The sequence below is a fragment of the Candidatus Poribacteria bacterium genome, from assembly GCA_026706025.1.
Lineage (GTDB): Bacteria > Poribacteria > WGA-4E > WGA-4E > WGA-3G > WGA-3G.
Window position 1 is genome coordinate 1 of record JAPOZO010000026.1, and the last position, 57,671, is coordinate 57,671.

At 46.7% G+C, this 57,671-nt stretch carries 46 protein-coding genes (1 of these 46 running past the window's edge); 29 read left to right on the forward strand and 17 right to left on the reverse strand.

From position 1 onward, the window contains the following. Positions 1–35: 35 nt before the first annotated feature. Both OXH00_05395 and rplQ read left to right on the forward strand, forming a co-directional pair. The gene (locus tag OXH00_05395) at positions 36–1,049 is read left to right on the forward strand and encodes a DNA-directed RNA polymerase subunit alpha (protein MCY3740434.1); all 1,014 of its coding nucleotides are present in this window, start codon (positions 36–38) and stop codon (positions 1,047–1,049) included. Between the two features lie 33 nt (positions 1,050–1,082). Then, positions 1,083–1,487 carry a 50S ribosomal protein L17 gene (rplQ, locus tag OXH00_05400; protein MCY3740435.1) on the forward strand — a complete coding sequence of 135 codons (405 nt, stop codon included), beginning with the start codon at positions 1,083–1,085 and terminating at the stop codon, positions 1,485–1,487. 82 nt (positions 1,488–1,569) lie between these two features. Here rplQ and OXH00_05405 read toward each other — a convergent pair whose 3' ends face one another. Beyond that, a complete protein-coding gene (locus OXH00_05405; GenBank protein MCY3740436.1) occupies positions 1,570–2,850 on the reverse strand; it encodes a hypothetical protein in 1,281 nt (426 codons plus the stop codon). 134 nt (positions 2,851–2,984) lie between these two features. After that, entirely contained in the window at positions 2,985–3,569 is a 585-nt protein-coding gene (locus OXH00_05410) for a hypothetical protein (GenBank protein ID MCY3740437.1), read from the reverse strand. Between the two features lie 554 nt (positions 3,570–4,123). Between OXH00_05410 and OXH00_05415 the strand changes: the two genes are divergently transcribed. The 10 genes from OXH00_05415 (at position 4,124) to OXH00_05460 (ending at position 12,925) form a co-directional block, all read left to right on the forward strand. Next, on the forward strand, positions 4,124–4,867 hold the full coding sequence (locus tag OXH00_05415) for a sigma-70 family RNA polymerase sigma factor (protein MCY3740438.1): 744 nt from the start codon (positions 4,124–4,126) through the stop codon (positions 4,865–4,867). 74 nt (positions 4,868–4,941) lie between these two features. Then, entirely contained in the window at positions 4,942–5,214 is a 273-nt protein-coding gene (locus OXH00_05420; GenBank protein MCY3740439.1) for a hypothetical protein, read from the forward strand. 259 nt (positions 5,215–5,473) lie between these two features. Continuing rightward, positions 5,474–5,833: a hypothetical protein gene (locus OXH00_05425; protein MCY3740440.1), complete on the forward strand. Its 360-nt coding sequence runs from the start codon at positions 5,474–5,476 to the stop codon at positions 5,831–5,833. Positions 5,834–5,979: 146 nt separating this feature from the next. Further along, the gene (locus OXH00_05430; GenBank protein ID MCY3740441.1) at positions 5,980–6,933 is read left to right on the forward strand and encodes a hypothetical protein; all 954 of its coding nucleotides are present in this window, start codon (positions 5,980–5,982) and stop codon (positions 6,931–6,933) included. A gap of 14 nt (positions 6,934–6,947) precedes the next feature. Next, positions 6,948–7,355, forward strand: coding sequence for a hypothetical protein (locus OXH00_05435; GenBank protein ID MCY3740442.1), 408 nt, complete (start codon positions 6,948–6,950; stop codon positions 7,353–7,355). A 60-nt stretch (positions 7,356–7,415) separates the two neighbouring features. After that, positions 7,416–7,736 carry a hypothetical protein gene (locus OXH00_05440; GenBank protein MCY3740443.1) on the forward strand — a complete coding sequence of 107 codons (321 nt, stop codon included), beginning with the start codon at positions 7,416–7,418 and terminating at the stop codon, positions 7,734–7,736. A gap of 59 nt (positions 7,737–7,795) precedes the next feature. Next, complete coding sequence (locus OXH00_05445) at positions 7,796–8,098, forward strand: hypothetical protein (protein ID MCY3740444.1); 303 nt, start codon at positions 7,796–7,798, stop codon at positions 8,096–8,098. A gap of 27 nt (positions 8,099–8,125) precedes the next feature. Continuing rightward, entirely contained in the window at positions 8,126–10,471 is a 2,346-nt protein-coding gene (locus OXH00_05450; GenBank protein ID MCY3740445.1) for a hypothetical protein, read from the forward strand. A gap of 63 nt (positions 10,472–10,534) precedes the next feature. Beyond that, positions 10,535–11,095, forward strand: a complete 561-nt coding sequence (locus tag OXH00_05455) for a CDP-alcohol phosphatidyltransferase family protein (protein ID MCY3740446.1) — start codon at positions 10,535–10,537, stop codon at positions 11,093–11,095. 795 nt (positions 11,096–11,890) lie between these two features. Next, positions 11,891–12,925, forward strand: coding sequence for a transporter (locus OXH00_05460; protein ID MCY3740447.1), 1,035 nt, complete (start codon positions 11,891–11,893; stop codon positions 12,923–12,925). Between the two features lie 239 nt (positions 12,926–13,164). On the opposite strand, the gene OXH00_05465 is transcribed toward OXH00_05460, so the two are convergent. Then, entirely contained in the window at positions 13,165–15,357 is a 2,193-nt protein-coding gene (locus OXH00_05465) for a tetratricopeptide repeat protein (protein ID MCY3740448.1), read from the reverse strand. Positions 15,358–15,671: 314 nt separating this feature from the next. Here OXH00_05465 and OXH00_05470 point away from each other — a divergent pair, with 314 nt between their 5' ends. Next, on the forward strand, positions 15,672–16,577 hold the full coding sequence (locus tag OXH00_05470) for a hypothetical protein (protein ID MCY3740449.1): 906 nt from the start codon (positions 15,672–15,674) through the stop codon (positions 16,575–16,577). Positions 16,578–16,802: 225 nt separating this feature from the next. Here OXH00_05470 and OXH00_05475 read toward each other — a convergent pair whose 3' ends face one another. Then, on the reverse strand, positions 16,803–17,600 hold the full coding sequence (locus OXH00_05475; protein ID MCY3740450.1) for a LamG domain-containing protein: 798 nt from the start codon (positions 17,598–17,600) through the stop codon (positions 16,803–16,805). A 215-nt stretch (positions 17,601–17,815) separates the two neighbouring features. Here OXH00_05475 and OXH00_05480 point away from each other — a divergent pair, with 215 nt between their 5' ends. The 3 genes from OXH00_05480 (at position 17,816) to OXH00_05490 (ending at position 22,062) form a co-directional block, all read left to right on the forward strand. Continuing rightward, positions 17,816–18,673, forward strand: coding sequence for a hypothetical protein (locus OXH00_05480; GenBank protein ID MCY3740451.1), 858 nt, complete (start codon positions 17,816–17,818; stop codon positions 18,671–18,673). Between the two features lie 152 nt (positions 18,674–18,825). Beyond that, positions 18,826–20,784 (forward strand): hypothetical protein, encoded by a 1,959-nt coding sequence (locus OXH00_05485; protein MCY3740452.1) that lies wholly within the window; start codon positions 18,826–18,828, stop codon positions 20,782–20,784. Positions 20,785–21,231: 447 nt separating this feature from the next. Continuing rightward, a complete protein-coding gene (locus OXH00_05490; GenBank protein MCY3740453.1) occupies positions 21,232–22,062 on the forward strand; it encodes a sugar phosphate isomerase/epimerase in 831 nt (276 codons plus the stop codon). On the opposite strand, the gene OXH00_05495 is transcribed toward OXH00_05490, so the two are convergent. After that, positions 22,051–22,902, reverse strand: coding sequence for a phytanoyl-CoA dioxygenase family protein (locus tag OXH00_05495; protein ID MCY3740454.1), 852 nt, complete (start codon positions 22,900–22,902; stop codon positions 22,051–22,053). The genes OXH00_05490 and OXH00_05495 overlap by 12 nt on opposite strands. 358 nt (positions 22,903–23,260) lie before the next feature. On the opposite strand from OXH00_05495, the gene OXH00_05500 reads away from it, so the two are divergent. Further along, positions 23,261–24,055: an ABC transporter permease gene (locus OXH00_05500; GenBank protein MCY3740455.1), complete on the forward strand. Its 795-nt coding sequence runs from the start codon at positions 23,261–23,263 to the stop codon at positions 24,053–24,055. 52 nt (positions 24,056–24,107) lie between these two features. Here OXH00_05500 and OXH00_05505 read toward each other — a convergent pair whose 3' ends face one another. The 7 genes from OXH00_05505 to OXH00_05535 form a co-directional block, all read right to left on the reverse strand. Next, positions 24,108–25,310 (reverse strand): acetate/propionate family kinase, encoded by a 1,203-nt coding sequence (locus OXH00_05505; protein ID MCY3740456.1) that lies wholly within the window; start codon positions 25,308–25,310, stop codon positions 24,108–24,110. Between the two features lie 301 nt (positions 25,311–25,611). Next, entirely contained in the window at positions 25,612–26,022 is a 411-nt protein-coding gene (locus tag OXH00_05510) for a helix-turn-helix domain-containing protein (GenBank protein ID MCY3740457.1), read from the reverse strand. A 133-nt stretch (positions 26,023–26,155) separates the two neighbouring features. Beyond that, complete coding sequence (locus OXH00_05515; protein MCY3740458.1) at positions 26,156–26,644, reverse strand: DUF3368 domain-containing protein; 489 nt, start codon at positions 26,642–26,644, stop codon at positions 26,156–26,158. After that, positions 26,625–26,933 (reverse strand): UPF0175 family protein, encoded by a 309-nt coding sequence (locus OXH00_05520; protein ID MCY3740459.1) that lies wholly within the window; start codon positions 26,931–26,933, stop codon positions 26,625–26,627. Before OXH00_05520 ends, OXH00_05515 begins: the two co-directional genes overlap by 20 nt. 317 nt (positions 26,934–27,250) lie before the next feature. Then, the gene (locus OXH00_05525; protein ID MCY3740460.1) at positions 27,251–30,520 is read right to left on the reverse strand and encodes a PDZ domain-containing protein; all 3,270 of its coding nucleotides are present in this window, start codon (positions 30,518–30,520) and stop codon (positions 27,251–27,253) included. 383 nt (positions 30,521–30,903) lie between these two features. Continuing rightward, positions 30,904–31,710: an ABC transporter permease gene (locus tag OXH00_05530; protein ID MCY3740461.1), complete on the reverse strand. Its 807-nt coding sequence runs from the start codon at positions 31,708–31,710 to the stop codon at positions 30,904–30,906. A gap of 3 nt (positions 31,711–31,713) precedes the next feature. After that, the gene (locus OXH00_05535; protein MCY3740462.1) at positions 31,714–32,559 is read right to left on the reverse strand and encodes an ABC transporter ATP-binding protein; all 846 of its coding nucleotides are present in this window, start codon (positions 32,557–32,559) and stop codon (positions 31,714–31,716) included. Positions 32,560–32,755: 196 nt separating this feature from the next. Here OXH00_05535 and OXH00_05540 point away from each other — a divergent pair, with 196 nt between their 5' ends. The 3 genes from OXH00_05540 to OXH00_05550 all read left to right on the forward strand — a co-directional run bounded on the left by OXH00_05540 (position 32,756) and on the right by OXH00_05550 (position 36,217). Beyond that, complete coding sequence (locus tag OXH00_05540) at positions 32,756–33,805, forward strand: sugar phosphate isomerase/epimerase (protein MCY3740463.1); 1,050 nt, start codon at positions 32,756–32,758, stop codon at positions 33,803–33,805. Between the two features lie 107 nt (positions 33,806–33,912). After that, positions 33,913–35,073 (forward strand): Gfo/Idh/MocA family oxidoreductase, encoded by a 1,161-nt coding sequence (locus tag OXH00_05545; protein MCY3740464.1) that lies wholly within the window; start codon positions 33,913–33,915, stop codon positions 35,071–35,073. Positions 35,074–35,188: 115 nt separating this feature from the next. Beyond that, positions 35,189–36,217 carry a Gfo/Idh/MocA family oxidoreductase gene (locus OXH00_05550; GenBank protein MCY3740465.1) on the forward strand — a complete coding sequence of 343 codons (1,029 nt, stop codon included), beginning with the start codon at positions 35,189–35,191 and terminating at the stop codon, positions 36,215–36,217. Positions 36,218–36,404: 187 nt separating this feature from the next. Here the strand turns inward: OXH00_05550 and OXH00_05555 are convergent, their stop codons facing one another. Beyond that, positions 36,405–37,172, reverse strand: coding sequence for a LamG domain-containing protein (locus OXH00_05555; protein MCY3740466.1), 768 nt, complete (start codon positions 37,170–37,172; stop codon positions 36,405–36,407). 374 nt (positions 37,173–37,546) lie between these two features. On the opposite strand from OXH00_05555, the gene OXH00_05560 reads away from it, so the two are divergent. Further along, the gene (locus tag OXH00_05560) at positions 37,547–38,401 is read left to right on the forward strand and encodes a LamG domain-containing protein (protein ID MCY3740467.1); all 855 of its coding nucleotides are present in this window, start codon (positions 37,547–37,549) and stop codon (positions 38,399–38,401) included. Positions 38,402–38,503: 102 nt separating this feature from the next. On the opposite strand, the gene OXH00_05565 is transcribed toward OXH00_05560, so the two are convergent. Both OXH00_05565 and OXH00_05570 read right to left on the reverse strand, forming a co-directional pair. Next, a complete protein-coding gene (locus tag OXH00_05565; GenBank protein ID MCY3740468.1) occupies positions 38,504–39,385 on the reverse strand; it encodes a phytanoyl-CoA dioxygenase family protein in 882 nt (293 codons plus the stop codon). 19 nt (positions 39,386–39,404) lie between these two features. Then, positions 39,405–40,463: a Gfo/Idh/MocA family oxidoreductase gene (locus OXH00_05570; GenBank protein ID MCY3740469.1), complete on the reverse strand. Its 1,059-nt coding sequence runs from the start codon at positions 40,461–40,463 to the stop codon at positions 39,405–39,407. 241 nt (positions 40,464–40,704) lie between these two features. Between OXH00_05570 and OXH00_05575 the strand changes: the two genes are divergently transcribed. Beyond that, complete coding sequence (locus OXH00_05575) at positions 40,705–41,433, forward strand: hypothetical protein (GenBank protein MCY3740470.1); 729 nt, start codon at positions 40,705–40,707, stop codon at positions 41,431–41,433. Positions 41,434–41,465: 32 nt separating this feature from the next. On the opposite strand, the gene OXH00_05580 is transcribed toward OXH00_05575, so the two are convergent. Together OXH00_05580 and OXH00_05585 are read right to left on the reverse strand one after the other, a co-directional pair. Then, positions 41,466–42,197, reverse strand: a complete 732-nt coding sequence (locus OXH00_05580) for a glucosamine-6-phosphate deaminase (GenBank protein ID MCY3740471.1) — start codon at positions 42,195–42,197, stop codon at positions 41,466–41,468. After that, the gene (locus OXH00_05585; GenBank protein ID MCY3740472.1) at positions 42,194–42,835 is read right to left on the reverse strand and encodes an MOSC domain-containing protein; all 642 of its coding nucleotides are present in this window, start codon (positions 42,833–42,835) and stop codon (positions 42,194–42,196) included. Before OXH00_05585 ends, OXH00_05580 begins: the two co-directional genes overlap by 4 nt. Before the next feature lie 187 nt (positions 42,836–43,022). Between OXH00_05585 and OXH00_05590 the strand changes: the two genes are divergently transcribed. From OXH00_05590 to OXH00_05620, 7 genes are all read left to right on the forward strand, one after another. Continuing rightward, the gene (locus OXH00_05590) at positions 43,023–45,947 is read left to right on the forward strand and encodes a sigma-70 family RNA polymerase sigma factor (protein ID MCY3740473.1); all 2,925 of its coding nucleotides are present in this window, start codon (positions 43,023–43,025) and stop codon (positions 45,945–45,947) included. 29 nt (positions 45,948–45,976) lie between these two features. Continuing rightward, positions 45,977–47,755 carry a hypothetical protein gene (locus OXH00_05595; protein MCY3740474.1) on the forward strand — a complete coding sequence of 593 codons (1,779 nt, stop codon included), beginning with the start codon at positions 45,977–45,979 and terminating at the stop codon, positions 47,753–47,755. Between the two features lie 519 nt (positions 47,756–48,274). Further along, entirely contained in the window at positions 48,275–51,175 is a 2,901-nt protein-coding gene (locus OXH00_05600; protein MCY3740475.1) for a sigma-70 family RNA polymerase sigma factor, read from the forward strand. A 374-nt stretch (positions 51,176–51,549) separates the two neighbouring features. After that, positions 51,550–54,552 (forward strand): sigma-70 family RNA polymerase sigma factor, encoded by a 3,003-nt coding sequence (locus OXH00_05605; protein MCY3740476.1) that lies wholly within the window; start codon positions 51,550–51,552, stop codon positions 54,550–54,552. A gap of 34 nt (positions 54,553–54,586) precedes the next feature. Continuing rightward, entirely contained in the window at positions 54,587–55,756 is a 1,170-nt protein-coding gene (locus OXH00_05610) for a hypothetical protein (protein MCY3740477.1), read from the forward strand. Beyond that, a complete protein-coding gene (locus OXH00_05615; protein ID MCY3740478.1) occupies positions 55,753–56,613 on the forward strand; it encodes a hypothetical protein in 861 nt (286 codons plus the stop codon). The genes OXH00_05610 and OXH00_05615 overlap by 4 nt, the downstream gene beginning before the upstream one ends. Positions 56,614–56,704: 91 nt before the next feature. Further along, on the forward strand, positions 56,705–57,671 hold the 5' portion of the coding sequence (locus OXH00_05620; protein MCY3740479.1) for a DUF3352 domain-containing protein. The gene runs 875 nt beyond the window's last position; 967 of the gene's 1,842 nt are visible here — the first part of the coding sequence; the start codon lies at positions 56,705–56,707; its stop codon lies off the right edge, out of view.

The following is a 57,671-nucleotide window of genomic DNA, read 5'->3' on the forward strand; positions in this document are numbered from 1 at the left end:
TCTAATATTCAGTTTAATCCCATAGGAGGAAATCGATGATAAGGTCCGAGCTAGAAATGCCGGAGCGGCTAAAAACTGACACTGAATCCTTACGGCCCGACTACGCAAAATATACCGCTGAACCTTTCGAGCGCGGATTTGGAACAACTCTCGGTAATTCACTACGCCGAGTCCTTCTTTCCTCAATTAAAGGCGCAGCGATCACGGCTGTTCAAATCGAACAGGTAAAACACGAGTATGCCACAATTCCCGGAGTACTGGAAGACGTGGTACAGATTATTCTTAACCTCAAAGAGGTTCGGCTGAACATCTCAACAGATGATCCGATGGAACTTACATTGAAAGCCGAAGGATCCGGCGAAGTCACCGCTGCTGACATCCGTCCCAACGCACACGTTGAGATTATAAACCCTGACCAGCACATCGCAACACTCGACGAATGCGAGGGGTTAGATATAGAGATCCACGCCCAAACAGGTAGAGGATACTCACTTGCCGAAGAACATAGAACGTTAGGACAGAACATCGGGTTAATCCCTGTCGACGCGAAATTTTCACCCGTTGAGAAAGTCAACTTCTGGGTAGAGGAAACGCGCGTCGGCGATATGACAAACTTTGATAAACTTAACCTCGAAGTCTGGACAGATGCAACCATCACAGCAAAGGAAGCTGTTACGCGCGCTGCCAGTATCTTGCTACAACAACTTGAACTGTTTACAGAATTCGATGAAAACTACGTTGAACCCGAACCTGAGATTGACGAGGCAAAACTACGGCGAAACCGATACCTCGCCAAGCCTGTCTCCGAACTTGAACTCTCTGTCCGAGCCAGCAACTGCCTCGAAACCGCAAACATTAAGACCATACGCGAACTCGTCGCAAAAGAGGAAAAGGATATGTTGGAATACAAGAATTTTGGGCGAACTTCGCTCAACGAAATCAAAGAACAACTTGCCAACATGGGACTTCAACTCGGAATGGACCCAGATGATATGGACGACGCAGACATCGGTGAAGATGATTTAGAGCAAGCCGCCTTACAATCATAACGCTTCACAACAACGTATATATGGAGGAAAAAAATGCGTCATAGAAAACGCGGCAGGAAATTGGGACGGACGACAAGCCATCGAAAGGCTCTTTTTCGCAACCAAGCCACTGCCCTATTTGAACACGAGCAAATTCGGACAACGATTCCTAAATGTAAGGAACTCCGCCGAGTAGCTGAAAAATTAATCACACTCGCGAAACGGGGGGACTTGAACGCACGGCGCCAAGCCGCAAAAATGCTTTACGGGACAAACTTGCACTATAAACCCGGCAGAGGTGAAAACCCTACGGCACTTGATAAGCAGGCGGTCCTACGCAAACTCTTCGATGACATCGCACCCCGCTACCAAGATCGGAACGGTGGATACACGCGTATCATCAGAGGCGAACTCCGAAAAGGCGATGGAACACAGATGGGCTATATCCAACTTGTTTAATGGCAATCGGCTATCAGCATGCTTCGCAGTGAGAATAAAGAGGTTCTCCTTCTGACCGCTGATAGCCGACTGCTGACAACTATTAAAACCGATACGCAGCAGAGACGAAAACCCTATGGGTCAACTGTTCTGTTGTCAATTCATACCCACTCCGCTGCCAGCTGCCAAGCATATATCCAACATCACACTTGAGTGAGTCTTCAAAAATCTTCCCCACACCCATCGTTAAGAAGTCACGTGCGTTTTCAACCTCAAATTCTGTGAACGGAATCGTATCCCGAAAATAACCGACACGGACATGGGTGTCAATTACAGGTATCCTATACTCCACGCCGAGCCGTGCCTGAAGCGTTACTGCATAGTATTTCTCAAAATTATTCTTTGGAATGTCATCTGCAGGCGCTGGATCGTAACGCGTCTGTGTCCAATCCGTAAGTTGAACATCGCCTGCCAAAATCAGCTGCTTGTTTAACAATTTCACAGCGACCCCGGCACCAACTTCAAAGGGACGTTCAATGTCATACGTTTGTTCACCATTTACGGAATCCGTCGTCTTTTCGCCATCATCAAATACATCTACCGTAGATTGATACCAGACCTCGTCAACGCCTAACTCAATAGGCGCGACCAGTGTCACACCAAAGTTGATCGTATCTGTCAGATGTGCAAGGAGTCCTACCCTACCACCAACACCTGAATACTCTCGGTCAATCTCGTCGTTGTCTCTGAAACGCGACCACTGATTATCCACGTCTCGGATGTCCCTGGCTTCCGTATCCAACGCATGCAGGCTATTACCATTCCAGAAATCCAACGAACCACCGACCAGCATCCGTTTTGTGACATACACACTCGCGCCAAAACTCCAAATCCCAATGCCACCGCTGTTTATATTGCTTTCGTCAACAGCAAATCCACTGAAATAGGTATCAGAACTCGGATCAATGCCCTGAATCGCAGTCTGATAATCGAAATTTTGCGGACGATTGTAACCAAAACCGACCGCCAAGCCACCCTGTTTTGTCTCCAATGGATAGACAAACCCTATAGAGTTCGGACGCATCTGTGATCGACTCGTTCCCGTCGTCTCATCACCGGTAAAATAGGTATTCGTCCTTGCTCTGTTATGTGAGAAACTACTAAAAAACTCGAACTTCTGAATCTGTGCCATACCCGCGGGATTCCAATAGAGCGCCGTGAAATCATCAGCGAGTCCGAGTGAGGCACCCCCCATTCCCATCGTCCGCGCCCCAACCCCGAATGTATTTCCGATCGCCATCTCTTCTACCTGCGCCATACCAACAGTGGTAAAGAACACTACGGCGAATAAACAGATAAGACTTGCATACACTGCACGTTTCATCGTTCCGATTCCTCCATTATTATACCATTTCTGTTAATAAATCCCTCTTTATGTAGAATAAACTGTTAGTTTGTTCCGCATCACTGAACATTCCATGAAAACTGGTAATGTGAGATAAACATTTAGAAATAGTATTATTTTTTATTCCGATCTCGCGTCCGCAGTCGTTCGGATCTCGATCTTGGTGAAGTCACACTGCGTGAACTTCGCGAACGCCGATTTTCAAGCCGTAAATCGCCTTTTTTGTAAGTCCGCCGTGAAAGTGGTGTATACCGACTCCCACTGTGATATCGGCGATAGACGTTTCTATAAGGATAATAACCGCTATAGTAGCGGTAGTACGGCGCGCGATAACCGTAATAATACCTGCTGTATCCATAAAATGGACGATAGTAGGGGTAATACCAAACCGGCGGATATGCGTACGCGTAAGGCACCCGATAGGTATCGTACCTATAAGGTTGAGTGTACGTGGTCCGATAACTACGCTTCCGTCGCCCGTAATAGCCTTCCGAATCCCCGTCATCCGCATGCTTTAACTCAGACGCATCCGAATCTGCTGCGTCAGCATGCGCCACCCCTGTTTCCTCTTTTGTTAGACCTTCATGGTGTACCCGACCCAAATCTGAAGACGCATGGTAACCGAGTTTCGTATAACACCCAACAAATGTTACCATGACTAAAAGCAACAGTATCGCAAAAGATATTTGAAACTTCATCTCTCTATCTCCTTTGGATTTACCCGTCAGTGTTGACCATTATAACATATTATACGAAAGACCCACCAAAAAAGTTTACATCCACCTTACCTTTCCTTGTGTGTTATTGGCAATGAGATAATGTTTGCAAAGCACTATGAAATTTTTGCATAAAATCACGAAATTTTTGCATCCACGCGCGATTCCTGCGCATTAGCGATAGGAACGCAATATGACTTTTTGGATTCTTTTAACGCTTTGCTCTGTTTTTTAATAAATATAGTGTACACAAACATTTTAGAAAAATTAAAATTCTATATAGTCATATAATCTTACATTTACTAATATTATCCATAGAAAGTAACATGCCTCACACAGATGCTGGCACGAAATTTGCCTAAGCATTAACAATGCAAATCGGCTTAAAAAAATATTTTGTGTCGGAATTCACGCAAAATTTGTGTCATGTATATATGAAGGCAATCATAAAATTGCCGCCAAATGAATCGGTAAGCAATTGAAATGGTGGATGACGTTAGTTTAAATTAAACCGGCAATTCTTAGAAACTGGTGATATAGAGGCATTCTCACTGATTTTCAAAAAGTATTATCCAATTGTCTACGCTCGCGTTGCCAGAATGATGCGGAATCATCCCGATCCCGCTGTAGATGCCGAGGATATCGCGCAGGAAACCTTTATCCAAGCCTTCAAAAAGAGGAACGAAGTCCGAGAACCGGAAAAATTGTTAGGGTGGTTGCTAAGGATCGCGAAAAACTTAACGCTGAATGAAATTAGAGATGCAGAGCGGCGAAGGCAAGCAGGAAATTCACCACTTGAATCACTTGACAGTCTTTCTATCGGCGAAAGAGAGGCACGCTACGCGACATCTCTCGCGGAAATCAATACCGAACGAGCTGAAGTAGAGCGGGATATGAAAGCAAAACTCCTCCGTCTCCTCCAAGGTAAGGACCGAAAGGTTGTAGCGTTTATGCATGACGGATTCACCATCCAAGAGATAGCGGAAGCGATAGACGCAACACCCGATGCAGTTCAGAAAAGATCGGAACGCATCCGCAAGTGGTTGATACCTATCGCACGCAATTTAGAAGCATTGGTGGACTGCCTTCCCGAAAAGAAAGACAGATGGATTATAGAACGGTACTTGGATGGACAACCTCTCTCGGAAATTGCGCAAGCAATTGGTCTTTCTCGTTCTGCCGTTGAGCAGACAGTGAAATGTGTAATAGCACAGTGGAAGAAAGCTGCAAAGCAAAATTCCATGGATCCTGTTTCCGCAATTGTTAACAACAGCGGATAACTTTAAGGAGAAATTCAATGTTAATGTCTTATCTTAGAAACAAAAAGATCGCTAGATCTATCGCGGCCCTACTTATGGCAATGTTCGTATTAGGGCTTTACATGAGTTATGGCGTATTTGAGCAAGAAGTTAACGCAGCAGAAGGTGGAATAGAAGGGGAAATCGCCGTGGACAAGGACGGGAACGTTACAAAAAAAATTAAAGCGAAAGTGACTTGGAGCGATATCGGTAACGTCATTTCGTGGGTTGGTGGCCTCTTCAGCAGTGACTCCGGTAACAACGAGAGCAATACTGACAGCCAGTGTTCTTGTGGTTGTGGAAGCACTAACAGCAGCTGCAGCTGTTAACGCCCGTCCCGTGGCCCAATAGGAAATTTAAAAATATATAGACATTTCAGTGGGCATTAGGGTCGCGAACATTTTCTTATATTGGTGGGGTTTGATAAAGATGAGAAAGTAAACCGAATAATTTCTTAAGTTTTATTAACCCCGCCCACCTTTCAATGTATAGGTAATCGTAAGTTTTATGTTAAATCGTATCTCGTAAAGGTAAATACCCTTGCTTACGAAAATCTTGATCAATCTTGAGCATTATAAGGAGAAACCAATGTCTTTTATATCTGATGTTAGAAACGTGACAGTTATCCGATACGTATCAACCGTTCTGCTTATAATTTTTACATCTGCTTTCTACACGTATTATACGAATACAGTTGTAGAAGCGCGGTCACTACTAGAACCACAAGAAAACCCAGCACCTCCACCTAACAGCGGAAAGAGCGGGATAATACTCGAAACTGATGGTAGTGATTGGAAGGCAGGTGGTTACGTGAATTTGGACGATATTAAAAGTGCTATTTCATGGATCGGTAACCTTTTCGGTGGTGACTCTGATAACAACGACTCCAATAACGATAGCATGTGCGGATGCGGTTGTGGAGAAAGCAACACCAGCTGCGATTGTTAGGTGTAGATTTTCGTCCAATAGAATAGGGCACATAGCACAATTCACGATTCATATACATTCGTTATGCGGGTCTCACGTCCTTCTGGATATTACCCACTCGGTGATACTCAGAAAAGCACTCAAACGAAAGAATAGGAGATTATAGCATGAAATTACATGAATGGATTTCCCCTCGTAACATGGCAATCATCGGTATTGTAGTCGTTCTGATTGCTATCGGTTTCCACATCTACATGCAGCAGGATATCAGACAATTTGAAGCACATCTACCAAAAACGCCAACTGCACAATCCAGCCAATTGGGTGGGTCATCTATCTCAGTTCCATTGACAGAGGAAACCTCCCCTGGACCAGCAAAGGCTTCCATCACTGAAGAATCCGCGCAAATTACACCTGTGTCAACGGCTGAACTGGTAGAAGTTTCCCAAAACGATGAAGCTGCCGCAGGTTGCAACATGTCAGGTGGGATGATGATAGCATCCGAAGACGATGGTAAGGATGAACCCACACTTTACGCAGGACTCACTGAGGAAGAGGTGCAACAACTAATTAAGGAACTTTCATCTTTTTCTGTGACGGACCTCGACGAAAAGCTAGGTATGTTAGAAAATGTCTTAATCTCGAAATTTGGTCCCGATCCAGAAATCCCTCATCTCATAGGCAATCTCAACACTGCATATACCCTTATTGAAATGGGAAAAAATGCCAACGCTGTTCAGGGAGACAACACAAACGAAGTGAACGACTTTCTCAATCAGTTACCAGTTGTTGTCGTCAGTGATATGGTGGAAACCGCCATCAACTTATTTGATCTGAGCGAAGAAGAGGCTGCCGTAGGACGTGCCCACGTGGACGCGTTGCGAAGCAAAATTGATGGACTCGAACTCTTACAAGATGTAAAACCTATGGTTATAGAGGGCATAAGTGCAGGAGATATAACACCTGAAGAAGCCGAAGCGTTTTTGGAAAATTTATCAGGTTTAGATGTTACAGTGTCAGAACCAGACCGCACGCAAAGAACTAAGGAATTGGAAAAACCCACAACGCTTGATGGAACTGAACCGATTGTCCCGAAGATTCCGGACCACGGAGATTTTTAAAAAGGGATTGACCTATGAAAACTTCTCGCATTTTCACACTCGTAGGAATCTCCGTGATACTTTTCAGCATTAGTCTGGCACCTTTAGCGAAAACGCCACCTCAAAAAATGACTGAGGCGGATGTCAAGGCATTTCTGGAGATGGCACCTCAACAATTCGGGTGCACCATTCACAGACAACAACTCCAAAATTGGAATTATGCAGAAGCTAAAATCCCCATTGGACTGGCAAACTGTGCGGACTGCGCCCCCTATATCACTGTCTTTCGGGAAAGAGGCACAAATGGCATGCCTACTGTAGGAGCAAGGGTATCATGGTCCACTTTATGGAAAATTCCGAGCATATTAGTGCACTATGCCAAAACCTTACCCAAACGAGGTTGGGTATTCCTTCGTAAAGGTTTTCAAAAACTCTTCTCGTGATGGCTAACCCTCTGTAATTTGTAGAACCCTGTCCTTCAACAGAACCAAAGGAGAAAAGTTATGTCATTATGCACAATCAGAAATAAAAAATTTGCGACACTTATCGTAATCCTTTTCATGGCGACATTTTTATTTACCCTATATACATTCACAACCAATCTCACACCAGCAAGCGCAGATGATGTATCAGTAGACGCAAGTGTTGTAGACGATTCTGGCACGTTAGAGATCCACCTCTATTATGATTTGGATGACGTTATTGACGGACTTTCTTGGTTCATAGATCAGTTCACTGACGTGTTCAGCAGCGATAACAATTCCGATAACAGCAATAGTGAATGTGAATGTGGTTGTGGTGAGGGTAGTAGTTGTTCCTGTTAGTTAATTCGCACATGTTAATCAAAAGGAACGCACTTCAGGAAATCGAATAGGAGAAAGTTATGTCTTTACACACACTTAGACATAGAAAAATTGCGACACCTATTGCAATCTTTCTTGTTGCAATGTTCTCATTTGGCGTGTATATAGTCTGGATAGACTCAGTACCCGCATCCGATGACCATAACGATGATAACCCCCGGCCTATCCCTCCTGCTGAGATTGGTTGGACAGAACTACCGGTTATCGGGGAGGCTATTAGCTGGGTGTTAGATAAAATTACCGACGACGATCCTAATAACGACAGTTCCAATAACAGCGAATGCAATTGTGGTTGTGATGATGGCAATAGTTGTTCCTGTTAACTACTAATGCTGAAGTAATAGTAACCGATGCTGAAAAGGTTTTTGAGTAGTATTCTCTTAATTTGCGTCCTGCTTATCGCTTTCTGGATTCGTACCCAAGGTATAAGTAGAATACCCGACGGGCAGTTTACTGGATATGATGCTTATCTCTATTACTGGCAAGCAAATATCATTTCCGAACACGGGGATCTCCCAGAACGTGATATGCACCGTTGGTTACCCCTCGGTAGAGATTTAGGGCAAACCCTGAATCTCTACTCTTTTGCCCTCGCTTACGGGCACAAAGCAATCTCCTTATGCTTCCCAAATGTCTCGCTTTATCATGTCTCTGTTTATGCACCACCCATCTGTTTTGTTATCGGTCTCGGTGTGCTTTGTCTTTTCCTTTATCACACCTATGGACTCCTCTTTTCTGGCATCGTTGGTGTACTCTTAGCAACCTTTCTCGGCACCATCGGACGCAGCTCCGCCGGTTTTGGAGATCGGGACAGTTGGTGCTTTATGCTCGCTGTCCTTGCCGCCACAACCTATCTTGCGTCTTTGCAAACACAACACCCGCGTAAACGTATTTTATGGAGCCTTGCAAGCGGTGGTGTTGTTTTCCTCGGTGGTCTCAGCTGGGAGGCTTTCGGTTTTTTTGTTTTAATGATAGTTGCTGTAGAACTCTGGAAATTCTGCACCACAGATAGCGAACAACATCTAACAGAATACATCTTGTGGGTGTTCATGTTCGTACCGGGGCTCTATCTTGTCAGTCCTGCGTATCGAAATGGTTATGGGTTCGCAGCACATGTCACCGCTCTGCTGCTCTTCCCCCCACTCGTTATCCTCGGAATCCGCAGTGTCAGGTATCTGCTTCTCGATTTTTTCCAACAACTCCGACCCTACGCACGCCCTCTCGCCTGGCTTCTAACACTTAGTAGCATCGCATTGGGTATCATTTATCTTCTGATCAACCTTGATAACTTTGATCATACCGCTTATCAGTTTAGCGAAAACCGTTTAATGCGAAGCATCGGGGAGCTTGCTAACCCACGTTTTGACTACTGGATGGAACGCTATGGAAGTTTCTTTATCTTAGGCAGTCTCGGATTCGTCATTGAAAGCCTCCGGATCTGGCGATGGAAAGCCATACCTCTGGCAGCTTCTCTCACTCTCTTCTTTACAACCACTTTTTTCCGATGGCCCATTAGTCAATGGATCGGTACAGATGTATGCAATATACTCTTTTTCGCTTCGTTTGCACTCGTGCCTATCGGAATCGGTATTGCAAGCCACCGAACAGAAAACTCACCAACGGAATTTGTAATGCTTCTCGTTATCGCGTGGGCACTCCTATGGATAGGTCTCGCGCGCGGTGGGAAACGATTTGACTTCTTTATCGGCGTTCCTATTGCCTTTGGCACTGCCTCACTGCTATGTCACCGTTCTCTACAACTCATAGAAAAACTAAAAACAACTAAAAGACTGCCCGCTCATTTCAAGGAACCTTGGGTCGTCGCTTGTATCACAGCCATAGTGTTTATTCCCCTGCTTCTTTGGGCACCCTTGGGGGGGCACGCTACACGCGCCCTGAAAAACGCCAAGAAAATCCGAGGACCGATTCCTGGACGAGGAGAAGTATTAGAGACATTTCAGTGGATGAATTCTACACTCCCAGATAATAGCGTTATGGCGGCGCATTGGAGCCATGGCAGTCAACTCAACATCTTTGGTGGTGTCAAAACTATTATTGACCAAGACCATTATTTACCGCACTGGATCCATCTTTACTACCGACATGTCTTCAGTGCCCAGTCCGAGCGAGAAGCACTCTCTTTTCTCATCACTCATGGAGCAACACATCTTATGTTGACACAAAACGAGGTTATTAGATTATCACGAAGCCTTTCCTTCATCGGTAGTGACAAAAAGGCAGATCGCCGCTTTGGTCTCACTAAACTGGACCGAAACAGAAAAACTGCAACTGAAACATATACCAAGTTACTACCGCGGCGCGGCACTCCTTTGGAATCCATTGAGGTTGTTAGCATTACCCCTGAAAAGCGACTTGTGACTATTCAATTCAAAACACAGGATACTGTGACCAAAGAGGTGGTATGGAACGCCAACATCCCCTCAGTAATAGAACTTGGAACAAGTGGTATGATACTCTATTTTGACTTTGAAGGTAAACCCTACATCGGTTACTACATTTCCCCAATCGGTTGGAACAGTCTCGCAGTTAAACTATTCATACGTGGTGAGCATAGCACAGCCTTCATACCTGTCTATCCGGTTAACAAAAAGGATTTTGCCAAACTCAAAGTTTGGAAAATTCACTATCCGTCTGATATAAAGCCAAATCCCAGATATCTTGCAACTGAACCTTAGGAGTAACATCAAATTTGCAAAGGTAAATTTCTGTATTCGGCCATGTAAACTTGATACAAGTATATGATAGCAAACGCAGTAACGTTCCTAAGGCTTTTTTTAACCGTCGTAGTGGTGGCACTATTCAACGTAAACTATTATCTTGACATAGGACTGATTGTAACAATCGCCGGTATCTTTATACTTGATGTTGTTGGTGGAATCATCGCCCGCAAATGTAACCAGACAACCAAGTTAGGAACCATCCTTGATACCGTAGTAAACAGAAGTGTTGAAAATACTTTCTGGATTTATTTTACAGTAACTGGTTTGATTCCGTTATGGATGCCTATTACGGTCCTCGCTCGCGGTTTTTTCACAGATAACTTACAGCAGTGTATCCAACTATCAACAACTGGATGGGCACACATTTTAACCCGTTCTCGGACAATCCATGCACTTTACGACATCGCCAAAATGAGTACTTTCCTTTGCCTCGCAGGCATTAGTGCTTTTAAACCTGAGAATCCCGTGATAGAACTAACAAGTATAATACTCGCTACTGGCACCATTGGCTTTTGTATCCTCCGCGGGATTCCGCTATTCATAGAAACATGCAAAATTTTCACTGTTAACCCACAATAACACAGGATCCACAGCACAACCGGATTGCCTGCAATATTTTGTGCCTGATACGCATAAGTTGCAGGTATGTATGTCGCGACATAGGTAGATTTGTTTGGTATTTATAGTGAAACCTAAAAATAAATGGACACTTTAGAAAACAACAAACCTCTCCTTTGCTGGCGGGGTTTGATGAAGTTTCAGGAAATAATTCGGTATTTCCCCAGGTCCGGTAGGTACGATTTTGCGGCGTACTTGACCAAATGCGATCTGCATTCCTAACCGCACCGGGCTTCGTCGAAAAATTACTGAATTAATATTTTAATCTTCATTACCCCCACCTTCTATAGGTGTATCGTTAATTGTAGGTTTTACTATAAATACTAAACTTTGGACAATTTGACAATTTTAAGATGGCCCTAAGGTTTCTGGTCGGACGTTATCTTTCGTAGCATAGGCTGTTAGCCTGTGTGCCTGTAGCATAGAAACCCCTTCGTATCGGAGCCGATTCTTGACGCGCTTGGGTGATTTTTCTCTAAGTTCCGAGACGGATTGAAACTCATAGAAAAATCCATGCACATGAGTTTTCTCTTTTCTCGCTTATCTTGTTAGGTTGCATCCCTACACGCACAGGCTAACAGCCTATGCTACAAGAAATCCCTGTTTATAAGCAGCACGGAGTGGTAGTAAAAATAGGCTTCCAAACTCGAAAACTTAAGAGTCTTGTAGAAAGATCCCTTGATCCTTGAAAATTCAACCCAAATGTAATAGGAATTGTCCAAACTTTAGTATAAATATCAGAAAAGGAGGAATTCATTGAAAAGTCAGGCAACATTTTTAACAAACGCCCTGCTTATATTCACTTTTGTGGCACTTACTTATGGAGACACGCCCAAGCAGATTCGACCCGATAGCCACGCCCCAATTGGTGTGATGGGCGACCATGGACACAAAACTGGCGAAATGATGCTCTCGTACCGTTTCATGACAATGGACATGCGGGGCTTACAATCTGGAACTGTCCCCCTCAAAACCGCAGATGTCCTGAAAGATTTTATGATGGTACCAACACAAATGGATATGCAGATGCATATGCTCGGCGTAATGTTCGCGCCACACAACAGTACCACATTTATGGGAATGATAAACTACCAACAACGTAACATGGAAATGGAGAGCATCCAGCAACACACACATGGCGAGCATAGAGAACCCGTTGGACATCATGAAATGTCCAGTGTAGGCATCGGCGATACCAAATTAGAGGCACTTATTACGCTCTGGAAAACACCAGATTTGACGTTCCTTACCAACGTTGGTGTATCATTCCGAACCGGTTCCATCGCACAAACGGGAAATGGTAAACAAACCCTACCGTATCCTATGCAACTTGGGAGCGGTTCTTTTGAAGCACGCCCAGGTATTACGCTCTTTGGATTTTACAACACCTGGTCCTATGGTGGGCAATTGCGAGGCGCATTCCCTTTGCACACCAATTCCAGCGAGTACCGACATGGTGCCACCTTCGTTGTCACAGCATGGGGTGCGCGACGGATCAACAATTGGATTAGCCTCAGTAGCAGATTACTATTGTCACGACAAGGAAATATCACCGGAAGCAACCCAGATTTAAATATAGGCATGAGCCCCAGTCACCGCTCCGACTTTCGCGGGCACACGCGACTTGATTTCGCGGTCTCCTGCAATCTCACCGTTCCGACAGGCACTTTTGCTGGGCAAAGATTTGCCATTGAGATGCAGATGCCCCTCTATCAAAACTTAAACGGAATTCAGCTCAAGAGTAAATGGCTACTCACCCTCGGTTGGCAATACGCCTTTAAGGTCTTATAGGGACAGGACACCAGTAGCCTGTTCAGTCTAAAATTTGGGTTTATTTTGAATCAACCGATTTATTTTATAGGACGCCAGGCGATGAATTGCCCTACTACGAACGAGTCCACCCACAATTCAAAGGTGGATAGACTACTGGCGAAGGAAAGGGTTCGTATTTCTAAAGTATCCACGTATTTTCGGACTTCACCATATAAAAATTGGAATCCAAACACGGCATCCCGATATCTCAGATGGTCCTATTCTAAAAGGCGAAGAGCTTCTTCAATCTCGGTTTTGAGCGATTTGGCCCCCTCCTGCTCTGCAAGTTTTAGGGCAGCTTGGAAATCCGATTTTGCTTTTAAAACATCGCCCATTTCAACCTTTGAGCGTCCGCGTTTATAGTAGGCTTTGGCGTAATCCGGTTTTAGGTGGACAACCTTATCATAGTCTTCAATCGCACCGTTGTTATTCCCGAGGTTTGACTTCGCGTCTCCCCGAGTTTCGTAGGCTTCAGCAAGATCAGGATTCAGACGAATCGCCGTATCACAATCCTCAATAGCACCTTTATCGTCACCCAGATTGAACCTCGCATCAGCACGATTGACATAGACAACGGCAAGAACAGTATCTTTCGGACCAAGACGAATTGCCATATCACAGTCTTCAATCGCTCCTTTGCTATCACCTAAACGTAATTTCGCAAGTCCACGATTGACATAGGCAACGGCATCTGTCGGTTTAAGCCGAATAAGAGTATTGTAATCTTCAATAGCACCCTTATTATTGCTTAGGCGTAACTTCGCGGAGGATCGCCTGCGGTAGACGTAAACAACCAAAAGAGTATTCTGGGGATTAAGGCGAATCGCTTCATCATAGTCTTCAATAGCACCTTTATAGTCGTCTAAGTGCAATTTCGCATCGGCACGATTGACATATGCGGTGGCAAGAATAGCATTTCCCGGTTTTAAACGAATCGCTTCATCATAATCTTCAATAGCACCCTTCCTGTCTCTTAATTCTGTTTTTCTTAGACCGCGGTTGACGTATGCAGCAGCAAGAATAGCATTTCTCGGTTTTAAACGAATCGCTTCGTCATAGTCTTCAATAGCACCTTTCGCGTCGCCTACGTCTGACTTCGCGTCAGCACGCTTGACGTAGATAGTGGCAAGAATAATATTTCCCGGTTTTAAACGAATCGCTTCGTCATAGTCCTCAATCGCCCGCTTAGTATTTCCTAAGCTAGATTCTGCGTCAGCACGAATACCGTAGGCAGTGGCAAGAACAATAGTATCTTCCGGCTTTAGGCGAATCGCCGTGTCACAGTCTTCAATCGCTCCTTTATAGTCCCGTAAATCTTTCCTTGCAAGCCCCCTATTGACATAAGCATCGGCGTAATCTGGTTCAAGACGAATTGCTGTATCATAATCTTTGATAGCACCTTTATAGTCGCCTAATCCTTTCTTCGCAACACCCCGACTGGAATAGACATCCGAATAATCCCTGCCGAGGCGAATGACAGTATTATAATCTTCAATAGCCCCCTTATAATTCCCCAAGTCTGATTTTACAAGTCCCCTTTTGAGATAAACATTGGCAAAATCGGGGTTTAGATGGATAGCTGTATCATAGGCTTCAATAGCCCCCTTATAATCGTCATCAAATTCTCTTTTTTTATCACCTTGATTGGCATAAGCATAGGCGTGTATAAGAGGCTCCGCTTGCCATTTTTCCAAAGGTTTCGCTTGTACCGGTATATCATCAAGCAACACCTTGATATGATTTGAAGGAACAACAGCTCCCGAACTTCTCCTTTCCCCACCTTCCATAGAAATCGCTATCACCTCTCCTTTGTCGTTTAGCACCGGACCACCACTATATCCTGGAAGCAGTAAGGCTTTTATCCGATAGAAATCGGCAGTAGTTCGGCTTATTGTACCATTCTTGATTTTGCCTTCTGCTCCCTTATGGGTCCCTACAACAATAACTCTGTCACCAGGTTTTACCATTTCACTATCACCAAGAGGCAGGGCTTCTACTTCTTCACCTTCAACTTTTAAGATAACCAAATCGCGTTTCGGATCACTCGCCATGACCCCTTTGATAGTATATTGTGTCGGTTGATTAATTAGGTTTACACGCCAGTTATAGGATTTCCCATGGATGCCAGCAAGGACGTGAATATTGGTAACAATCAAATCACGCCGAATAAAGAAACCACTACCGTAACCTCCTGTTTCATCAGCAGCTTTACCAACCAAGATTACTGTGGCATCTTTCCCGATTTGCGCAATTTGTTGTTCGAGATTCGGGCGCGTAGTGGTTTTTTCGAGTTGTTCAGTTTTTTGCTTGACGCTCAAAGCACAAGATAAGAAAGCACATAGGGCAACGGCTCCAACTAACACTAATCCTTTTTCCAAGAAATTTAATACGACAGTTGATTGCAATTTCACTTTCTCCTTTATGCGTAAATTTTAATCATTATAGCATATTATCTGTGGCACATTCAAGTCCTTATACTGAAAATTGCAATAAGTCACATAGGCACACCAACTGAACCAGCAACGTTGGTGAATCCAATTGTATTGACCATAAACATCAAACAATTCGCCCTATTATAGGAGCGATGTTTCAACCACAACTTCACTTTCTCAATCGGTAATCCATCAACGTCCTTTAACGTTTTTTAAATTCCAAACAGTGTTTTCGGATCGTTTTTCTCGGTTTCTCACTTGATCCAATTCCACGTCCATGCTAAACTCACGGCATGAAAGTCTTTATCCAAATCGGACATGGCATCGTCGGTGCCGCTGTTATCTCAGGTCTATGTATCTATCAGGCAGGCAGTTTCGGTGAGGCGAGACATACTATTAGCATCATCGGTGCCATCGCCATCGTTATTGCCAGCCTCTACCTGCTGCGAAGTCGCTGGATCCGATGGGGCAATCGCCAAACATGGCTGAAATACCACCAACGCCTCGCCTCCTTAGGCTTATGCTTGGTGCTATACCATTCAGCGTTCCAACCGCTCGCGTGGCATTCATGGCTGACGTTTCTACTCGCTTTGTCGAATTTAGGGACGGGTATTGCAGTGAGTCTAACCGCTCGTAAGACGAGACAGATTCTGCTCCGATGCCACCTCATCCTCGCACCAATCCTACTTGTCAGCATCGTCCTTCACGGACAACAAAAACTGGAGCACGACGAATTCTTCCCACTCACGGATGTCCACGACGTGCCTTGCGCAAGATGCCATACACCTGAACGCCTACTGTTTCATGTCAGTACAACCCTTCCTGAAGATTTGGACACGTCAGACACTATTCCTGAAGACTTGCACTGGTGGTTCTTACAAAATGAACGCAGAGTACCCACAACAGCACCTATCGCAATCAAGGAAAAAGGAAACGCTTGGACGGTCACCGATCCTGAAGATGGACACACCTATCACGTCCGGAAGGTCGCAGACCAAATCGCCATCCACGCCGATTCCGATTACCGGAGTTATACCTGTCTCAAATGCCACGTGCATAACACAGAAGAGATTCAGTTAGTGCATGAACTGCACGGTGTTACCGAAGCACATAGATGCCTCATCTGCCATCAGACCGAAATTGATGGCGTAACTTACGGACGACAGCGTTTCGATTGGGAATATGCACCGCACCGGTAAATTGACACAAAAAAACGGCTCGAACACAGGATCCCTGTGCACAAGCCGTTCAGTTGTATTTATAGTAAAACTTAGAATTATGTAGACACCTATCCTTTAACAAATACTCGTTCGTAGTAGGGCAATTCTGCGGTGTACTCACCCAAATGCGAAGTGCATTATTGCCCGTTGCGGCAGGAAGTGCCCTGATATTTTTAGGTTCACTACAGAATAAAAATAGAGACTTTAGCGTCTTGATTTAATGCTGCCCCAGGTTGTGGTGAGCTTATCTGCCGGTTCTACTGACAGAAATTCGCCATCCATCACCTCTTTAATCTCATCTTTGGATAACGCACGGCCGAAAATATAGAACTCATCCATCAGCCCATCAAACCAGCGACCATTCTTATGGTGTCCGATCGCAGCTGAGACGCCCCAGTTATCTGAAAGTTCGCCTTTACCTTTCGCCTCGTGTGTCATCTTCCCATCGACGTAGGTTTTCGTGTCACCGCTCTTGCTATCGTAGGTGCCAGTGAAATGCACCCACTCTCCACCGTCGATAACAGGACCGGGGTTGATATTGAAAATTTCTGCTTGGGCACCATCTCGATGGAACCATCTGAAGCCAGCAGGACGGATTTCCACGTGGAAGAGACCGCTCCCGTGATCAGTGCCAATCGCGTCAAAGATGCTCTGTGGTTCGGGTGAATCGTTATGATTGACCCAGACAGCAAGGGTGAAACCGTCAACGGGCGCGTTTTCAAATTCCGGTCCGTTCAAGTTCACCCATGTATTTGGCTCTAAAACGACGGCTTTACCGAAAACACCATCTTCTCGTTTAACTTTCCCTTCAATTATCCCATCGTTCCCATGAATGGAACCGTCTTTGACGGTATCTCCATTCTCGTCGAAATTATAGTAGACAGACAGTGTCGGGTCCTTGAGGTCAGCGTGTGTTGAAACAGCAAAGGCGATTACCATTGCCACAACGACGAAGACCATCGACAACTTCCCGACACGTAGACGTGTTAACTCGTAGAACATTTTATGTCCTTCCTTATGTAATTTCATGAATTATAGTGTGGTTCGCATAGATACAAACCCTATATTTGCCCAATATTATACCATAAAAATGCTTAAAATCAAAGCAAAATTTAGGCAAATTGAATCCTATTAGACATACGTTCGCAATGCATGCTAATATATAGACAATCATTCACTTACCAAACGCAAATTTCCAAACCAAAGGAGTCAAGACAATGAAACATTCGCTAACAGTACGATGCCTGTGTCTAACGCTTCTCATTGCAGCATGTGCGATTGTGCCAGTGTATTCAGCAGACGTAACCGTTGGGCTACTCGCTGGCAGCAACAAACTCGGTGAAGTAGAAGAAGCCGCTTACGCGTGGGCGGAGGATAACTTTAAAACCACGACACTCCTCGTAGACAAAAGCGGTAATTTCAAAAATAAGGGCGGCACTGCATTGCAACCGGAGCAGTTCGCTGTGTTATGGATGTTCTATACAGAAACAAACACATTGCCAGATCCGTTCCTCGCCGATGCAACTCAAAAAGCAATCCTTGACTATGCTGAGGCAGGCGGAGGCGTATTTCTCTCAGCGTTAGCACTCCGCTATGTCTTTGAACTTGATGTTGAAGATGGCGGAGACCCACGAGTTTTCGGTCCCCTCGGCAAGGAGCCTCCAGAAATTGGTGTGGTACCAACCGCTGATGGCAAAAACCATCCCGTCTTTGAAGGGTTTGATACCAGCAAACCGGTCTTTCTCACGAGCATGCAGCAAGATGGGTTTACCTCAGATTTCTTTAACTTTGGAGATGATCCGTCTGGTACAATTCTTGGAACAAAAACACGCGGCGGTGGTGCTGGTGGTGGAGAGCGTCCTTTCGTTGAATATGAGGTCGGCGACGGAATAATTATCACCCTTGGACACCACAACGGTGTTTATACCGATGCGAAATCGAAAGAGGGAACCAACCTGAGAAACCTAACAGCAAATGTGCTGAATTATCTCGGTGAAAATTCAGCGTTCTTCGCCGTTGAACCGAACGGTAAATTAGCAACGACTTGGGGAGACCTAAAGGCAGCGTCGAAATAAACGATCCTACCATTTTAGATGCCTCAAAAAGCCCATGCTTGCAATATTGGCTTTCAAGTTACACCAATATGCAATCGTCATGGGCTTTCTTTTTTCCGCGCAGTTGACAATTTCCCACGTTCTCTGTATAATGAAATTGGGAAACTCAAAGCATGTCAAACAACTTTAGTAGAGCAAGTTTTGGCTCGCAAACTACGCCAAAAGTCAGCCTCCGCGCTGTGCTGCTCGCACTCCTCATCACTATCCCGAACTCCTACTGGCTCATGATTAATTGGGGTCCCAGCGGTTATGGCACAGGTCAGAGTTTTCCTACCGTCTCAACCGTCTACTTCAACGTCATCTTTGTCGTGCTGGTTTTAATGGCGTTAAACCCGTTGCTCCGCACAATTCGAAAAAATGCAAGTCTCACCGATGCGGAATTGATGGTAGTCTATCTACTCGTATCCATCGCCTCCTCTATCGCTGGACACGACACACTCCAGATACTGTGGCCCCTCCTCACCTATCCTATCTGGTTCGCAAGTCCAGAGAATGAATGGGGTGAACTATTCCACCGACACATGCCAGATTGGCTCACGATCAAAGAGCGAAGTGTACTGGCAACTTTCTATCAAGGCGATGCCTCACTGCACACCGTCCAACACCTACAACTCTGGATGACACCCGTACTCTGGTGGTCGGCTTTGATCATTGTGCTAACGTGCATGATGTTCTGTATCACGATTCTCATCCGGCACCAATGGGTGAACCACGAAAAACTCAGCTATCCTGTCATTCAAATTCCACTGCACTTAACAGAAAACGGTGGACGGACGCTCCTGAGCAATCGGTTATTTCTGTTAGCAGCAGTCCTCGCAGGTGGGATGAACCTCCTTAACGGACTCCATTTTCTGTTCCCTGTTGTGCCGGGTTTAGGTGGGAGCCTCTATAATTTAGGGCAACACTTTCAGACGAAACCCCTGAACGCTATCGGTAGGCTGCCTATTGCAGTCTATCCTTTTGCGATCGGGATGAGTTTCTTTATACCGTTGGAGCTTTCGTTCTCTATCTGGTTCTTCTATCTTTTTCATAAGATCACGCGCGTCTGGGGAACGATGGCAGGCATCGGGCATCTACCGGGATTCCCATTTCTCGACGCGCAATCCTTCGGCGCATGGTTCTGTTTAGGTGTCTCTGCAATATGGCTGACTCGGAAATTCATCGCGCGACAGGTGAAAAACGCCTTCCGAGGCAACCCTACCGAACTTGACCCAACCGGTACACCTTCGACACATATCCGATATGCAATCATCGGCTTGATCATCGGGAGCATCTTCATCCTTGTCTTCTTCAAAAGCACAGGCACGCCGATCTTCAGTATCTTCGGTTATTTCACGCTTTTCTTTGCGTTAGCGATTGCGATCACACGTATTCGGGCAGAAGTCGGACCCCCAGCGCATGACGTGCCGTGGCGACCGGATAAGGTACTCGTCTCTTTTCTCGGCACACGGCGTATCGGTGCGGAGGGGTTAACGACCTTCAGCATGTTTCACGGCTTCAACCGTTCCTACCGTTCGCATCCGATGCCGATTATGTTAGAAGGTTTCAAGGTAGCACAAGTTCGCGGACTATCACATAACCGCTTTATCGTAGCTGTCATCTTGGTGACTATCGTCGCAACAATTTCCTCAGCGTGGGCGTATTATGCACAAGGCTATTACTACGGTGGCGCAGTCTATGGCGAGCAAGCACAGTGTCGCTGGACTTATGAGCAGTTGAAGCAGTGGCTCATTAACCCACAATCTATAGACGTTGGTGCTGTCTCTGCCTCTGGTGGTGCCATCGCCTTAACGACGCTCTTGATGGTACTACGCCGTCGATTTATCTGGTGGCCCTTCCATCCTGCAGGCTACGCACTCTCGCTGAGTTTCTGGAATACAAGTTGGTATTGGTTCTCGATTTTCTTGTCGTGGGGGATGAAAGCGATTCTCTTTCAGGCAGGCGGTTTACGAACCTATCGCCGCGCGATGCCGTTCTTCATCGGTTTGGTCATCGGAGAGTTTTTCGTCGGAGCAATCTGGACACTCATCGGCATCGCTTTAGAACGCCCAATGTATCGGTTTATGTTTTAAAAGTTGTCAGTCTTCAGCCATCAGTTATTATAATCCTGTAGGTTGGGTTGAACGGATACTCCCAAAACCCTGAAAAGGCACACAAGAATCAACCCGCACTATAGATAGTACGCCAAGCAGAAAACCGAGAGAAACCCAACGCATTAGCGGTTTCCGAGACCTTGACGGTGTGAAGTTGGGTTTCACTGCGTTCTTGATTACGGACGACAACCCGCTGGATTCGAGAAGTATTTAGAAAATATATCTACCTTCTGAGTTCCGTTCAACCTAGGGGAAACACTCAAGCAAAAACACCTACGGGACTAAATTGACACCTATGGTGCGGTTTTGCGGCGTACACGCCCAGATGCGATCTGCATCGCAACCGCACCGGACCTCGCCAATAAATTACTGAATTAATCTTTTAATCTTCATCAAACCCTGTCCAGCGAAGAAAGGAAATTAACAATGAAACTAAGCTGCCTTCCCGTTTCACTTTACAACGACATCTTCACAGGAAATAGTACTGTCGCCGATTGGATTCAATTCGGTGCCGAATTAGGGTTAGACGCTGTCGATTTCAGTATTAAATTCTTCCCAAAGCGCGACGCGGAAACGATAAAACAGACGCGCGCCGTCCTTGAAAATCACAATATAACCCCGTGTATGCTTGCCTGCTATTCTGACTTCACGCATCCCGACCCCGCACAACGCGCACAAGAACTAACAGATTTGAAGGCTGACATCGCACTCGCGAAAGCATTGGGAGCGGAATTTATTCGTGTGACGGCAGGGCAAGACCATCCCGGCACCCAACGCACGGCAGGCGTGCAATGGGTAACAGATGGATTTCGACGCGCGCTTGACGCAGCGGAGAAACACGGCATCACGCTCGCTTATGAGAACCATACGAAAGGCGCGCCCTGGGACTACTGGGACTTCTCACAACCGACAGAAATATTCTTGGAAATCTTAGATGCGCTCTCCGACACGCCGCTCGGGGTCTGCTTTGACACCGCGAACCCGCTTGTTCTCAGTGAAGATGTTCTCGCACTTCTGGAGCAGGTTGTCCACCGCATTGTTGTCGTCCATATTTTCGATCTGCGTGAAGTCGGTGTATTTGAACCTGTCCGCGTCGGTACGGGGGCATCACCCATTCCGCAAGTCTTCTCTCGCATGAGACAAGCAGGCTATGATGGCTGGCTCAGTATCGAGGAAGCCAGCCGTTCAGGACGGGAAGGCTTCACAGAATCCATCGCGTTCGTTCAGCAAACCTGGCAACACGCGTTAGCCGCGTGAGGGTTCACTCATCCGCTCTTGTGCTTGGCGTGAGAGTTCCGCCAAATGCCCGTCATTTGCTCTAACCTGTTCAAGATGTATCCACCGCTCTGGTGTCGCCGTGCGTATCATCTTCTCACCATATTTCCGGTCAATCCAGAAGCGCGCAGATCCGGCGATATATGCCTGTAGCGCATCTAATTTCTCATCAGGATAGCGTTGACAGAGATTCATCGTAAACATCCGCCGACGTGCGCCTCCGCCGAAAGCAGCATGCTTCGTATTATGGTTAAACAGCACCAGATCGCCGGGCGTCGTCTCAAAGACTGTTGCAGGAACATCTTTCCCATGCATCTCCCACAACTCTTGGCTCTTACCAACTCGTTGAGCCAGGGCATCGGCATAATTATCGCCGAAGAGGTGGCTCCCTGGAATGACGCGGAGCGCGCCGGTATCGCGAGTCAACGGATCCAGATAAAACGCAATCTTAATATGCCTCGGATCTTCTAACTTATGTCCACCATCCGAATGCCACCCGGTATCACCGACGTAGAAATTGCCATCGCTGCCCATGTAGTTGAAATCATCACCGAGGAGTGCTTTTGCAATCGCCAAAATCCGCGGGTCATCCAATAGTGATGACAACTCTTCACTCTGATCGATGAACGGGACAATACAGGAACGTGCAGTACCTTCGTGCGGTTTACCGTCATGTCCGCCGCCTCTTTCCTCCCAGACGGCTTCAAAAGCGTCTTGGATCGCCGTAATCCGGTCCGCCATCAGTTGCGGAAAACTGAGATAACCGAACGTCTCGAAAAAACTAATCTCTGAATCGGTGACGGTGAAATCATGCTGATTCATCGTTACATCCTCCAATATCATACAATAGAACCTTACACTCATCCGGTTCCTCTTGTAGTGAAGCCCATAAATAAGTGGACATCTTTGTAGCATAGACTGTTGGTCTCCTGTGCCAGTCTGAATGCCTGTTATAGGCATTCAGACTGTTTGAGAGCACCCAATTAATTATAGGTTTTACTATAACACGCGAAAATCTCATGATTGATACGGTATCATAGCATATTTACATTTAATTTTGCAATCCGATCTTTAAACGAAAAAACAATGCGATGTCATTGCTATAATCCTAAAATGATTTGCTAAATGTACAGATTAATGTTAATATTGTTTAAGATTCTCATCCCGCGAAAGGCTATAGATGGCAACCAAAGTAAACACATTCCCTGCTTACTTTTTACTTTTCAAAGTGACATTGCGCCAGATGTTCTGGAGTCGGCGAACTGTGCTGATTTTGCTCGGGTGCGCGTTATCGCTTTTTATCGCTCTCATATTCCGGTTTGCAGTGGGAGGCAGGGTAAGCATCAACAGGTTCATACCACAGATGACGCTAATCCTGTATGGACTTTTGGTGAACTTATGCGCAATTTTCTATGGGACCGCAATCATCTCTGACGAAATTGACGGTAAAGGGTTAACCTATCTTCAGATGCGACCGCTCCGCAAATCGACAATCCTACTCAGTAAGTTTGCTGCCTATCTCGTTGGCACCCTCGCCATCATAGCCTGCTCCCATCTGATTTTAACCGGTATTGTCGCAACACACCCAAAACTTGATAAAAATGTGGTGTATCATATAGGTATGAGTCTGCGCTATACCGCATCAATGGCATTGTCATTGTTAACGTATGGAGCACTCGCCGCTGCATTAGCAGCGAAGTTCAAGTATCCTGTTCTATGGGGGTTGTTGTTTGTGTTGGGATGGGAACGTATAACCGCAGCACCATTCCTACAGGCGGGAATCAAGAGGCTCTCTATATCACACTACCTTTTCACTGTATTCCCGCATTACAAGCTGTCTCGAAGCCTAACAACTGACCTTCTTGGAACATCGCCAGTGCCAGCGTGGGTAGCACTCCTCGTAATTTTCCTGCTAACAGTAGGTTTGCTGTGGCTCGCTATCCGAATTTTTCGAGAACGAGAATACCTGATGTGAAATGGTCTCATTCTTTTTCTAAGAGCGAGCGGCACCCGCGACTTCCATCAATTCAATTACCCGCTTTGAGAACCCTTGCAGTTTCACGCGACACAATTAATTCTTCATTCGTAGAGACAACCAGAATCTTAGCACGACTCTTATCTGCTGAGAGGTCTGTCTCACCCGTCGCTTGTTCATTTTTCACGGCATCCAAATGAATACCGCACCACTCAAGTCCTTCGCAAATCTTCGCGCGAGTTGTAGCACTTTTCTCCCCGATACCCCCCGCAAAAGCGATCACATCTACACCACCCAGCGCGGCGATATACGCGCCAATATACTTCTTCACGCCATAAACGTAAGTATCCAGTGCCAAACGCGCATTATCATCGCCTGCGGCGATCGCTGCCTCTACATCGCGCATATCGCCACTCGTGCCAGAGATGCCCTTCAACCCCGAATCTTCAATCAGCTGACGACGAATCTCATCCGTAGAGTATCCCTCTTTATCGAGCATATACAACACGGCAAATGCATCTAACTCGCCACAACGGGTAGACTGAATCATTCCGTATTGCGTAGACGTTCCCATCGATGTATCAATAGACTCACCATCTTTGATGGCGCAGAGAGAAGAACTCCCACCGAGGTGGCACGAGATAATACGCAGCCCTTGTCCCGATTCTCGTCCGAGCAATTGCGGCACGCGTTCAGAGATATATCGGTGGGACGCGCCGTGGTAGCCGTAGCGACGAATGTCGTGTTGTTCTACCCAGAAGCGAGGCACTCCGAATTCAGCGGCGTAATCGGGAATCGTCTGATGGAACCACGTCTCAAAGACTGCAACGAGGGGTGTCAATGGCAGCAGCTCCTGAAAGGCGCGGATGGAGGCAATATAGGCAGGATTATGCATCGGGGCGAGCGGCGTGGATGCCTCCAGCGCAGCGATCACATCATCAGTAATCCGTGCCGAACGCCAATAGCCTTTGGCGAGAATAGTTTTGAATCCAACCCCGTCCAACTGTCCTAAGTCTTCAAAGCAACCGACTTCGGCATCGGTAATCAGTTCCATTGCGTGCGCGATTGCTGCCGTATGTGTTGGGGCATCAATTTCGCCTTCGCGCGCAGGTTTCCCCGGTACGGCATGCGTAAAGGCAGACGGCGAATTACCGATACGTTCCACACCTCCCTTGACGAGAGAGGTCGTGGTTTCCATATCAATAATTTGGTATTTGAACGAGGTACTACCTACGTTGGCACAGAGGATATGCATAGTATTTTCGTTCCTCTCTGAAAATAAAGATATATTTAAGGGAGTTCAACATTAGAATTCGAGTGTTCCGTAGGTTGGGTTGAGCGGTAAAAGACCAAGAACTCGTCAGTTTATACAGAGCATTTTGATTTTCGGTGCCGTTTAGATTGAGATGGCGAAACCCAACACCTAAAACGCTGCTGATGTAGGAATACGTTGGGTTTCACTCGGACCTTGGTAATTTTTAAGCTCTTCGGTGAATTTAAAAGTTATTTTCTTTCTAAGGCTTTCAGTAAGATAACCGTTCAACCCAACCTACGTGCTATTGTGACAAAGTGGGTGGGGGCGGTTCACCTATTTGCTCCACGCCTTTCTGCACAACCGCGTTTACGTCTGTTCCTTCTTCGCACTTGGGTTTAAAACGATGATCTGTGTCTGCTATGGGTTCAATCGAGAGCTGACATCCGAGTGCGTTGAAGATAGTGCTGAGCGTATCAATCCGCGGTGCTTCGTCGTTGGACAAAATGTCGGAGAGAGCTTCTGGAGCAATTTTAGTTTTCTTGGCAAGTACGGAAATCCCACCTTGTGATTCTACGACAGTCCGCAGTGCCAGCAGCAGCAAAGGTGTGTCACCGTCAACTTGGTATTCTTCAAGAGAGAACTTAAAATACCGAATTGCCGCCTCTTGATTGGCAGCAAACCGTTCAGTTAGATATGCGCGCCATGTTCTCATACGTTCTATGTTCCCTTGACTAAAACAGTTTTGGTTTCCGTATCAAGAATTTAATATTTTAACGAGTAACTGTCTATACTGGCACAGAGTATAGACATAGTGGCATTTTCCCCTTTACTAATTTCTGTTTTTATCATTCGCCTGCTTTCATCATTGCTTGGTAATAGAGATTTCGACTGATTCGTGTTCCGTGAGCGCGAAGGTCATCAAGGATCGGTCTGACAGTCGGAATCACGCCGCGGGTTTTGGCAATAAGCAAGATACCAACTGTCCCTATAACTGGCAATCCTCGCGCTATTGCTTCCCGTCGCGCAGCGTTATCATCAAGAACCGCCTGTTCAGCATTAATTTCTTGAGCAAGGATAATAGTCGCACATTCCCCTAAATGAAGCGAGTGTTGGCTTTGAAGAACCCTAACTTGATCAGCGTCTGTCACAGTTTGTCGGTGGATCCATTGGGCTTCTTCTACTTCTGCAGCACCGGGTTTCCCAGTTCCATCAATGACCACTTCAACGTAAACCTCCTCTGGAATAAGGATTGTACCGTACACCTCTAGAAGAAGATTCAACTGCTTGATTTTCGAGAGTTCAATTAACGGCGTACTATTCGTGACAACCTTCATTATCTTGACTATCCAAAACCTTCAAGGCAGTTTCAACTTCGGCTTCCAATTCTTCAGCGGTAACCTCAGCAAAAGGAGAAATTCCAGCCTCAGACATCAAGTCTGAGAGATCCCACCGAGAAATATCAAGGAGTTCTGCAGCTCTACCTGCACTGATATCCCCGTGCCGAAGCAGTTCAAGTACAAATGCCTCTTTCGCTTTACGTTCTGCATCAGTTTTATGTTGCAGAAAACTTTCAGCAATAGGAAGTGTGAATGTGAATTGGACTTCAACTTCTGTCTTTGCCATACAGACTACCTCACTCATCTATTTGCTTTTGGCAAATGCTGCCTTAAATCTAACGAGAAAAAGTTCACTTGCTCCGCCTCTCCCGCTCTTCGATAATAGCACGACTACCTATGTTATCCTCTGACTTACCCCTTCTTCCAATTGAAGCTGCTGGAGTTCTTCTGCCGTAAGGGTTTCAACATCTCCCACTCAAGTTGCTCAATTTTTATGATTAACTCCGTTATAGTCGGGACCATAAGTTTAATCCTCTTTATTTTTTAAGGGATGTGCCAGCAAGAGGCACATCCCTTTCCACGTATAACATTATACATATCATATCACGCTTTTGGGAGCGTGGGCAACGTTAAACGCGGACGCTCACCGAAATCGGGGAGTTCGGGTGGGTTCTCTTCCATCTGTCGGAGGAGTTCTTCGATTGCACGGTCAAGCTGCGGATCGGCATCAGTGATATAGTCCTGCGGACGATAATCTACCTCAATATCCGGATCAGTGCCGTAGTTCTCAACGCTCCAACCGACATCAACGAACCAAAAAGAATACTCCGGTTGCGTCGTACCGCCTCTATCCACAAACGTCTGATGCGGCGAAATACCGATAACACCACCCCATGTCCGTTTTCCGATGAGCAATCCTAACTCCATCAACTTGAAACAGTGCGAGAAAATATCACCATCGGAGCCAGCGTTCTCATTGGTGACAGCCACCATCGGACCCAAGACAGAAGCATCTGGATACGGATGCGGCGTACCCCAACGCGGCACGTCATACCCAATCCGCCGCCGAGACAACTTCTCTAAAAGCAGCTGCGAAACATGCCCACCGCCATTGTAACGCACGTCAACCAACAGACCGGGATAACTCACCTCTGTGAGAAAACCGCGGTGAAACTCCGCATACCCACGCCTCCCCATGTCAGGAATATGGACATACCCGACTTTACCGTCCGTCTTTTCGTGGACATATCGTCGATTCTGTGACACCCACTCACGATAACGTAGCTCGTGCTCACCGCCGAGCACTTTGAGCGTCACGACCCGTTTTTCGTCATCTTCCGCATTTTGGAATGTTGCTTGGACTTCCTGATTCGCGAGGCTCACGAGCAGCTCACCCGGCGAAACGGTTTCGCTGACACGTTGCCCCCCGATCGCAAGCAGAATATCGCCTTTACGGACATTAACGCCCGGTGCGTTGAGTGGCGAATCCTTCGACGCTTCCCAACCATCGCCACGTGGAATGTGCGTGATACGATACCCATTGCTCTCCGCATCGTAGGCAAAATCGGCACCGAGAAACCCCTGCGCATAGTTCGGTGAACTCCGGTAATCACCGCCCATCTCATACGCATGTGAAGTGCCAAGTTCACCCTGCATCTCCCACATTAGGTCCGAAAACTCACCGCGCGTCGCAATCCGATCAAGGAGCGGTAAATAACGCTGATACACATGCTCCCAATCCACACCGGACATATCCTCTGTCCAAAAGAAATCGCGCTGGAGTCGCCATGCCTCTCGATACATCTGGTGCCACTCGGCTGTAGGCACAACGGAGGCTTTGATACGATTGAGGTCGATCCACCCCGTTTGTCGGTTCGTTCCACCTCTACTTTCGGATTTCTCAACTTTCTTGCCAGCTCTGATAACACGCAAACGGTTTCCGGCTACATAAGCGAGCGTCTTAGCGTCGCGTGAGAGGCGAAAACCGTCAATACCGGAAACAAGCGTATCCTTCTTCTGTTCCTTGAAGTCGTAGACGTGAAGTGTGCCTCTGGGTCCATCACCGCTATCGCTACTGGGCGGTGTATCTTCTCCCGGAAACGCGGTAAAAATCACTTTGCCTTCAATACCGGCAATCTGTCCGTAACGTCCACGTGGATACGGGAATGCGACGACACGTTGTGAAATCCCTTCTACATCTATGGTGATTGGTTCAGGCTTATCCTTCTTCTTCTCAGATTTCTCGTCAGATGCCTTACCACCATCGTCCTGCTTTTCGTCCTCATCTTCCTTGTCCTTATCCTCTTTCTCCTCCTCAAGCGGACGCGGTTCCGGCACGAACGGATTCCCTAAAGTCTCCTGCAGAGTTATTAACAAGGGACGCATCGCCGTAGGAAAACCGAGATCAAAGTGGAGTGCATCGTAAACCGGATTGAATTCCCGATAGGAGAGGAAATAGAGGTATTTCCCGTCCGGATCCCATGCAGGTGCGAAATCGCTGAATTCAGATTCAGTGGCGAGCCAGGTCTCACCCGTTTCAATCTTGCAGAGTTTTATTGAGCGAGTCGTCTCTGTCGGTGCGAAACTATAGGCGCACCACTTACCATCAGGCGACCAAGACGCACCTCGAATGCTTTGATAATGACCTTTGTCAAGCGTACGGAGTTCGTGTGTCTTTAAATCAATGTGCAAAAGTTCAAAACGGTGATTAACGAGAAGCACAGTGTCATTTTCACCGCTTTCAGTTTGCGGAGAGACCGACAGTTCCCGGACATGTCCGATGTCAAGCGCGTCAAGGCGGACGACATCAGCACTGCCATCGCGAGTGTGAATCTCAAGTGCCTCTTCCCCGCCAGCATCTGAGATAGTGACAAGACGTTTACCGTCGTTAAGCCACTGTGTGAAGCGATAGCGCGCGCCATCACGCTCACCGTGCTGAAGGACTGCCCCTTCCCAATTTGCCATCGTAAAGGGTTTACCGCGGACTGTTACTGCTAACGCATGACCGTCTGGTGCTGGTGCGAACTCTTGCATGTACTCCGATGCCCTGACGAACTTTCGTTGTCGCTGGATACGCGGGCTTCGGAACTCAACATCAACGTGGGTTTCAGTGTCATTCTCAATATCATAAACAAACAGGTCCGCGCCAGCGTGATAGACAATACGTGTGCCATCCGTTTGTGCTAAACGGCAGTAGTAGGTATCTTGGTGCGTGTGGCGTTGAATGTTTTCACCGGTAGGCAGGCAGGAATATATATTCCCAACGCCTTCGTGGTCAGAAATAAAATAGATCCGTTCGCCGATCCACATTGGGGTCGTGAAATTACTGTCCACAGGATTGAGGGGCTGAAATTGCCCATCGCCTTCAATGTCTATCCAGAGTTGACCTGCCGTACCGCCGCGATAGCGTTTCCAGCGTGCGGGTTCTCGCGTCAACCTGCCGAGGACAACACCGCCGGTATCGCCAAAATCAATGTGGTTTGCGGGACCGTAAGGTAGGCGTTCTGGTTCTCCTCCGTCCGAACTAACTTTCCATATCCACGGATCAAATGCTAACCCCGCGCCGCTTGAATAGAGAATATCCTTCCCATTAGCATCCCAACCGACAACAGACACATTACTCCCCTGATAGGTAAGCCGTTTCGCTTCACCGCCAAGCGCAGGCATGATATACACCTCTGACGGTCCCTCTTCACGCCCGGAAAAAGCGAGCAATTCACAATCTGGTGACAAACGCGGTGAACCCGCAAGACCGAGATTCGACGTGAGCCGCCGCGCAACACCGCCTTCAACTGGCACTGTCCATAAATCATCTTCACATACAAAAACAATGGTATCTTGACATATTGTTGGGGATCTATAATATCCTGACATTCACGCCTCCGTGTTAGATAGTTACATTTACTGGTAAGGTCTGAAATCGCACCATAAGTGTCAATTTTAGAAAAAATAACTGCCTCGGTACCAGGTCCGGTAGGTTCGGTTTCCTAACCGAACCGGATTTTACATAGAAACCTTAAAGACTTCAAAAACCTCTTGAATCCTGTAGGGTTTATTTGCTTGGGTGTTTCTTTAAGTATCTCTGTAGAAAAACGGAACCTCACAGACCTAAGCCCCATAGGGGGTTTTTGATAGGGTGTTTCTTCAGCATTTGTAGAGACGTTCCCACAAAATGCCGTGAAAAGTCCCTAAATTGACACCTATGGTAAGGTCCGAAATCGCACCCTGAGATTTAAACGCAAAGCGGACATAACAACCTACCCGCTCCGCTTTAACCGCCCCACGCGTTTCGCGTACTTCTCACCGAGATGGAAAACCCAAAATCCGAGCGGGATGAGCAGCACACCGATGATAAGTAATAGAAACAAATTCCCTAATTGGCTCTCAAGCGATGCATTATCAAGCATCGCCGCCCGAATGGATTTGAGCGTATAGGTCGCAGGCGAAATTTTGGAAATCGGTTGGATCCATTCGGGTAATACCTCAATTTCATAGTAGATACCGGAGACCAACAGTAGCCCCGATTCGATGATACCTGTTGCAGCTTGTCCCTTTTCTGGCGAGAGTAAGGGGAAAATCGCTGCCATCAGACCGATACCGATGAAAGAGAGGCTTGAGATTGCAACAGTGACCATCATTGTCAACCAATTCGCGTTTCTTAAGTCAATGTGCTCACCGAAAAAGAGCGGCATTATCGCCAATACCAGACCGGTTCGCAAGAGTCCATATAGGATCGCAAAGAAGCAAGACCCGACGAGATGCGTGATCCGGTAGATCGGTGCCATAAAGGTATACTCAATCGTGCCTTCCCACCGTTCCCACGTAATCGCATCACTAACCTCGCGCATCATAATCGAGAGGAACCCCCAGATTAATGCGCCAATCACGAGGTAAAGCACATCTTTACTGCTGCCACGTCCTACCATAATCAAGCCGATTGTTAAGGCGTTGACAATAGAATAACTGAAAAAAAGTATTTCCCAACTCAGATACCGCTTCAACAGATTGAAGTTGCGTTCAATGAACGCATAGGAAACAATAGTTTCGCGTAGAAGACTCAGCACTACTTATTCGTCCTCCTCAATCTGTTTACCAGTCAACGCGATAAAGACATCTTCCAGCGTCGTAGGTGCACCGTTCTCTGATGGTGTATTAGCGATGAGTTCTTCAACAGTTCCCTCCGCGATAAACCGCCCTTTATCAATAATTGCGATCTTATCGCACAACTTTTCAGCTTCCACCATATCGTGTGTCGTCAACACGATCACAGCATTCCGCTCTTGACGGATCTCCTCAATAAAGGCTTGCACATCGCGCTTAGATTTCGGATCAAGCCCGGTTGTCGGTTCATCGAGCAGGAGGAGCATTGGCGTTGTCAGCAGCGCACGTGCAATTGCGACTTTTTGTTGCATGCCGCGCGATAGCTGCTCCATCTCCTCGTCCATCCGGTCCGCATCAAAGCCGAGCTTTTCTAAAATCCGTTTTGCTTTTCGCTCGGCTTCCGCGGCAGTGATGCCATAGAGACGGGCGGCATAAATGAGGTTTTCTGATGAAGAGAGCCGTTTAAAGAAAGAGGCTTCAACAGAGACGCGGTTCATTACTTGTCTCACTTTCAGACTATGTGTTACAACATCATCTCCGAAAACGTGAATACTGCCAGCATCAGGTAGAAGTAACGTCGAAATTAGACGAATCAGCGTCGATTTTCCTGAACCATTTGCACCGAGAATCCCATAGATTTCGCCGATGCCAACTTCCAGAGAAATATCGTCAACTGCGCGGATGACCTCTTTCTCTCGCTTGAAAAAGTTGAAAATCTTTTGATAAAAACGGAGTTTATTCTTCGTCCGCTTGGTGCGCTGAAAATGTTTCGTTACGCCGCGGACAGCCAAACCGTGGATAGGGTTTTCCAACACTTTGATTCCTTTCGCTAAACTGAACAATCCAAAACCCTTGACATTTCATAGGGACTTCTATATATTATACCCAAAGTTCATGAACATTTGGTAATTTATTTTTCGTCTATTCAAAACAGCGTGGTATATTTAACAACAACACTGATACCACTTATGTTGTTAGAACTTACACGAATACAAGAGCGGAGGAACAATGCCGAAAATCAAAGGTCCTGCTATCTTCCTCGCCCAATTCATGCGGGACGAGGCACCATACAACACTATAGAAAACATCGGACGATGGGTCGCGAGTTTGGGGTATAAAGGCGTTCAACTTCCGGGTTGGGACGAGCGTGTGCTTGACCTTGGGAAAGCCGCTGAATCCAAAACCTATTGCGATGAATTTAAAGGAACACTTAAGGAGATGGGGCTTGAAGCGACGGAAGTGGCGGGCTACCTCGCTGGACAGGTCTTGGCTGTACACCCGGCATACGAAGTCATGTTTGAGGCGTTCCACCCACCCGGCTTGCGCGGCGATGAAAGAACAACGTGGGCAACTGGTGAATTGACGAAATGTATCCACGCTTCAGTGAACATGGGACTGGATGTTATTCCGGTACTTTCAGGCGGTTTCGCGTGGCACACTGTTTATCCGTGGCCCCAACGTCCCGACGGCATTATTGAAGAGGCGTTCAAGGAACTCGCATCGCGGTGGTCACCGTTGTTGGATCTGGCACACGATAACGGCCAGGTCTTCGCCTACGAACTTCATCCGGGTTCAGATATTTACGACGGTGCGACATACGAGATGTTCTTGGATTATACGAACGACCATCCGGCTGCCTGTCTCAACTACGATCCGAGCCATTTTCTTCTCCAACAACTCGATTATATCGACTTCATCCGACTTTACGGGGAACGCATTCAGGGGTTTCATGTTAAGGACGCTGAATTCCGTCCGACAGGTCGGGTCGGGGTTTATGGTGGCTACCAATCTTGGGCTGGACGTGCCGCGAGATTCCGTTCACTCGGTGATGGACAAGTGGATTTCACGCAAGTGTTTACGCTCCTCACTGAAGCAGGCTACGACAGTTGGGCAGTCCTGGAATGGGAGTGCTGCGTCAAAAGTCCAGAACAGGGCGCGGCAGAAGGAGCACCGTTTATTGCCAAACACATCATCGAAACAACCGATGTCGCCTTCGACGACTTTGCTGGCGGCGAGACGGATACGGCGCGAAACCGAGACATCCTCGGCTTAAGTTGAAGATTACTTTGTCGGTTTCTGTTTAAAGGACGGTTCATACTTATCAGCAGGCTCTTTAACTGAATACTGATAACTGATAACCGATAACCAAACTGGAGTGAATCACTATGGAATCTTGGAAACGGAAATTACGGATGGGTATGGTAGGCGGTGGACAAGGCGCGTTTATTGGTGGCGTTCACCGCATCGCGGCCACGCTCGATCAGCAAATCGAAGTCGTCGCTGGATGCTTCTCGCGGGACCCGGAAAACACACAGATCACCGGGGCAGAGTTATATCTCACCCCAAACCGTTGCTATAACAGTTACGCAGAGATGGCAGCTGCCGAAGCAACACTTCCCGAAAATGAACGTATCGACTTCGTGAGCATCGTTACGCCCAATATCTCCCACTTTGAGATCGCAAAAACCTTTTTGGATGCGGGTTTCCATGTCGTTTGCGATAAACCGATGACTTATAGTCTTGAGGAAGCCGAGGCACTTGTTCAACTCGTTGAAAATTCGGGGCTTGTCTTCGCGTTGACACACAATTATACGGGGCATCCGCTCGTGCGGCATGCGCGGGCATTGTTCGCTGAAGGTTCAATGGGACAAATCCGTAAGGTTATCGTGGAATACCTTCAGGACTTTTTGATGGTGCCACACGAGAAACTCGGTCAGAAGCAGGCTGCATGGCGCGTGGATCCGGCACAGTCAGGTATCGGTGGCACGATGGGCGATGTCGGCACGCATTGCGTTAACCTACTCGAATACGTCACCGGCGACCCGATTACCGAACTCTGTGCTGATAAAAGCACCTTCCTTCCCGACAGAGTGCTAGATGAGGATGTCAATGCCCTGCTCCGTTTCAAAGGCGGTGGGAAAGGTGTTTTAAGCATAAGCCAGGTTGCTACTGGCGAAGAAAATGGACTCACCCTCCGCGTCTACGCCGAACAAGGCGCGGTGAAATGGGCGCAAGAGAATCCGAATTATCTCGAACTCTATCGTTATGGTGAACCGAGGCAGACGCTTACCCGCGGTCAGGGTTACCTTTCCGAGGCAGCAGCGGCAGGCGCACGGATTCCGACTGGGCATCCCGAAGGATATTTGGAGGCATTCGCGACGATTTATGTCGGTGTTGGCGAAGCCATCCGGCGATACATTGATGGCGACCCGATGGAAACCGAGGCTTACGATTTTCCAACAGTCTATGATGGATTGCGGGGTATGCAGTTCATTTACAAAGCGGTTGAGTCTTGTGAGAACAGCTCGACCTGGGTCACAATGTAAGTAGCTATCAGCCGTCAGCAGTCAGCAGTCAGAAAAGAGGGCTACGACGCGTATCATACACCTCTTACTGAAAGCCGATAGCCGACTGCTGACTGCTATTCAAAAGGAGACAAGCATGCAAGCACCTAACACTGAACCTTTCCGCGTTGGATTCCTGAACGTTGACTCGTATTCGCACATGCCGCTGTGGGCACCGCATATTAACCCACGCGCAGGCGAAAAAGACACGCCGTTCACAGGCATGCGAATTACGCACTGCTGGGATATTGAATACGAGAAGGCACAAGCGATCGCGGCAACTTACGGATGCGAAGTTGTTAAAAATTTTGATGACATGTTGGGAAAAGTAGATGGCGTGATCTCTGGTGGTTACTATAATCATCCGTGGAACCATATCCTCCACGAACCGTATCTCGAAGCAGGACTGCCGAACTTGATCAACCGCCCGTTTGCAAACTCACTCGCCAAAGCGCAGCAAATGGTTGAACTCGCAGAAAAAAGCGGTGCGACCATCCTTGCGCCGTCAAGCCATGAACATAACGATGCTATCTCGCGCGCGAAGGCATGGGCAAGCGATAAACAGGTCGTCTGCTACACGGCGACCAATTCGTTTGACGACTATCCGACACACGGGATTCACGGGGTCTATATGGTCTGCAAAGCGATCGCAGAAGCGGGAAACTCGGTCGTGTCAGTCGCCTACCGAGCCGACAGTTGGCATAGCCCACCCGGAGTTATCACTCTGGAGCATGTTGATGACAATGGACGACAATTTTACGGCACACTTCATCAAGTAAGCGGCTCTTGGGGCACAGTACAAATTCATACGCAGGAAGCCTATGGCGGCGAGAATTTTAGAATCCACACCGGCACCGGTTACCCCTATGACAAAACAGAAATCTGGTTGCCAACGATTTGGGCGTTCCAGAACATGGCACTCCACAACGAAATGCCGCAGACGTTTGATCAAATTATGCACAAAACGAACGTTTTCCTCGCAGGTTGGAAATCGGTACTGGAAAACGATGGTAAGCCTGTGAAATTAACAGATGTGGCTGAAGAATGGACGGCACCGGCTGAATTGCCAAACCATCCCGATCACGATACGGTCTCACTGTTTCAGAAAAAGTTCGGGGATGTCTAAATAGAGTACTTCGGATAGTAGGACTGATACAGAAACACTTAGGAAGGATGCTTTTATAATAGTAGGGGCTGGGTAACCCAGCCCTTACGAGCGTGTAATGTGGTACTCTCGCGGAGGGCGCACATATTTTCCGATTTTACTATAGTACACATCAACATGCAACAGGAACATCAATGCGCATAGAAATCTAACGCCACGCTTTGACACTTGCCCAAGTAGTTGCGAGTTTATCCGCGGGATCTACAGGTAAAGCAGTTAGGTCTTCCATGCTCCGCGCAATATCGTCTTCCGACAAAGCCCGATCCCAGACCGTCACCTCATCAATGATCCCGTTGAACTTTTGTCCGGTCGCGCCCCATGAGCCGACCATCGTATCACCAGCCGTTCCAAGGTACTCAATCCCCGCTTTGCCAGCGTCTTCTACGACTGACTTACCATCAATGTAAATTTGTCGGGATTTGCCTTTAACATCCAACCAGAAAGTGATATGGGCCCACTTGTCGGCTTTGACGGCGGCAGGTGCGTCAAGATCGTTGGCATAAAATCCCATGCGAACCGTGCCGCTGTTGTAGATACGATAATGTAGGCTTGTGTTCTGTGCGTTGACCTGCGTCTGTGAGAAAACGCACTGCTGGTCGGCACCGCTTAATGCTGGCTTGACCCACATTGTTACCGTAAAACTCTTTTCGTTGATTTCAATATAAGGTGCCTTGACTTCGCCTGCTTGCTCGAACCCCAAGGCTTTTCCGAATTTACCATCAACCCAATCCGCATCTCCGACGAGTTCTGCATCGTTTCCATGTGGGGAAAGATCTTCCATGGCTTTTCCCTTGCCTTCGTTGAAAGAAACATAGAGCAGTAACTCCTTATCCTTCAGGTCCAACGCTGTAGCACTGAAGGGCATCAGCACTAAGCCAGCGAGGATCAATGCGGAAAGTAATATCCGATATAGCATAAAAAGTGATCTCCTTTTAAATTAAGTGTAAGTGAAGTTTCTCTAACTAATTTCATACCCGTTCAGACTAACACAGAAATTGGCAAATGTCAAGATTTTTTATCAGTATGTAACCCAAGTTGGCACCTAAAAGGTTATAGACAGCCTGAGTTATTAGGTATGCCCCATTTCGTGCAGTTGCCTCTAAAGAATGCCCTCTTTTGGGCAGGATTTCCCTACGTTTTGTAGCAAACTCCGCCAGTATGGTATTGCTCGGATTGGCACGGAACTTGCTAAATCTGCCAATGTGTAGATCGGTTTGCTGCCACCACAAAAATTATGTTATGGGTGGCAAGTTGGATTGTTTTAACACACTTTCAAAAGGAGCAATCACAATGAAAAGCGGAATCCATTTTATGACATTTACGATAATCATCAGTATTCTCTCACTCAATACGGCACAGGCATCTATTGTAACAGATGGGCTTGTCAGCTATTGGACCTTTGATCAAGTTCACATTATTAATAAAACAGCAAAAGATGTTTGGGGTGACAACAACAGCGCAATCAGAGGAAATCCTAAAATTGTTCCAGGTAAGATAGGAGAGGCACTTGCGTTCGATGGTGCCAGCGACCTTGTTAACCTAACCACGCTTGGAGATTCTGGTAGATGGATTGGTACATCTTCGTTTGAAGCCTGGATCAAAACCACTAACAAAAAGGATTGGATGACGCTTTTTAATACGCATGGTGATGAATGTCCTAATTGGGGAATAGAACTCAATGGCATTAATATAAGAAATAAATTTGAGATTAATGAGGGAACTCTTCATTACTACTTTAACTTTGAAGGATGGAGAGGATGTGTCGGTGATGGTAGTACAATGCGTGCGGATATTTTTGATGGAGAATGGCATCACATTGTTTATACAATTGACTATATGATACATGAAAGCGGCGGAAGCGGGAAAAGAATTATCTATATAGACGGTGTATCCGGTTCTACAAGCAATCATGGATTTGGGGAGAAGAGAGCACTTGCGCCATTTACAGCCCCTGTCCATCTCGGCGCGAGAAAGTTTCCGGGGAAAGCACATGGGCACTTCATGGGTATGATTGATGAAGTCCGTTTTTATGATCGGCCGCTCACAGCAGATGAAGTGATCCAGAATTTTCAATCAATCGAACCTTATAACGTCGCGCCTAAAGGAAAATTGTCAACCCTCTGGGCGACATTGAAGACAAAATGAGAGCGTTATCCACATTCAAATTGTGGTGATAGCGAGTTTCGGCGGAAAATATATAAAGCGTTTTCGCCCCAAAATTGGTAATAACACCTTTGGGCATTAGTTTTACACAAATAGACGATTCCAGTCGTGATGAGACTTGGCAATACTTTCAGGATTTGCCCGACTCCGAGCAACAAAACCCGGAACGGATGCACGACCCGTCGGTAAACCGATTTGACTATAACGTGTATCAACGCTCCAACGGACAGTGTCAGAACGGTTCGGAAGCCCACGATGAACAACCCGTTCACTCGTTAGTATGACATCACCTCCATCAAGTTCGGCAGTGACGATGTCGCCGGGCGGTAATTCCGCATCGCTGATGCCCTTGCCACCAGTATGCCCAGGCGTCGGATCTTGGTAGTTGTGTCCAATCAGATTAAAGCGGTGTGAACCTCGGATGACCTGCATGCACCCATTTTCTTCTGTCGCTTGAATAAGCGGAAGCCAGACATTCACAACCAATGTTTCACCGGCTTCTTCGGGTATGAGATACGCCAAATCTTGGTGCCAGGGGATGACGGTAATATCTTGATTGGGTAGTTTGGCGCGATAATTAAACTGTGGATGCGCCAAAATCTCATCACCGATGAGGGATCCAATAACATCAAGAAGGGCAGGCGCAGTTCGGAGGATGAACATCCCAGCAGTCCGAATCTTCTGGTCACGGAAAAAGTTGCTCCAAATCCAGTTCGGATCGGAACAGGCACTTGATACCATGCCCAGTCTCATTTCAAAAGGTGCGTCGTCATAAGTATTCGATGGGTCAAGGATTCCATGTTTGACTGCTGCCTGAGTGCCATCATCAACCCACTGCGCCAGTTCATCAATCAAAGGTTGAAGTGCCGCATTCGGCAGTACGTCCCGAACAAACAGAAAACCATCCTCGTGAAACTGATGCTTCTGCTGTGCCGTGAGTCCGACTTGATTGTGTTGTGTAGACATTGCTATTCTCCGGTTTGAATTATGAAATTGGCTGAATTGAAACGGCACTGCCACTCTCACTGGATTTCATCGCAGCATCAAGCATTTGCATTAACATCACCGCTTGCGAACCGGGATTGAGCGGTTCATCTTCTTCTCGAATCGCTCGGATGAATTCTTGTGCCTGAAGCGTTATATCATCTGCTTTCTGCGGTGATGGTTTCATGGGCTTGACCTTAACGCCATCCGGTGTTCCAACCAGCAGTTTCCCGTTTTCAAGACCTGCCTTCGTGCCGTAGAGGTGAAACTCTTGCGTCTCACTTTTGACGAGATCGCTCCCTTTCGCCGGCGCGTGCCGGTTTGTGGTATTCAGCGAAAATGCGACAGCGAAGTGTAAGGTACATCCATTTTCAAATCGCACAAATCCGCACGCAGCATCATCTGCGGTATAGGTTTGCTCAGGCGGTGCGAGATGCGCGAAGTTGCAATATAACCCAGCCATTGCCTCTGTCGGACGCGGACACCCCATCATAAACCAGACATTGTCAATGGCATGGATACCGAGATCAAGGAGTACACCGCCGCCTTTTTCCTTATCGTGCCGCCATCCGCGGGCGGAACACCACCGGGTCCGTATCCACCGCGTCTCGGCGTAGTACACATCACCGAGTTCACCGGCTTGCACCAGTCTACGTCCTTCCATCAACTGCGCTGTGAACCGAGATTGCCGAACAAACATATAGACCAAGCCTTTGCTTTCGGCAAGTTGTGTGACGGGTATCAACTCCGCCGCATCGTTTGAGGGCGGTTTTTCGCAGAGTACATGCATCCCGCGCTCCACTGCTTCCAATGAAACTGGCGCGTGCATCCACGTCGGCAGTCCAATGCAGACAGCGTCTAAATCACAGGCATCAAACATCTGTCGATAATCGTCAAAAAGGCGAACACCTTTAATGTCACCCAAGACACTTTTCCTGCGTGCTGGGTCTAAGTCTGCCAAAGCGACGAGTTGAACATTCGGTTCTCCATTGAGAATCACAGTTGTGCTACTGATTGTCCCTCCGACACCGATGATTCCGACCTTGACTGCATCTTTCATCTACACACCCCATTCTGTAAATCTTGTACAAACAACAAAAATTGAACGGTTCTAAAATTAAAATCGTTGACATTTTCGCTTCGTTCTTATAGAGTATAGGCAGACCTGGATTAGAATTAGAATGAGATCGAATTCCGATTCCCAATTACAATCGGATATTTGCCCACTACTGGTCCAATCCGAGGGCTGCTTTCAAGTTCCCACATTACCAAAACACATTCCAGAAGGAGGAAACTCTTTTATGTATCGTCACCTGTTCTTACCCATTCTGATGTTACTACTCTTAACAAGCACTGCTATAGCGAAAGGCGAAAAACTCGTTCTCGTTGGATCGGGTGCCCCGGATCCGAAGGACGATCTCCTCATAGAATACCTCGAAGAGTGGGGATACGTCGTCGAACCGCATGAGCACTTGGCGAAGCACCCCGTCAATCTCGCAGGTATAGATCTGGTCTTTATTTCAGAATCAACGTCGAGTGGCAACATTTTGGACGCTTATAAAGATTCAGCTGTTCCTGTTGTCAACGCCGAGACATGGACTTACGACGACATGGGGTTTGCCGCAGACGGCACATTTAACTCTGATGCAGGCGACAAACTGACCATCGTCGATACCGAGCATCCGATAACCGAAGGGTTTAAAGGCGACATCACAGTCAGCAAACCTGCGGCACAGTTGATGACGTGCAGTGGCTTTGAAGGCGATATTGACATCTTAGCCGTGCGCGCTGACAATGATGATTTAGTCGCCATTTCCGTTTATGAGAAAGGCGCGAAAACGATAAAAGGTACAACGAAAGCGATACACGTTAACATCTGGCCCCACTCCACCGCTTGGCAGCAGGTAACAGAGGAAGGTTGGGAACTCGTCCACCGCTCAATCCTCTATGCCTTGGGTCAGATTCCGTTTGATGTTGAACCACAAGAGAAACTCGCTGTCACTTGGGGACAGATTAAAACGGCACACTAAGTCAATGTTGCTCGCAAGGGCTAACCTTTCCCTTATAGCAGAGATGCTGACCCAGCATCCAAAAACACCGTGCAATCCGGATGCGTTTGCAAGATAGAGGCGGGGTGCATCGGCGTAATCTCACCATGTAAGCAGTTTCGCACTGCCTCCGCCTTTCGTTCATCTGGTACGGTACAAATAATCGTCTGTGCTTTCATAATCTGACAGATAGACATCGAGATCGCTTGGCTCGGCACTTCATCAAGTCCTGTGAACCAACCTTCACCTACCTGTTGAAGACGACACGCCTCATCTAATTCCACAAGGATGTATGGAGCCTCTGTCTCAAAATCTGCTGGCGGATCGTTGAAGGCGAGGTGTCCATTCTCACCGATGCCGACGAACGCTACATCAATCTGATGCTGCGAGATTATCTGATTGAGTCGATCGCATTCGGCTTGCGGTTCATCTGCTTCACCGTCCAGAAAATGCACCGTGCCGGGCTGAACAATATCCACAAGGCGTTCCCGCAGATACTTGCGAAAACTGGCAGGATGCGTCTCAGGGATACCGATATACTCATCGAGATGGAACATCGTCGTGTTGTCCCAGTCAATCGTCTCATCTGCAGTCAGTGCTGCGAGAAAGTCAAATTGTGACGCGCCCGTCGCGACGATGAAACTCGCTTGTCCATTAACGTTAAGTGCCTCTCGCAGTTTTCTGCTGGCGACGTGCGCTGCTGCTTCGCTGGTCTCTTGTTTGGTGGTTGCTTTAAAAATATTCATCCGTTCAAAATCTTCGTGAAATCCCGCTTCCAACTTGGTGAAAGCGCAGGTAGTTTTCTGGCGTGTGCGATTTTCTCATGATTGTCTCTATCAAAATAGCGGAGATTGACGATCTCCGTGACACTCATCGGTTCCGGTGCGATCTCACTACGTGCGATTGCATCGCCAGCAGTGATTTCGCCTTCTTCAAGCACTCGGAAATAGAAACCGACGCGCCGACTCTCTAAGAACTGTTTCGGAAATTCCGGCAGTCCCATTTTATATGCCAGTTTGAAGCAAGGTACGCGCGGTTGCGTAATCTGTAATTTCACTGTCGCGCCTATCTCGAAGATATCGCCGATATGAACTGCTTCCTCCAGCAGGCCTTCAACGGTGAGATTTTCGCCAAACTGTCCATAACGCAAGTCATCTCTTTGCAATTCCTGTTGCCAATAAGCATAATGCTCAAACGGATACCCGTAGATAGCTTTATAAGTGCCGCCATGTACCCGCAGATCGCCTTGCCCGTCGCCATCAATATTCTTTTCCCTGAGCATGACGGTGCCGGATACCGGTTCTTTGAAGATGCCGGTTCGGATCGTCTTGCCGCCGTATTGAATAGGCTTCGGTTTTGATACGTTTATAGATAGAAGTTTCATATATGCTATAATATAATGATTTATCTAAGTTATGTCAAGAGAAACATTTTGGGCTGATCATGCTTAAGTTAATAGATTTTTTTCCACTATGCAACCTTTCGCATTTTAAATCGCGTCATTAATAGTAACAGCGGTTCAATGACCGCGCATCAAAAACGCGCACCCATAGTTCAGGGAGGAGTACCTGATGAAAAACGAAGATGCACAACTCATTAATCGATTTTTGACAGGCGACGAACATGCTTTCACCATATTGGTAAAGAAGCACCAAAAGCGGGTTCATGCGCTCGCTTGGCGAAAGGTTGGCGATTTCCACACCGCAGAGGAATTGACACAGGATACATTCCTCAAGGTCTACCAAAAGCTCGGCACATTGAAGAACCCGAATCAATTTGCCGGATGGCTCTATGTTATCACCGATCGGATCTGCACTGCTTGGCACCGAAAACAGAAGCCACAAATGGAATCGTTAGAAAACACAAGCGAAGAAGAAATCGACGGATTATCCTACCGTTCCTACGAAGATGAACAACGCGAGAATGCCTCTGTTGAATATCGCCGCGGATACATCAAAAACCTCCTTGAAAAACTACCAGAAAGCGAACGTACGGTTGTGACACTTCACTACCTTGGAGAAATGACGTGCAAAGCGATTGGTGAGTTCTTAGGTGTATCGCCAAATACCGTTAAGAGTCGTCTCCAACGCGCCCGTAACCGTTTAAAGGAGCAGGAAAACATGGTTCAGGAAACACTCGGCAGTGTACAATTACCTGCCAACTTCACAGAAAACATTCTGAGACAAATTGCCGACATAAAACCAGTAGCACCTACAAGCAGTAAACCGTTAGTGCCGTGGGCAGTCTCTGCTGCAACAGCGATTTTTATTTTTCTACTAATAGGCGTAGGTTCCGAATACCTTGCCCGTTTCCAGACCCCTTACAACGTAAATGCCCAATCCGAAACTACTATTGAAATCATTGACGCACCGATTGTGCTTGATACGCAGGCAAAACCTGATTTACGAAACCAAGCCGGTCGTTTTGAAACTGACAGTAAACGCAGTGGCATCGGACCGCAAGCCTCCGAACCTTTTGTACTGGCTGCGGCTACGGAGGTAGCGGATGAAAAAAGCACGTCAACAGAACAGCATTGGATGCAAGCGAGCGGTCCAGAAGGCGTTTCCATCTTAGGCATCCTTGCGAGTGCCAAAGGCGATGTCTACGCCGCCTCACCCATCGGTATCTACAGACTGACACCAGACAAGGAAACGTGGACACTCGTCAATGCAAGTGTAACGAATGGACAACTCTATCCAATGCCGATGGCAGAACAAGATGATAGACTTTACACTGTCTCTGTTAAAGAGCTGCTATCTTCCACCGATCGCGGCAAGACGTGGCATCCTCTTGGTAGTCGTCCAGCAGGCAAAGCAAAAGGGTTGATCATAACGGACGAAGCGTTCTACCTGGTCACTGACAAAAAAGGTGTTTTTCGATCTACGGATGCCGGTAAACAGTGGACAGCCTTCAACGACGGCTTTAAGTTTGACGCAGAAGCATCAGCCCCCAAAATTACCACGGCTACATCTATTGGCAATACCGTGTTTGTGCTTACGGACTTAGAACTCTACCGGCTTCATTCGGACAGATGGGAAAAATTGCCGATAGAGCCTCCGAATACCTCCGATTCCTTTGACTCTTTGGCAGTCTCTGGGAACACCCTCTATGTGGCAGCGTGCCACGATTATTCACGGATGAAGATAAAGCCATCCGAGCTCACGATAGATGATGCCGAAGTCAAGGCGCACTTAGCATCACTCACAAGCGGCAAAACCCGTTGGACGCTTTTCCGTTCAACCGACCTGGGCAATTCATGGGTTGAGATCACACCCAAAAACGCACCTTTCGCTATGCGGCAAGCGATAGACATCAAACTCATCGCTGCGGATGAGACGCTTTTAGTAGCCGGTGGTCGCCATGGAATGCGTTCAAGGGATGATGGACAAACATGGACGGCCCTCGGAGAAATTCCGTATACCCCCAGTTACACCCCGGCTGCAGGAATCAACGACAATACCTTTTATGCAGGTAAATATGAAGTCTATCGGACGACCGATGGCGGCGAATCATGGCACCCGTTTATGCAGGGAATGATAGGCACCGGCATGCGGAATTTAGTCGCGTTCAAAAACGCGCTCTACGTCCACAACGACTGGAAAATTGTCAAATCAAGTGACAGCGGCGAGACGTGGACTTCTGTTAACTTCAGGGCCGGTTGGAATTCGCCTCGCGATCCTGATTTTCCTAATCAGAGATTAGTTGTCGCTGACGATGTCCCTTACCGGGTTTTCCTTGAGAAAGGCAAAAGAGACATTTTCGGTGCACCTACAAGAAAAAGCAAGTTGCGCATTTTCCAGTTGTCTGCTGATGGTAATACGCTCAGCCCCGTTCGCGGACTTCCCTCCTTTGAATATGATGACAGACTTGACTCAAAGGATCTATTAGCAGGTGAGGTGACACTCGGCGAGCTTGCAGTTAGCGATAAGACGTTCTATATTGAGTATAGGCGAGAACTTTTCAAATGTAAACCTGGCACATGGAAATGGGTCAGTACAGGCCTCACAGATGCTGGAAAACAACCTTGCAACAGTCGTAAAGGATTTCAGTTGGCTGTTTCGGGAAAAACTATCTACGTCGGTATGCGAGACGGTAAACTCTTTCAATCGTTCGATGAGGGCACCAATTGGAAAGACCTTACGCCAAACCTGCCGCTTCAATTTAAACGTTTCAAAGAGATTACTTTCGTAGGGTCAACGGTTTACGTTTCAACGAACAAAGGGGTCTTAACTTCACAAAACGGAGAACACTGGCGTGTGCTTACTGACACTGAAGGCGAGCGTCTTATTGTTGCGAGTCTTGCTGTTGATGACACTACGGTTTACGGGGTGTGCAACGCTGGTGCCTATCGTTTGGATAATCGTGGTAACTGGAAGAAGGTCTCCCCAGAAGTTCCTGATGGCATTCGAGAACTTGTTTTCGCAAATAACAAACTTTATATTATTACCAACCAGCGCGGAATGTTTCACGTTTCGCTTGGAAACGAAAAAGGTTAATGCGACGCGGCATTATCTTGAGGAGAAAAATGAAAAAGAAATTTTTACGGTTATCCTTCATTATAGTGTTAACATGTCTGACAGTATGCTTTAGGAACGCAGCGTCCGATCAAGCAGCAGGAACGCCTTCACCTACTGTTTCAAGCGACAGTGTGTTACATCTAATTCCAGAAAAAACCTTGGGCATTATCTATTGTCCCAACGCGATTGAATTGAACAACAAAATTAACACACTGTTCACAGACCTGTCACCGCAATCAGGATCACCCGAAATTCTCGCCCAAATGTTAGCGAGTGCCCTCGGTGCTAATTTTGAGAGTTTAGCCGACTTTGAAGCCATCGGATTGGATTTGAACCGAGATTTCGCAATCTTCCTTACCCGTTTGAAACCGCTGCAGCTTTCCGCAGCTATTCATTTAAAGGACACCGAAACGGTTAAACAGGTGATTGAAACGGAAACCGGTGGAAGCGCACCAACAGTATATAAAAACGCTGCCTATTGGAGCGAAAACGGCGATGGCAACAGTTTTGCTATTTTAGACGACATTCTCGTCTTCTCACAGCAGCGCGCGGTCTGTGAAAATGTTATTGATACCCATAATGGAACGATACAAGCTATCACAGAGAACCGAGGCTATCAATCTTTCTTTACTGATATGTTTGAAGGTACGGATCAGTTAGGTGTCTGTTTCGACCTCAAAGGCGTTATCGCTTTGCTCGATAGTTCACTTGAAGAAGAATGGAAATCAATGATAGAGAACCTTGATAATTCTCCTGTATCCTTGGCAATAACACCGTCCCTGAAAAATATATCGGAAGAACAGATAGTGTTCATCAAGCAGCTGCAGTCTTTAAGTACAAGGTTACAAATAGCGGGAACCGATGTGCAAATCACGCCATCTCTCGAATTTCAAAAGGATAGTGAATTCGTGAACGCTGTCGAAGAGGTAGCTGACGCATTAACAGACCTCGGTGAACTTCCAAACCGTGCCGCTATGAATGCTGCCTTTCAAGGGAGTTCAAAATTGCAAACTGAGATTAGCACATCTTGGTTAGATTTTACGCCAAAACGCATTCGAGATAAACAAGAAAAGCGAGATCGACTCCTCGAACAGGTGAAGGATTTTTATGAATCTCTGGCGGACCGATGGAGTGTCTCTGCCAGCTTTGGGGATGGCACTTTAACTAATTTTCTGTTTATCTATGACCTGAAAGATGAACAGCACGCAAAAACCTATATGGACGAGGTGTTTCTGGAAAAACTCAATTACAAAGATGCTTACGCAGGTCCATCTACAATGCACAACGGGGTTGAGATTAAAAGTTACATTTTTCCGAATCCGAATGAGGTTTTTGGCGTAACACCGTCCGATCCGTTTGACCAGATGCCACCAGAATGGCACTGGTATTACGCGTTTAACGAAGGGCAGCTCCTTTTCGCAACAGGGACCACGCCGCAATTGATCCAAGCCTCGCTTGATAGGCGCACCGGAAATGATGAGAAATTCTCCGAACATCCGAGTTATCAAAAACTCACGGGTAGATTAGGTACTGACAATAACGTTCTTCTGGCATTTTCTCCAATTACCGCGTTTAAAAGTATCCTGCCAGTGGCAGAGCGGATAGCAGATCCAAATAGTGCAGCTATGATACAAATGGTTTCTGGTGCGTTCATGAGCTTACCAGAGAACTATAGCATCGGTTTCTCTGCCAAAGCGCGGGACAACAGCATTGATGCAAAATTGCTTCTCACCCTTGGTGATTTCAAGCCACTCTTTCAAGCGTTTGGAATGATGTTTGGCATGTAGCCGATGCCGTAGATCGTTTTTTATAGTGAAACCTAAAAATAAAGAAACACTTTCCTCCCCCCGGTAGGTTCGGTTTCCTAACCGAACCGGTGTAGAGTGTCCTATTAATTCTAAACTTTACTATAACGTATCCACAAGTATTTTGTGGATACGTTTTTTTTTTTGCACCGCAAACTGATTACTGTGAAGTTGCGTCCTATACTGCCACAGGAAACCAAATGAAGATTAAGAATTTAATCGGGTAATGCTAAGACGTGTGATAACAAGTGAACCAGTTCGTAGTAGTGCGATTCTGCGGCGTACACGCCCAAATGCGAAGTGCATTATCGCACGTCGCGTAGGGACAATTACCCAATTTATTTGTTAAACCTCATACGGTTTCCTATGCTACAAGGTTAAAAGTTAATTTTTTTCGGTATTATGCAACCGTTCGGGTATATAATTGTGTCTTTAACTTTAAAGAGCAAAATGATATTATAAGTTCATATTGGTGATGGACAGAAATTACGGAGAATTCCAATGGTCAACGATAATGTTGAATTGATTCACAGGATTTTGTCAGGTGAAGACGAGGCATTCAGCGTCTTAGTCCGAAAGTATCAAAGGCGTGTTCATGCCCTGATATGGCGGAAGATAGGGGATTTTCACATTGCCGAAGAAATTACGCAAGATGCTTTCCTCAAAGTCTATAAAAAGCTTCCAACACTCAAGAATCCCAACCTATTTGATGGGTGGCTTTATGTGATCGCGAATCGCCTTTGTCTTAATTGGATCCAAAGAAACAAACCGGCAATCCGTCAACAATCAATAGAAACTACGCCAATAGAAGAAATCGAAAAATCGTTTTATGCTAATTATGAATCCGAGCACCGTGAAACCGAGGCGGCTGAACATCACCGTGAAATTGTCAAAAACCTCCTTGAAAAACTGCCGGAGAGTGAACGCACGGTTATGACCCTTCACTATCTCGGCGAAATGTCATGCAAGGCGATTGGCGAATTCTTGGGTGTATCCCCGAATACAGTTAAGAGCCGCCTGCAACGCGCCCGGAACCGTTTAAAGGAGCAAGAAGATATGATTCGCGAAACCCTCGGCAGCATCCAACTCCCTGCCAACTTTACTGAGAATATCATACGGCAAGTTGCTGAGATCAAACCGATTGTACCGACAAGTAGCAAACCTATCGCGCCGTGGGCAGTTTCTGCCGCAACAGCGATCCTTATGTTCCTAATAATGGGTATCGGTTCTGAACACCTTGCCCGCTTTCAGAAGCCATATAATTTGATGGCACAATCGGAAGCCACCGTTGAAATCATTGATGCGCCGATTGTCCTTGACACACAAGCGAAACCGGATTTACGAAACCAAGCCGGACGTTTTGATGCGATTGGTAAAAACACTGGTGCCGGTCCGCAAGTTTCAGCACCTGTTCTGCTTGCCGCTGCAGAGATAGAAAAGGAGGCGCGCCCGCCAACAAAACAACAATGGGTCCAAGCGAGTGGACCAGAAGAAGGGCGTGGAGTATCAGGTTTATTGGCAAGTTCTTGGGGCGATGTCTATACGGTTACAAAGATTGGTATCTACAAATTAGCACCAGACGCATCTGCATGGACTCTCATTAGTCCACTTCCGCCAGAAGCATCTGTAGACGATCACGGAATACAGATGACAGAACGAAACAATACCCTTTATATCCTCTTTACCAATAGCGTGTTCGCTTCAAAAGATAGAGGTGAGACATGGATAAAACTTGGCGAGCGTCCAAAGGGAGTCGGTGTCGGTCTCGTGGTAACGGATGATGCATTATACCTCGCGCTTCGAGACGAAGGTATTTTCCGGTCTACAGATACTGGTAAGCAGTGGACACCACTTAACAATGAAATAGAAGACATCCGTATTAGTGCAATAGCTGCTGTTGAAAATACAGTGTTTATCGGGACAAACCGAGGTCTCTATCGCTTGCATTCAGAGACGTGGGTAAAATTGCCGATTACCACAAAAATGATTCACTCTTTGTTCGTCTCCGGAAATAATCTCTATGTCGGGACAGGACGCGACCTTTCTCAAGCAGAAGCCCCGGAAGGAATGCAGGCACACCTCGATGAGGTTATGCGCAATATGAATTCCGATGTACGGACATGGGAGGTTTTCTATTCAACCGATTTGGGTGATTCGTGGACCGACATAACGCCAACAAGCAAATCACTAATGATGAAAATCTCGTCGGGTGTTAAAGTCTTGGCAGTCGAACAGAGTGTTCTGATATTAGGAATGGTAAGTTTCCACTCAACCGACGGTGGAAAAACGTGGACAGAATTAGGTCAGGATTCAATGACGATGCTTAGTTGGATTCCGGCAGTAGCAGTGGATGAAAAAACCTTCTTCAAGGTCGAAATTCCTGGGTTGACACGCTCAACCGATGGCGGAAAATCGTGGCATTCATTTACGAATGGGATAATCGGCACTTCAATACGCAACTTAGTAGGGCTCAAAAATGAATTTTACACAAGTACCTCCAAAGGTCTGACAAAATCCACTGATGGCGGTGAGTCTTGGAAAAATGTTGACGTGAATCCCGGCGAACTCACACTGAAACCACCTGAGAGACCCTACAGTCTAATTTCCCCCAAATTAGCAATCGCTGACGGTATACTTTATGGCGCCGCATCAACTTTAGTCCCCGAGCATAAATTGCACATTTACCGTCTCTCGGTGAATCGAAACGTGTTAGTCCCTCTCCAAGGGGTACCCGCTCTTGAAGACGCGCCTTCCACCATAGATATGGTGAATTGGGCAGATAAAACGACCCTACGCGAAACATACCCGAGCGCGTTTGCAGTTAGTGGTGAGACATTCTACGCGGAATACATGCGCCAGCTGCTTCGATGGAAACGCGGTGAGTCGGAATGGTTTAACACCGGACTGGTAGATGAAGATAAAAGCAGAGACGAAAATGATGGCTTTATGAAGAATCTGAGACTTGCTGTTTCTGATGAAACCGTCTACGCTGGAAAACGCGACGGAAGTCTCTTTCAATCGTTCGATAGTGGCAACACATGGAAAGATTTGACTTCAAGTCTACCCTTACGTTTTGAGCGTTTCAATGATATAACCTTTGCGGGTTCAACTGTGTATGTTGCTACCGACGCGGGGGTCTTGGTTTCAGAAAACGGTGAGCATTGGCGCGCAATCACCGATAAGGTAGGAACGCACACGCTCATTGATCAAATCGCGGTGGATACCACAACAGTTTACGGTGCTGGTGACGAGGGTGTCTATAAATTGAATCATCGCGACGAATGGGAAAAGATCTCGCCAGAAGTGCCAGATAGTGTTACCTCTCTCGTGATTAATAACGATAGACTTTATATCATTACTGAACATCAAGGGATGTTCCACATCTCTCTTGAGAAAGAATAGTAGGTAACCAGACGAGGGAAACAACATCCTTTCATTCGCGCGATTGTAGTGGTCTTCGGAGCGGGTGCGCTGATGTTAACCTTCTGTGTTACGCAGCAAACGATCCTTGAAAAGTAGACCAGAACAACAAGTAAAAAATAAAACGCTGCGCTACAATTACAGCCAAGCCATTGTGGGAATTGAAGTTTCCTCATAGGTTTGGCTGTTTGCATTTTATTTTTTAGAATCCTTTTAGGGTGTGTTATGATATAAAACTGTCTAACGCACACAGACCATTATGGTGTAAGTTTTGATTATCTTCCAATTTTTTTTCCGAACTATGCACCCATTTCGCATCTAACAAGCATCATTATAAATCAATCGGAGGTGATCCCATGAAAAACAGTGATGTTGAACTCATACACCGCATTCTTGATGGCGATGATAGTGCCTTCAGTGAACTCGTGAAAAAATACCAAAAGCCGGTTCACGCGCTTGTGTGGCGGAAAATCGGGGACTTCCATATCGCCGAGGAGATTACACAGGATACATTCCTGAAAGCGTATCAGAGACTCGCGACGTTGAAACAACCGCAGCGGTTCACGGGTTGGCTTTATGTCATAGCGGCTAATAACTGTAAGATGTGGATGCGTAAAAAGCGTTTGCAGACGCAGTCCCTTGAGGAAACAGATAGTGCAGCGTTAGAAAAAGCGACGTATTCTGGATACGTCGTTGAAGAAAACGAGCGGACAATTGGAGAAGCCAAACGCGAAGTCGTGAAACAACTGCTTGCAACTCTCCAAGAGAGCGATCGGACGGTCATCACACTGCATTACTTCAGCGAGATGTCGGCTGCAGAGATTGGCGCGTTTCTGGGGGTGTCTGTGAATACGATTAAGAGTCGGCTCCGCCGGGCACAGCAACGCTTGAAGCAAGAGGAACCGATAGTAAGAGAGGCTTTGGAGCATTTTCAAATCACGCCGCATCTGACGGAGAACATTATGCGCGAGATTTCGAGTATGAAACCCATTGCCCCATCTGGTAGTAAACCGTTAGTACCGGTGGCACTTTCTGCCGCAACAGCGATTCTTATTTTTCTCATAATGGGGGTCGGATCCCAATATCTCGTGCGCTTCCAGAGACCGTACAACATAGACGCAGTCTCTGAAACTACCATTGAAATCATTGACGCACCGATCGTGCTTGACACACAGGCAAAACCGGCTTTACGGAACCAAGCGGGACGTTTTGAGACCACGGGTAAGAGCAGTGCCTCCGGTCCACAACTTTCAAAACCTGTTACACTCGGTGCAGCGCAGATAGAAAAGGAGCCGCGCCCGTCAACACAGCAGCAGTGGGTCCAAGCAAGCGGTCCACAAGAAGCCGGGATGATATCAGGTTTATTTTTTAGCTCCAGAGGAGATACGTACGCGGCTTCGGCAGTTGGCATCTATAGATTGTCCCCTAACGCATCTGCGTGGACACTGATCAACACCTCCGTGGCATCTAAGGGTCTCACACTGATGGCAGAGCGAGATGAGACGCTTTATCTCGTCTCCGGTCGTGAAGTATACACGTCAACAGACAGAGGCGAGAACTGGCAGTCGCTTGGTGAGCGTCCAAAAGGAGAAGTCATCGGATTGGTGATAACGGACAATGGATTATACCTTGCGCTTGCCAAACAGATTTTCCGATCTACGGATGCTGGTAAGCAGTGGGTTCTATTGGACAATGAAGATACAGACAGAATCAATTTTGCAATCGCTGCTATTGAAAATACAGTGTTCATTGGCACAAACCGAGGTCTCTATCGCTTGTATTCAGACACATTGAAAAAATTACCGGTGGATACTACCAAAGCCATTCTGTCTTTGGCTGTCTCTGAAAGAAATCTCTATGTAGGGACGGGCCCCAATTTCTCCGACCCAGAACTAAGGGCAACGTATATGGCGCAACTTGCATCAAACGACACTTCAAGTTCATGGGAAATTTTTCACTCCACCGATTTAGGAGATTCATGGACTGAGATAACCCCTACAAGCGAGTCACTTCCGATGAAAATCTCGCCGGGCGTTAAAGTCTTGGTAGCCGATGAGACACTCTTAGCGTTAGGATTTATGGTCAGCTTCCGCTCAACGGATGCTGGGAAAACATGGACAGACCTCAGCTTCGATTTTGATAAAGATACATTTGACATGAACGCCTTTATGAATTCAGTGATGATGAGCATGTCCCCTGCTGTAACAGTGGACGAAAGGACCTTCATCAAAGCAAGCGTTTTTGGGCTTACACGTTCAACCGATGGTGGCAAATCATGGCTTCCATTTATGAAGGGGATAGTCGGGACTCACATATTCAACTTAGTCGCATTCAAAAACGCGATCTACACGAGTACTATGACAGGGGTCTCCAAATCCATCGACGGTGGAAATTCTTGGCAAACACTGTCCCTCAATGCTGGTGAACTCACTCTGAAACCGGCAGAAGACGAGGCTCCGCCTAATCTGTTAATCGCTCCTAAATTATTAATTTCTAATGGTGTGCTTTACGGCATTACACCAGATTTAGGTGAAAAAGACAAGTGGCGTATTCTCCGTCTTTCTGCGGGTGGTAATGTGCTGGTACCAATTCAAGGTGTCCCCGCTTTTCCCGAAGGTATCGCTATAGAGACACAGGAGAATGAATCGCGGATAGCATCGAAGCAAGCTATAACGGATGACTCCGCTAAGGATCGTGAGAAACCTGATGATTCGATAGATATAGCGCAGCAGACAGATGTTGAAAATCCATCTGATCCATATCCTGATGGGTTCGCAGTCAGTGGCGATACATTTTATGTGGAATACAAGCAGCGGCTTTTCCGGTGGACACGCGGCGCTCCTAAATGGACAGATACAGGGTTAAGAGATGTCACTCAACCGCTTGATAACCCGTTTGACAGTGGGTTCAAAATAGCTGTTTCAGAGGAAATCGTCTATGTCGGTAAACGAGATGGCCATCTCTTGCGCTCCCCTGATGGTGGGAACACATGGAAAGACTTAACGCCAAATCTGCCATTCCGTTTTGATCGGTTCAACCAGATTGTCATTGCAGATTCAACGGTATACATCGCAACAGACGCAGGCGTTCTAACATCAGCAGACGGCGAACACTGGCGCGCAATTACGGATAAAGAAGGTGCACACGGCATTATAGCCCGAATTGCTGTGGCAGACGCGGCGATTTACGGTGCTGGCGATACTGGCGTCTACAAATTGAACAACCGAAGCAGATGGGAACAGATCCTACCAGAGGTTCCAGATCGTGTCATCTCCTTCGTTATCAACAACGACCAACTTTATATTGCTACCGAACAGCGCGGGATGTTCCACATCTCGCTTGAAAACGAAAACAATTGATGTTTCATAACATTGAAAACACAGGAGGTCTCTCATGAAAAATCGTTTGTTCCCTATTATTATAGGATTGTGCTTTGTCTCTCTGATTGGGGTGGCGTTTTTACGCACACAAAGCACGAGGACCGAGGCACCCGTTGAGTCAGAATCGATTCAGGAAAGTATCAAACCAACCGAGATACCCGAAAACAACGGGGCAAACCCGCTTACTGAAACCGATGCATTCTCCCAAGCATTTGGGCCAGACGTAGATGTAGAGAAACTCGAAGCGGAGCTCTCCGAAACATTTGGGCCAGACGTAGATATGGACAAACTCAAAGAAGCACTACGTTCAAAAGACCCTGAACGCATGAAAGATGCCTTGGGACCAGAGATGGCAGCCCGACTTGATGCCACCATGCAGTTCATGGAGGAAAAGATGGAGGGTTTAGAAGAAGGTGAATTTCCTGATTTCAATCTCCAAGAATTCATGAACGTCGTTATGGGTGAAAACGGTCCGAAATTTGACTTGGCGGAAATTTCACAAAAGGCTTTCCGAGAGCATTTTCCCGAAGGCGAACCTGCGGATTATGAAGCGGAAATGGCGGAACGCATCCATAAAATAGTCGCTGACACACCCGGCGACTTTCACAAGGTAATGGCTGCTGTTACGATGGGTCTCCTCAAGGAGCAGGATTTCCAATTCTGGGCACTTGCCAACTTTAAAGGTGAGATAGGTCAACAGATGAAATGGATGACAGAACAAATTCTGGTAGGCGGCGAATTAGAGAACATCCAGTATACTGTCCCGGAAGATATATCTACAGTTTTTCCAATGCTTACGGAAGTTGAAACGCAAAGCACAGAAACGCCGACTCCAACACTGCAAGCCACACCATCCGCTACGGCATCAACTGAGCCGCCATCTACCTCTTCAAACGAAAACGGCGTGGTTGCAACAGAGAAATCTCAAACGGAACCGCCACCACCGATGTCGGTAGAGCGGATAAAATCTATCAGAGAACTCTTATCTCAAGATGGGACGGATGCGGGTCTTTTGAAACTCCTTGAAGCGGATAAGGACGCAGCAAACTATCTTTTGGAACGTTTTAACTCATCAACCGAAATAGAAGAATGGCTTACTAAACAATCTACAGAGGGACCGCGATCAGAATCCAATCCGCGCGAAATCCCACCACAACCCTTACCACCGGAGGTTCAACCATGAGACTAAACATGAACATCACTGCTATGAGACGCGTTATCCTACTCCTATTGTTTTTCTTTCCCTGTTTCAATGGCGTTGTTGCAGGCGAAGCAGAAAATCAACCTGAGACGGAAACCGGAAATGAACTTGTCGGAAAAGTGATGAAACAAGCAGAGGATGCATTTGCACAGCACGAAAAGGACAAAAAGGCACTCAAGGCATTGGTGAGCAAACCTTTGACCGACGCACAGCAAGCATTGCTGCGCCAACTTCTGCCGCACCCCGGCACGCTCGATGAAATCTTATCCAGCGCACCATACTTAACCTATCTGAAAACCGAAGTGGGAAAAGCATATAAGGATTTTCCAGCTTATGTTGCCGCGATGCCAACAGCAAAGCAGAAAACCGATGTGCTGTTTTCTTTCAAAAAAGCGTTACCCCCAAAAACAAAAGCAGAAGTACTATCGGTTTGCACAGATTACTACTTCAAACTCCGCTCAGCGTCGGTAGAGAATCCGAAGTTTTTTAATGAAACGGGTTCGCTTATTGCATTCCAAACCAAACACTTGGCGGAACCCTTGATGGCAATCTATCCAGCAGCAGAATTGTTTTCCCACATGTCAGAAATAACGCAGATGGCGATGGTTACCAATCTTAAAGGACAAATGTACACGGAAGTTTACCATGAGGCGTGGCGAGAACGTTTAGAGAAACACGGTTCGCAAGAGGGACTTTTGAGATGTGCTATCGCGACACCCGCTGAATTCGCCCTTGTGCGTTCATTTTTTGAAGACACAGCAGCATTTGAAAAATGGATTCAGGCACTTTTGAAGACAGAAAAGGAGTCTGACGAGAAAAAAGAGCAGTTAGAGAAATAAACAAGATTTAAACTTAACTCACGTTAAAATTAACGTCCAAATCCAGCGTGGATACGTCCATAAGGATTAATACACCTCAGGAGAAATTATCATGATTAAGAAATGTTTGCACTTATCCTTCACCGCGTTGACTCTTATGACAACGCTTCTATGCGTTCGTCTAAGTATCGCAGAAACTGATCTCGCTACGGATGACCCTTCACATAAATCAGAAAGCATACCGGTTCCTGTTTCCAAGAATAGTGTCCTGCATCTAATTCCAGAACAGACTTTAGGACTCATTTACTGTCCTAACCTGCTTGAATTGGATAACAGCATTAATACATTGGAGACAGAACTTCTATCTCACGCGCAAGCCTCCGATGTGTCTGTGGCAATTTTGTCGAGTATCTTCGGATCTCAATTTGAGGATTTAATTGCGGTGGAAGAGATATTTAATGTGAACCGAGATTTTGCGACCGTCCTTACCGGTTTGAAACCGCTGCAATTCGCTGTCCTCGCGCATCTAAGAGACCCTGAAACAATAAAACAGATAGTTGAAAAGGTGACAAAAGCAGATGAACGCACGGCATATAAAGGCATAACCTACTGGAACGACAGCGAAGATGGCGAGATTATAGCGATTTTAGACGATATCCTCATCTTCACAAAACAGCGCGAAGTCTGTGAAAATATTATTGACACCTATAACGGAACAATACAGGCTATCACACAAAAGCCCGATTATGTCTCTTTTCTTACCGATATATCGGAAGACGACGATCAGTTGGCGTTGTACTTTGATGTTGAAACCGCCATCGCTACGTTCGACAAACCACTTGAGAAAGAATTGGAATCAATCATAGAAACCCTTGAAAATGAAGACGAAGATGAGAATTCGATGTTCCCGGTAATTGTGCCGTTCCTTAAAGGTATTTCTGGAGAAAATATGGCATTCATCAAGCATCTGCAATCTGCAAGCGTCCGATTTCAAATGGAAGGTGCTGATATACAAATCAAGCCATTCTTGGCATTCGGGAGCGATAACAAATTTCTGAAAATTTTAGGAGAGGCATCCG

Excerpts from the sequence above, each read along its gene's own strand:
- OXH00_05615 (MCY3740478.1), top strand. The coding sequence starts at position 55,753 with ATGAGACTAAACATGAACATCACTGCTATGAGACGCGTTATCCTACTC.
- OXH00_05610 (MCY3740477.1), top strand. The coding sequence starts at position 54,587 with ATGAAAAATCGTTTGTTCCCTATTATTATAGGATTGTGCTTTGTCTCT.
- OXH00_05425 (MCY3740440.1), top strand. The coding sequence starts at position 5,474 with ATGTCTTTTATATCTGATGTTAGAAACGTGACAGTTATCCGATACGTA.
- OXH00_05435 (MCY3740442.1), top strand. The coding sequence starts at position 6,948 with ATGAAAACTTCTCGCATTTTCACACTCGTAGGAATCTCCGTGATACTT.
- OXH00_05475 (MCY3740450.1), bottom strand. The coding sequence starts at position 17,600 with ATGTTCTACGAGTTAACACGTCTACGTGTCGGGAAGTTGTCGATGGTC.
- OXH00_05600 (MCY3740475.1), top strand. The coding sequence starts at position 48,275 with ATGGTCAACGATAATGTTGAATTGATTCACAGGATTTTGTCAGGTGAA.
- OXH00_05395 (MCY3740434.1), top strand. The coding sequence starts at position 36 with ATGATAAGGTCCGAGCTAGAAATGCCGGAGCGGCTAAAAACTGACACT.
- OXH00_05485 (MCY3740452.1), top strand. The coding sequence starts at position 18,826 with ATGTCAAACAACTTTAGTAGAGCAAGTTTTGGCTCGCAAACTACGCCA.
- OXH00_05585 (MCY3740472.1), bottom strand. The coding sequence starts at position 42,835 with ATGAAACTTCTATCTATAAACGTATCAAAACCGAAGCCTATTCAATAC.
- OXH00_05555 (MCY3740466.1), bottom strand. The coding sequence starts at position 37,172 with ATGCTATATCGGATATTACTTTCCGCATTGATCCTCGCTGGCTTAGTG.
- OXH00_05440 (MCY3740443.1), top strand. The coding sequence starts at position 7,416 with ATGTCATTATGCACAATCAGAAATAAAAAATTTGCGACACTTATCGTA.
- OXH00_05605 (MCY3740476.1), top strand. The coding sequence starts at position 51,550 with ATGAAAAACAGTGATGTTGAACTCATACACCGCATTCTTGATGGCGAT.
- OXH00_05495 (MCY3740454.1), bottom strand. The coding sequence starts at position 22,902 with ATGAATCAGCATGATTTCACCGTCACCGATTCAGAGATTAGTTTTTTC.
- OXH00_05505 (MCY3740456.1), bottom strand. The coding sequence starts at position 25,310 with ATGCATATCCTCTGTGCCAACGTAGGTAGTACCTCGTTCAAATACCAA.
- OXH00_05560 (MCY3740467.1), top strand. The coding sequence starts at position 37,547 with ATGAAAAGCGGAATCCATTTTATGACATTTACGATAATCATCAGTATT.
- OXH00_05580 (MCY3740471.1), bottom strand. The coding sequence starts at position 42,197 with ATGAATATTTTTAAAGCAACCACCAAACAAGAGACCAGCGAAGCAGCA.
- OXH00_05570 (MCY3740469.1), bottom strand. The coding sequence starts at position 40,463 with ATGAAAGATGCAGTCAAGGTCGGAATCATCGGTGTCGGAGGGACAATC.
- OXH00_05420 (MCY3740439.1), top strand. The coding sequence starts at position 4,942 with ATGGCAATGTTCGTATTAGGGCTTTACATGAGTTATGGCGTATTTGAG.
- OXH00_05595 (MCY3740474.1), top strand. The coding sequence starts at position 45,977 with ATGAAAAAGAAATTTTTACGGTTATCCTTCATTATAGTGTTAACATGT.
- OXH00_05405 (MCY3740436.1), bottom strand. The coding sequence starts at position 2,850 with ATGAAACGTGCAGTGTATGCAAGTCTTATCTGTTTATTCGCCGTAGTG.
- OXH00_05490 (MCY3740453.1), top strand. The coding sequence starts at position 21,232 with ATGAAACTAAGCTGCCTTCCCGTTTCACTTTACAACGACATCTTCACA.
- OXH00_05520 (MCY3740459.1), bottom strand. The coding sequence starts at position 26,933 with ATGGCAAAGACAGAAGTTGAAGTCCAATTCACATTCACACTTCCTATT.
- OXH00_05430 (MCY3740441.1), top strand. The coding sequence starts at position 5,980 with ATGAAATTACATGAATGGATTTCCCCTCGTAACATGGCAATCATCGGT.
- OXH00_05515 (MCY3740458.1), bottom strand. The coding sequence starts at position 26,644 with ATGAAGGTTGTCACGAATAGTACGCCGTTAATTGAACTCTCGAAAATC.
- OXH00_05590 (MCY3740473.1), top strand. The coding sequence starts at position 43,023 with ATGAAAAACGAAGATGCACAACTCATTAATCGATTTTTGACAGGCGAC.
- rplQ (MCY3740435.1), top strand. The coding sequence starts at position 1,083 with ATGCGTCATAGAAAACGCGGCAGGAAATTGGGACGGACGACAAGCCAT.
- OXH00_05510 (MCY3740457.1), bottom strand. The coding sequence starts at position 26,022 with ATGAGAACATGGCGCGCATATCTAACTGAACGGTTTGCTGCCAATCAA.
- OXH00_05480 (MCY3740451.1), top strand. The coding sequence starts at position 17,816 with ATGAAACATTCGCTAACAGTACGATGCCTGTGTCTAACGCTTCTCATT.
- OXH00_05550 (MCY3740465.1), top strand. The coding sequence starts at position 35,189 with ATGCAAGCACCTAACACTGAACCTTTCCGCGTTGGATTCCTGAACGTT.
- OXH00_05500 (MCY3740455.1), top strand. The coding sequence starts at position 23,261 with ATGGCAACCAAAGTAAACACATTCCCTGCTTACTTTTTACTTTTCAAA.
- OXH00_05410 (MCY3740437.1), bottom strand. The coding sequence starts at position 3,569 with ATGAAGTTTCAAATATCTTTTGCGATACTGTTGCTTTTAGTCATGGTA.
- OXH00_05450 (MCY3740445.1), top strand. The coding sequence starts at position 8,126 with ATGCTGAAAAGGTTTTTGAGTAGTATTCTCTTAATTTGCGTCCTGCTT.
- OXH00_05565 (MCY3740468.1), bottom strand. The coding sequence starts at position 39,385 with ATGTCTACACAACACAATCAAGTCGGACTCACGGCACAGCAGAAGCAT.
- OXH00_05575 (MCY3740470.1), top strand. The coding sequence starts at position 40,705 with ATGTATCGTCACCTGTTCTTACCCATTCTGATGTTACTACTCTTAACA.
- OXH00_05525 (MCY3740460.1), bottom strand. The coding sequence starts at position 30,520 with ATGTCAGGATATTATAGATCCCCAACAATATGTCAAGATACCATTGTT.
- OXH00_05545 (MCY3740464.1), top strand. The coding sequence starts at position 33,913 with ATGGAATCTTGGAAACGGAAATTACGGATGGGTATGGTAGGCGGTGGA.
- OXH00_05540 (MCY3740463.1), top strand. The coding sequence starts at position 32,756 with ATGCCGAAAATCAAAGGTCCTGCTATCTTCCTCGCCCAATTCATGCGG.
- OXH00_05455 (MCY3740446.1), top strand. The coding sequence starts at position 10,535 with ATGATAGCAAACGCAGTAACGTTCCTAAGGCTTTTTTTAACCGTCGTA.
- OXH00_05470 (MCY3740449.1), top strand. The coding sequence starts at position 15,672 with ATGAAAGTCTTTATCCAAATCGGACATGGCATCGTCGGTGCCGCTGTT.
- OXH00_05445 (MCY3740444.1), top strand. The coding sequence starts at position 7,796 with ATGTCTTTACACACACTTAGACATAGAAAAATTGCGACACCTATTGCA.